The sequence below is a fragment of the Streptomyces sp. bgisy100 genome (assembly GCF_057709105.1).
Genome location: NZ_JBYITE010000057.1, coordinates 1 through 43832, shown reverse-complemented (window position 1 = coordinate 43832; position 43832 = coordinate 1). Strand labels below are relative to the sequence as shown.

Below are 43832 nucleotides of genomic sequence, written 5' to 3'. Positions count from 1 at the left end.
TCCGGTTCGGTGGGACGGACTGTGATGTGTCCGGTTCGGTGGGACGGACTGTGATGTGTCCGGTCCGGTGGGACGGACTGTGATGTGTCCGGTCCGGTGAGACAGACCCCGATCCGTCCGGCCCTGAGCGCACCGGCCCGATCCTCAGTGGCCACGCCCCGACTGCCCGGAAGCGGCCGGCGGGAGGGCACCGGGCTGTAGGCCGTTCGAGTGGTGGGCCCCCGGAGGCGGGCTTAGGGTCGTAGAAGTTCCCGATCACGGGTCGCGGAAGGCCTGGTCAGGGGGTGAGGCCCGAGCAGGGGCCGCGGACGTGCCTGATCACCGTCGGGAACGCAGCCGATCGTCGCCGTCGTGAGCGCGGGAAGACCATGACGAGCTCCCACTCCACATCCGCCGGTCCTGCCGAAGCCCCGGAACGGGGCGGCGGCAGCGTCATTGCGCTCCTCGTCATCGCGTCCTGTCAGCTGATGGTGGTCCTCGACATCACCATCGTGAACATCGCGCTCCCGCACATCCAGAGCTCCCTCGGCTTCTCGACCGAGAGCCTGTCGTGGGTCATCAACGCCTACACCCTGACCTTCGGCGGTCTGCTGCTCCTCGGCGGACGGCTCGGTGACATCCTCGGCCGGAGACGGGTGTTCATCTTCGGTGTGCTGCTGTTCGTGCTCGCCTCGCTGCTCGGCGGTCTCGCGCAGAACGCTCCCCAGCTGCTGGCCGCCCGGTCCCTGCAGGGCGTGGGCGGGGCGATCGCGTCCCCCACCGCGCTGGCCCTGATCACCACGACCTTCCGGGAGGGCCCGGAGCGCAACCGGGCGTTCGGCGTCTTCGCGGCCGTCTCCGCGGGCGGCGGCGCGATCGGCCTGCTCATGGGCGGCATCCTCGTCGAATGGCTCGACTGGCGCTGGGTGTTCTTCGTCAATGTGCCGATCGGGCTGCTCATCGCCTTCGCCACGCCCCGCCACATCAGGGAGTCCGAGCGGCACGCCGGTCACTTCGACTTCGCGGGTGCGCTGACCTCCACGGCCGGTATGGCCTCACTGGTCTACGGCTTCATCCGGGCGTCGGAGGACGGCTGGCGCGATCCGCTGACCCTCGTGGCGTTCGGCGCGGCCATTGTCCTGCTCACGACCTTCCTCACCATCGAGCGGCGCTCCAGACAGCCGATCACCCCGCTGAAGATGTTCCGCGACCGCAACCGCGCGGGTTCGTACGGCATGATGCTCAGCCTCGCCGCGGCGATCTTCGGAATGTTCTTCTTCCTCACGCTGTTCGTGCAGAACGTGCTCAACTTCAGCCCGCTCCAGGCCGGGCTGGCGTTCCTGCCGGTGAGCGCGGTGATCGCGGTGGGCGCGGGGACGACGTCCCAACTGCTGCCGAAGTTCGGGCCCAAGCCGTTCATGGTGGTCGGCGCGATCCTCGCCGCGGGGGGCCTGTCCTGGCTGACGCAGACCGATGTGGACAGTACGTACGCGGGCAGTGTCCTCGGCCCGATGCTGATCTTCGGGCTGGGCATGGGCATGCAGTTCGTGTCGCTGACCCTGATGGCGGTCTCCGGGGTCGCCCCGCAGGAGTCGGGCGCGGCGTCCGGCATGCTCAACGCGACCCAGCAGGTGGGCGGCTCGCTCGGGTTGTCCATCCTGGTCACGGTCTTCGGTACGGCGAGCCGGAACGAGGCGACCGAGCAGGTCCCGGCGTTCCTCGCCCAGGCGACCCCCTTGGAACGCGCACAGTTCCAGCGCACCGGCGAGCTGCCGGCGCCCTGGGGCGACCAGGTGCTCGCCACGGGCGTCTCCACGGCGTTCATCGCCTCGGCGGCGTTCACGATCGTCGCGGCGCTGATCGCCCTGTTCGTCATCCAGGTCCGCGCCTCCGACCTCGAACGCCTCCAGGGCGGCGCCGCTGCCGGAACCCCCTCGGCCGCGTCAGGGGAACCGGCGGCCACGGATACGACGGCGTCGGACACGACGGCGGGTACGGCAGCCGCGGACACGGCGGCGGCCGACGACGCGGCCTCGGGCGACGAGGGCGGGCACCGGTCGTCGGAGTGAGACGGGCACCGGTCGTCGGAGTGAGACGGACACCGGTCGTCGGAGTGGTGGAGGGCGGTCGGAGTGAGGCCGGCCGTCGCACTCCGGCCGGGCCCTGCCGGAGTTCCGTGAGCTCGGTGTCATGCCACCGGCTTCGGCTGCGGCTCCGGCGTCACGCCGGCGTGATGTTGTGGTTGAGCCGGAAGACGTTGTCCGGGTCGTAGGTCGCCTTCACCGCCGCGAGCCGGCGGTAGTTCTCGGGCCCGAAGCCGGAGATCAGCCGTTCCTCGCCCTCGTTCCCGATGAAGTTGAGGTACACGGCTCCGCTGGACCACGGCTGGAGGTCGGCACGGATGTCGTGCGCCCACCGCCGGCCCCGCTCGTCGTCGGCCGGGTCCTCCCACAGTCCGAACGGGTGGGCCACCCAGGACGCGTTCCGCCAGGGGACGGGGTAGTCCGGGTTGCCCCGCGCGGTCGCGCCGCCCTGCGGGAAGAGCACGTGCTGGGAGGGGGACGGCACGATCATGTCGGCCGCGCGGGCGCAGAACAGGTCCACCGCCTCGTCCGGGAAGCTGTCCAGGTGCTCCGCGGACCAGTAGTTGCGGCAGCCGGGCGGGTCGTCGAGCATGCACTGCAGCTCGGCGTAGGGCAGTTCGGTGATCATCTCGGCCGCGTGCCCGAGCTCCAGGACCGGGGCCGCGACCGCACGGGCCGCCGCCTCCCCGCCCGCGTAGGTGACCAGGACCGCGCAGACCAGCCGCCCCACCAGCTCCTCGGGCACGAACTCCTCGGGCGGCCCGGTGAAGTAGATGAGTCCGCCGCCGACCTCGTCCGGTGCGGACTCCATGAAGTCGCGGTAGGCGCGCGCCACTTCGGGTCCGGCGTCGGCGGGCCACATCAGGATCATCGCGGTCAAGGCCGGGAGCGGATGCATGCGGAAGGTGAACGAGGTCGCCACGCCGAAGTTCCCGCCGCCCCCGTGGAGGGCCCAGAACAGTTCCGGGTTCTCGTTCTCGTCGGCCCGCACGGTGCTGCCGTCGGCGGTCACGAGGCTGACGGAGAGCAGGTTGTCGCAGGCGAGCCCGAACTTGCGGTCCAGCCAGCCCGATCCGCCGCCGAGAGTGAAGCCGCCCACCCCGGTGGTGGACACCCGGCCGCCCGTGGTCGCCAGGCCATGCGGTTCGGCGGCCCGGTCGAGATGGCTCATGGTGGCGCCGCCGGACACCCGGGCGGTGCGGGCCTCGGGGTCCACGGCCACCGCGTTCATCCGCCGCAGGTCGACGACGAGGCCGCCCTCGGTGAGGGCCATGCCCGCGACGCTGTGTCCCCCGCCGCGCACCGCGATCTCCAGGCCAAGCTCCTGCCCGAAGCGGAGGGCTTTCGCGATGTCCTCCGGGGTCGCGCACTGGGCGATGACCGCGGGCCGCCGGTCGATCATCGCGTTGAAGACCGTCCGGGCCTCGTCGTACGCGGCGTCGTCGGGTGTGATCACCTCCCCCGTGAAGCCGGTGCGCAGGTCCGTCAGGGCGGTTGTGCTGCCGAGGGTCTCCGAAGCCATGGCACGTGCCTCTTCCGCGGGAGGTCGGATCTCCTCTTCGACCGTAACTCCGGCCGATGGAACCCGGCATATCGGACCTCTGGGGTCGAGGGCAGCACTGTCCCCCGTCCCTGAGCTGCGTCCCTGTGACGTCTTCGCTGTGACGTATTCGTCCACCGCCCGGTGGAACGCGACGCGCGGCACGGCCGTCTCCTCCGGTGGCGTGCCCGGAGGGCCACGCCCGGTGGTGCGTCGCGTCAGGTGCGCACCGGGGTGCGCGGCCGGCTGGAACGGCCCGGTCCGCTGCCCGACTGCTCGGGGAGGCCGGGCGAGGGGAGACGCCCGCCCGGCCGGGCCGGGCGGAACGCCAGGACATCCGCGACCGGCACCGTCCGAGGGGCCGGGGAACCTCCGCGCGGCACGCACCGAGCGTTCGAACGGCACCTGAGAGGCAGGGGCGGGGCGTGGGGCGGCGCGCCGCCCCGTGAAACGAGGGGAGAAGCACGGATGCTCGGGGGGCAGTGTTCCGCCGGACCGCCCGGCGACGGCGGCCACGGGCCGATTCCGCCGGTCTTCGCCGGGATGAGCGTCACGGTACGGACGGCGGCCGGACTGCTCGGCCTGGGCGTCCACCGCGTCGCCGCGCTGATCGACGCGGGCGAGCTCGAATGCGAGAGCGGCGGGGTGGACCGCCGCTATCTCACCCTGCCGAGCGTCCTGGCCTACCGCCGTACCCTGCGCTGACCGGCGGCTGCCCGGGTCGGTGGCCGCTTTCGGAGCCCGGAAAGGGTGGAGGTGCGGGGCAGGGGCCGGTCGCCTACGGCGCGGGGCACGAGGAAGTTGCCAGGTGGCCGGAAGGGGCTGCCGGCCGGCCGGGCCGGTCCGGGGGGCAACCGCGCGGCCAACCCCGCCCGGCCGCGGGATGAACCCGTGACGTCCCTTGATCACCCGTCGCGACCGGCACACAAAACACACATGCGCGATGGTTCGGCGATGCTTTTCGGCCTTTACGGTGGCGGCGGATTTCCGCCCGTTCCCTGCCCCTGCGAGGACGACACATGACGGCGAGCCTCACCCCCGCGACAACGCAGCGCCCCGGTCGGCTGAATGACGTCAAGGGCTGGTTTCCCAGCCTCGACCAGGTGCTTTTCCATTATTTTCTGTCCCGCCAGGAACGCCTCGACGCGCGTGGGGACCTCATGGAACTGGGCGCCTTCATGGGCAAGAGCGCGATCTTCACCGCCGGTTTCCTGCGGGAGGGCGAGCGCTTCACGGTCTGCGACCTGTTCGACGCTCCCGCCCCGGACGAGCGGAACGCGGCCGAGGCCCGGAAGTCCTACCCGACCCTCACCCGGCTCGCCTTCGAGCAGAACTACCTGGCCTTTCACGACACGCTGCCCGACGTCATACAGGGCCCCACCTCGGTGGTCCCGGCCCATGTCGAGCCGGATTCATGCCGGTTCGTCCATGTCGACGCCTCGCATCTGTACGAGCACGTGGCGGGCGACATCGATACGGCCCGAATGGCTCTGGTGCCCGACGGCCTCGTCGTGCTCGACGACTACCGCTCCGAGCACACGCCGGGAGTGGCGGCGGCCGTCTGGGAGGCGGTCTTCAACCGGGGGCTGCGGCCGGTCTGCCTGAGCACCCAGAAACTCTACGGCACCTGGGGTGACCCGGAACCGCTCCAGGAGGCGCTGCTGGCCGACGAGGAGTGGCGCCGCGGAACGCATCTGAGCAGGCAGGAGATCGCGGGCCGGCGCGTCCTGCGCTTCTCGGGACGTCCCGAGGCGCCGGCGGCTCCGGTGTCCCGGTTCGCCGGCGAGGTCCCCTCCGGACGCGGCGGCCCGGCCCACGCCACATCGAACGGCACTCCCCGTCGGCCCTCACGCGCCCACCGGCTGGCTGCCGACCTCCTGCCCCCGGCCCTGACCCGCGCGATCCGCCGTCACCGGCGATAGGCACGGGCGCGTTCCCCACCGGCGGTCGCATGGCGGCGGCATGCGGCAGCGGCGTGCCCGGTGGGGCGACGAGCCCGGGTGGACTTCGGCGGACGGATGCGGCGGGTGGACCGAGGGGGCGAATATCCCGAGGTCAGTGGGGCATCCAGTCGTCCGAGGTCAGTGGGGCATCCAGTCGTACGGGCCGCCGTTCACCCAGCGCACGACCATCGGGTCCTCCACGTCGAAGTCCTTCAGTCCGGCCCGCAGGATGAAGGTGACCACGTCCGCGATGCCGTGCGCCTTGCCCACCAGCGCGCCGTTGACCTCGACCAGACGGAACGGCGGGTCGTCGGGCTCCGGGCCCCAGACGACGACCGGCGGAGGTGCCACCACGGAACCGCTGTCGCTCATGTCTTCAGCGTGGAGCCGGAGCGGTCCCGTCGCATCCCGCCCTGTCCAGTTCATCCGGATGGGCGGCTTCGGTGCGGGTTAGCCTGAGGAGAGGAGCCGACGTCGAGGAGGCCGTCATGACCAGGAAAGTCGCCGACTGCCGGAAGCTCCCCAGCGAGTCGAACTGCACCCTCACCATCTCCGGTGACACCGCGGAAGAGGTGCTCCGCGCGGCGGTCGAGCACGCGGTGTCCGTGCACCGGCACACCGACACCCCGGAGCTGCGCCGCGAGATCGAGGCGATGATCGAGGACGAGCGGGTGCCCGCGTTCCCCCTGTCGGGGCCGCCGCCTCCGCACGGCGAGATCTTCGACCTGTAGCCGACTCGGAACCATGGGATCCGGATCCCGGCCCGGACGGGGCGGGCGGGTGCGACGAAACCCTCGCGGGAACCTCCGGACCCGGGACCGGGGCCCCGGCGGCGTACGGCCGCGGGGTCAGCGTTCCTGGAGGACGGACAGCACGTTCCCGGCGGGGTCCTTGAACCATGCGATGTAGGGGCCGCCGCCTCGGAAGATGCCCCGCTCGTCGGTCTCGAAGGCGCCGTAGCGCTCCATGGTCACCCCCTTCGCGGTCAGCGCGTCCACAGCCCGCTCGATGTTGTCCACCGGGAAGTTGAGAACGGTGAACGACGCGGGGGTGTGGTCCTCCTTGGGGTAGATCAGGATCTCGGTGCCGCCCTCGATGTGCAGCATCAGCAGGCCGTCCAGTTCCGACACCCGCAGGCCGAGAGTCCCACCGTAGAAGTCCTTGGCGCGCTGTACATCGTTCACCGCGAACCCGCTGAACGCCTTGGTGCTGCCGAACATGGCCGACCTCTCCCATCTGCCGCAGGCCTGTCCCCGCACGTTCCGGCCGGGCGCGGGGGCACCCACCGGACCGGCTCCATCCTCGCCCGCCGGCCGCACCCCCGCACGGCGAGGAACCCGGCAGCAAGCCGACGACCCCGGGACACTCCCGCACGGCGGGTCCCCCTCGCCGCCCCCGCCGCTCTCACCAGCGCACGGCGGAGAAGTCGACGGGCCGGGGCCGGAGCCGGCGTACCCGGGCCGTCAGCCGGCTCAGCCGCTGTGCCATCTCCCCCGCCGGGAGCCGCTTGCGGTCGCCGTGGCCCGGCAGCAGCCACTCGAAACGCAGCCGGTGGGCCGTCCGGGCCAACGAGACACCCAGCTCCTCGATCGAGTAGAAGGTGACGCTCTCCGTCACCGCCAGATCGGCCGCGCCGCGCGACCAGTACAGGCTGTCCCCGCTGAAGCAGTGGAGCCCGTCGGCGAGATACAGCACGCTGCCGCGGGTGTGCCCGGGCAATGGATACGCCGTCACCCCCTCGCCGATCTCCACGGGGTCCGTGCCGCGCAGGACACGGTCGGCGTCCGGTGCGGCGTCGAGGTCCCCTTCGTGGATCCACAGCCGGGCGCCGAGGTGATCGGCCCAGCGCCGGCCGTGCTCAGCGTGGTCCCGATGGGTGAGCAGAACATCGGTGACGGGGCCCAGCGCCGCGTACCGGGCGCCCAGTGCGCTGCTCCAGCGCGGGGTGTCGATCATCATCGCGCCGCCCGACGGTCGGCGGAGCAGGTAGGAGTTGGCGCCGGCCGTCTGCGGGGAGTTGTGCCCGCACAGGAGGACGGAGTCGTTCAGGGCCAGCGGGAAGGGGTCCGGGACGGCCGCGAGCCGCCCGCCGGCCGGGCGGATCGAGCGAGTGGGGCAGGCGAGCGCGGCGGCGTGCAGCTGCCGTGCCTCGCTGTGGTCCCGCGGCTGCCGGACGAGCTCGGAGCGGCCGTCGGCCTCGCGGATCAGGTCCGGGGCGAGCTGGCGTGCGACATCGCAGTTGACGCAGCGGGAGTCGATGAACCAGCCGCCGTGCGGCGTCCCGTTTTCCCTGCCTCCTTCCGCGGTCGGGACGTCGGCACGGCCCGGGGCGGTGGTACGGCCTCCGTCCGGGACCGGGGCAGGTGCCTCGTCCGCCTCAGCGGCCGGATGCGGACCGTCATGCATGGTGGCTCCTTACGGGCATACGGGATCTGTCGGGCGTAGGGGCTGTGGGGCGCATCGGCCTGCGGGGCGCAGGGATCTGCTGGACGCGCAGGTGGCCGGGGCGGCCCGGTGGCACGCCCACCCCCTTCCTCAGGGTTGCCCGCGGCACCGCAAAAGAGGAAGGGGAGCCGGATCTGTTGCTTTCCGCGGCTTTCCGCTCTCACCGGCGGCCCCTCTCCCCGGCTCGGGCGGCCGCCGGCTCCCCTCACCGGGGCCGGCCCCCGACGGCGGGGAGGAACGGGAGGAGCGGGGAGCAGCAGGAACGACCCGACTCCGAAATTCGAACTAGAATCGAACGGTGCAGGATGACAGCTACGCGTCGGCGGGCCCCTGGGCCAGGGCCACCCTCCCCGACGGCCAGCAGCTCGACGTCATCGTCACCGGGCGGACCCGCACGCCCGACGGGCAGTGGTGGTACGAGCTGGAGGCCGTCCTCACGGCCCGCGGCACCCTCGGTGACGGGCGCACCGTCGCCGAGCCCACACCTGTCGCGTTCAGTGCGCCGGCGACCGGCGTCACCCCGATCCCCGGCGAGGACTACACCGCGGTGCCCACGCACGGGGCGGTTTCCGGGCGGCAGTGGCAGGTCGAGAATCTGTGGCGGACGGCCGCGGGCCCCACCCGCCGACTGCACCGGCGGGACTGCTGGCACGCCCGGGCCGCGCACCAGCGGGTGCCCACCGCGGAGGCGTACACCCTGCTGGCCGACCCGGACGTCGAGCCGTGCGACATCTGCCACCCCGAGCGGGCGCTCCGGCACGCCTGAACGGCTGAGCCGTCGGCTGCACCCTTCGAACGACCCGCATAGCATGACAAAACCGAAGAAAGGGAACGTCATGCCGCGGCCCATCTGGCGAGGTGCGATCAGCTTCGGCCTGGTCACGATCCCCGTCCAGGTCGTGAGCGCCACCGAGTCCCACGACATCGCCCTCCACCGCGTCCACGCCAAGGACAACGGCCGGATCCGCAACCGCAAGGTGTGCGAACTCGACGGGAACGTGGTGCCCAACGAGGAGATCGCCAGCGCCTATCCGGTCTCCCGGGACGAGGTCGTGCCGCTGACCGACGAGGACTTCGACCACCTGCCCATCCCCACCGCCAAGACCTTCGAGCTGCTCGCCTTCCTGCCCAGCCAGGAGATCGACCCCCTCCAGCTCGACCGCGCCTACTACCTGAGGGCGGACGGCCAGGCCGCGGCCAAGCCCTACGTACTGCTGCGGGACGCGCTGGAACGTTCCGGCAAGGTGGCCATCGGCAAGGTCGCCCTCCGGGGCAAGGAGGTGCTCGCCCTGATCCGCATCCACGAGGGCGCGCTGACCATGCACACGATGCTCTGGCCGGACGAGATCCGCCCGCACACCGGACTCGCTCCCGACCAGGACATCCGGCTCACCGACGAGGAGCTGCAACGGGCCGAGGACCTCATGGCGAGCATGAGCGAGGTGCCGGAGGAGGAACTGCACGACGACTACACCGACGCGCTGGTCCGCGTGGTGTCGGCGAAGCTGGAGGGCCGTGAGGTGGAGCCCCCACCGGCGACGGAGGCTCCGTCGGCGCAGGTCGTCGACCTCATGGCGGCACTGGAGGAGAGCGTGCGGAAGAGCCGCCGCAGCCGTGGCGAAGAGCCGTCGGAGCCGGGCGCCCGGAAGCAGTCCGGCACTACGGCGAAGCCGTCCGCGCGGAAGGCCGCGAAGGCGCCGACGAAGACAGCCACGAAGACAGCCACGAAGACAGGCACGAAGGCAGCTACAGAAGCCACCACCGGCACGTCCTCGAAGCCGGCGTCGGCATCCGCCTCGACGTCGGGCAGCCAGAGGGCCGGGAAGCAGGCCGCGAAGAAGACGGCGAGCAAGACGGCGAGCAAGACGGCGAGCAAGGCCGCGGCCTCGAAGCCCGCCAAGAAGACGGCATCACGAACCCGCAAGGGCGCCTGACCCGTCCGGTGCACTCCGCCCGTCAGGCCTCGGCCGGCCGCCTGGGCCCCTGCCGCATCCCGGGGCTTCGGCCCGTCCTCGGCCCTCCTGGGCCCTGGCCGCACCTCAGGCCTTCGGCCCGTCCTCGGCCCCGGCCGCACCCCAGGCCTTCGGCCCGCCCCGACCAGTCGTGGCCTCGACGACCGGGCCGGGCTCAGTCCGCCGCCCAGCTCCGCAGCAGCGCCCCCGCCCGGCGTGGCACGACCGTCAGCGGCTCGGGGGCCAGTACGGCCAGGCAGGCCTCGTGCTCCGGACCCACGTTCAGCTCGTAGAGCCGGGTGGTGCCGACGGCCTCCGGGTGTTCGGACCAGGCGACGACGGCTGCCTGCTCCCGCGGGGCGGTCACCTCCAGTCGGCGGAACGGGGTGCGCATGCCCACGCCCAGGGCCTTCACCACGGCCTCCTTGCGGCACCAGAAACGCAGGAAGTCCCGGCGCCGGTCCGCCACGGTGCCGCCCTCGGCCAGGGCGGCGAGTTCGCGGCCGGTCAGCACGTCGGGGGCCAACTCGTCGACGTCCACCGCCTGATCGGTGGGCTCGACATCGAGTCCGACCTCGGCCGCCCGGCAGAATGCCACCCCGACGAGCCGGCCGCCGTGCGTCACGGAGAACCGGATGCTCCCCGCCCCCTCCGCGTCCCGGAGGCGCACCTTGCCGTGCGGTCCGCCGCACTGCGGGCACTGCCGTACGAGACCGACGTCCGCGGGGTCCGCCCCCAGATACGCGCCCAGCGCGATCCGGCTGACGGCGCAGCCCAGCAGGAACCGGTGCCGGTCGTCCGGGCGGGCGTACGCGTCGAGCCGGGCCCGTTCGACCGGGTCGAGGAGCCGTGCCAGCCCGTCGTGCGCGTCGTCCAGCCCGGCCCACCACACGTGCACCGCACGGTCCGGGAGCGAACTGTCCGTCAATGCCCCGCTCCCTTCCCGTGATCCGACGTCCCGCTGTCCGACGTCCCGTGATCCGGCATGCTGCGATCCGACGTTCCAGGTCCGTGGCGTTCCAGGTCCGGCGTTCCGTGGCCGGCGCCCGGCCGCGGGGGCGAACCGTCGCCGTGGGCCGTCCGCTCCCGCTCTGTGCACTGCCGCTGATCCGTCCGGGGCCCCGTTTCCGCTCGTCGGCGCCGGTCCGCTGTGCCGGACCTGGACACCGGACCGGTGGAATTCCCACCCAAACGGAATCAGGTGCTCCGCCGGTCGCTTCCGTTCGGAACATCCCGCGGAAGGTGTCATGACCGAACGGAAGCCGCGAGGGAAAACTGCGGACCGAAAAAGAATTTCCTCTCATGGAATATGGCACACCATGAGAGGAAATCGAAGGAAGGCTGAGCTTTCGAGGATCCGCTCAGTCGTCGTCACTCGTGGGGCGGAGATTCCGGGATTCCGCGATGCCGCGGTCCTGGTCGCGCTCTTCCTTGTCGTCCGAGGTCGTCGGCGTGCTGCCGAGTTCCCGCTGGAGAGCGTCGAAATCCGCTGAGGGAGACGAGTACTTGAGCTCTCGGGCCACCTTTGCCTGCTTGGCTCGCGCGCGGCCACTTCCCATAGCTGCATCTCCCCGGAACAGGAGCGGTGCGGCCGGCTCATCGACGGAACCGCTCGTCTTTTACGTCACGCAGCGTAGGTTACCATGTGCACTACACCCACGCCATGTCAGAGGGGCCCCGGACGGCTGTCCGGCCTGCGGCCCCTCCCCCCGTCGACCGTCCCGCTCCCCGGGCGGGACGGATGGGTCGTTTCGCGTCGTCAGCCACGAGACATATGGCCTCAGTTGAGTCGTTGGCCCTGCTCGGCGTCGCGGTGCACCGGGCCTGTCCCGGCAGCTCCCCATCGTTCCCGTGGCGACGTGCTCCGCAGGGGCTTCCGGCAGATCCCCCCGCTCCCGCACCCCGGCCGGCAGTCTCGCCGTCCCCCGGGGGTGACGCTCAGTGAACGGCGCGCAGCAGGCGGGAGACGTTGATGCGGGTGGGTGACAGGTCCACCTCGATGCTCTCCATCATCCGCTCGCCATTGAGGCGGCCGTAGGCGAGCAAGTCCACATTCGCCAGGTTGAATTCCGGCCAGGTGTGAATGCTGAGGTGCGAGGCCGACAGCAGGAGAATTGCCGTCACGGCGCCGTTCGGGAATACGTGCGAGGCCTCCCCGAGGACCTTCGCATTTCCCTTCTGGGCCGCACTGCGGAGCACATCCAGAAGGCGGCGCTCATCCGTCAGAATGGTCGGGTCACCGACCCACACATCAACCGCGTAGGAGCACAGGTCGTCGACATTTATGTCTTCGGGGCCGGTGGCGAGGTCGTTCGTCATGGGCGATGGGGGACACGCGCCACGCGTCGACCCCCGTCTCCTTTCGCTGTGGTCTGAATTCCGATACGCGATGTTGCGGTGTTCCACACAGGCGGCACCCCGACGCTCGGATGACGTCATTTTAGCATCCATGCCCCAAGTCGCCCTTCGTGAAGATCGTCCCACCTGGACCGTCGGCGGGCCGAACTCGACTGCTGCATAAGCGATCTGAATCCCCGTCACCTCCCCCGGTACGGCTCGGAAGGCAGGGCTGTTCGGGTGGTGCGGCCGTGGCGCGGGTGGTGAGGCCGGGTGCGGTGCCGGCCGGTCCGGTGCGGCCGACGGGTGTCGACGGCTCTTTCCGTCGATGGCTGGGGTTGTGCCGGGGGAGGGCGGTGGTGTGGCCTCGGGCGGCTTATCGTCAATGCCTTGCATAAACCGCGCTTTGCGGTGATGCGGGTGGCTGACGAATACTTTTGATGTTGCGTCAGGAATAGGCGGTGTTCCTGCCGGGCCAGGGGCCCGGTATGAGGCCGGCCGAGTGGCGCGGTCCTGCCGCCGGGCTGTCACGTTGCTGCGCTGTGCCGCGCTGTCGCGTTGCTGTGCTGTGCCGCGATGCCCCGGGGCCGGTGTGGTGGAGATCGCCTCGGCGGCGTGCCGGCGCCGCTACGATCGGACGCAGTGGCCGTGCCGGTGTCGCCGGACGGTCCGACGGGGCCCTCGCGACGGGGTGAGCGGTGCCCGGCCCGGCGCCTGCTCCGGGGCGTCCGACGGGGCGTCAGGCTGCGCCTGTATCACAGACGTTCATCTATACTGCGAGATCATGCGTACATTTGGAACCCTATTGTGACGGGCCCGCGTTCGGGCGAACGAAGCCTCGGGGCTGAGGGAGTTCTGCACGAGGTGGCCGGCGCGGTCAGGCTGCAGGAGGGCGCACCGGGTGTGCGTTCGGTCCTGCGGGCGATTCGCCGACTGGCGCCCGCCTCGACCAAGGACATCAGCCGCGCGACCAGCATTCCGGTACCCATCGTCGCCGCCGTCGGCAACGAACTGCGCCGCCGGGGCATGCTGACCGAGAAGCGGCCCTCTCGCCTCACACCCTCCGGTCTCTCCCTCGTCGCCGAGCTCGGTATGGATCTGGTGCTCGATCCGACCTGCGGCACCTGCGACGGCCGGGAACTGGTCATCCCCGACGTGCTGGACGAGGCCGTGGAGCGGCTGACCGCCATCATGGCGGCGGGGCCGCAGGCCGACATGAGTCTGGACCAGTCGCTGTGCACCCCGGAGACCAAGGTGCGCAGGGTGCTGGCACTGCTCCGGGCAGGCGTGCTGCCGGGCGGTTCCCTGCTGCTGGTCGGCGACGACGACACGATTTCGCTCGCCGTCGCGGTCGTCGGGGAGGTCCTCGGTTCACCGTTGGTGGAGCGGGTCACCGTCGTCGACATCTCCCCGGAGATCCTCGGCCACATCGCGGAGGTATCCGCCGGGTTCAAGACCAGGGTCGACACGGTCGAGCACGATCTGCGGCAGCCGCTGCCGGAGGTGCTGCACGGCCGGTTCGACGCGGCGATGACCGACCCGCCCTACACCCCGGAAGGCGCGCAGCTGTTCCTCTCCCGGGCCGTGGAGGGACTGCGCCCCGGTGCCGCGAACAGCATCTTCTTCTCCTTCGGCGCCAAGAGCCCGAACGAGATGCTGGAGGTCCAGCAGGAGATCATGGATCTCGGGCTCGTCGTCAACGGGTTCATCCGCAACTTCAACGAGTACGAGGGCAGCGGGATCCTCGGCGGCACCGGATTCATCCAGCACCTGCTCACCACCAGCGCCACCCAGGCGTCGGTGGGCGGCAGCTACGGCGGACCGCTCTACACCCGGGACAAGCGGTCCCGGCAGCGGGAGTACGAGTGCGTGTCCTGCGGGGCCCGTACGCCGGTCGGTCCCGGTGCCCGGTGGAGCTCGGTCGGTGCGCTGCGCGCCGACGGCTGCCCGCAGTGCGGCGGCGGTCCCTTCAAGCCGCGTCAGCTGGTCAGCATGGCGGCGACCGGGGACAGCTCCGGGGCCGGTGACGGCAACGGGCCCGGTGACCGCAACGGGGCCCGCGACAGCAGCCGGGCCGGTGACAGCAACGGGTCCGGTGACGGTCCGGCGGCCGGGGACATTCCGCATGTCCGCCCGCCCGCGGAGCCGGCGTCCGGCCCGGGAGCCGATCCGGTGGCCGGTCCGGGAGCCGATCCGGTCTCCGGTGCGGCGTCCGTCGGTGGATCCGAGCCGGTGGCGCCTGCCTCGGCCCCCGTATCGGCTGCTGCCGTCGAGCAGGCGCCGCTGACCGTCTCCGCGACCGCGGCTCCGGAGTCCGCGCTTTCGGGGCCCCCGCTTTCGGGGTCCGCGGCCGGGCAGCGCACCGTCGTGTGGCAGCCGCCCGTGGCGCGCGAGGTGCTGGCGAGCGTCGGGGAGCGGGCCGCGCCGTTCGTGACCCGCCCCGCCGACGAGCGCGACCTGGACGCCATCGCCGCCTTCGAGGCGGAGATCGCCCGGATCTCCTTCGGCGACGCCGCGGTCGACAACCCCGAGCGGCACCGGTCGCGGCTGTCCCGGGCGATGCAGAAGTCCCGTGCGGGCATGTACGTGGCCTGCGGTCCGGACGACGACACGGCCGTCGGCTGGCTGTGGATGAGCATCAACCAGAACACGATGACCGGCGACCGGTACGCCAACTTCCGTTCCCTCGCCGTGGCGCCGGTCGAGCAGCGGGCCGAGATCGGCGAACTGCTGATCGCGGAAGGGCTCGCGTTCGCCGTCGAGCACGAACTGGCCGAGGTGGTCGGGAAGGTGTACGTGGGCAATGTGCCGATGCGCACGCTCTACCGGAAGTACGGCTTCGAGTCGACCCACATGGCCATGAGGCTGCAGCTGGCCGAGGTGAGGCGGGCGGGACGATGAGTCACCCGGTGAATCCGGCGGATCCTGCCAATCGGGCGGATCCTGCTGATCCGTCGGATCCTGCTATTCCGTCGGATGATGGGCAGTCCCGTCCGGCGGGCGGTGACGGCGGGACCGGCGCCGTCGCGTTCGACCGGGTGAAGTGCGTCGTCTGGGACCTCGACGGCACCCTCTGGGACGGCGTGGCGGTCGAGTCCGAGACCGACGTGCTGCCCGCCTTCCGGCCCTGGGCCCTGCGCACCATCGACCGGCTGGCCGAGCGCGGCGTGCTGAGCAGCATCGCCAGCCGCACCGCGCCGTCGGTCCTCGAAGCGCTGCGTGCGGACGCGGAGGTGGCCGAGCGGTTCGTCGCGCCCCAGGTCGGCTGGCAGGACAAGAGCGAGTCGCTGCGCCTGATCGCCGAGGAGCTGGGCATCGGGGCGGACGCGCTGCTGCTGGTCGACGACAGTCCCTACGAGCGGGCCGAGGTCGGCACCATGCTGCCCGGGGTGGCGGCCATCGCACCGGAACAGGTGCCGGACCTGCTCGACGGCCTCGGTTCCGGTCCGCTCACGGCGGACGCCCGGGAACGCGTCCGGCGGTACCGGACGGAAGCCGTCCGGAAGGACGCGGGGCGGCAGTTCGCCGGAACCCGGGAGGAGTTCCTTCGGTCCTGCGCGATGCGGCTCTCCGTCGGCACCGCGAGCGACGACGACCTGCCGCGGGCCGTGGAACTGGCCACCCGCACGCACCGGTTGAACTCGTCCGGCCTGCCCCTGGACGCCGACCGCGTCCGGAAGCTGACGGCGGACGGCGGGTACACCCTGCTGGTCGCCCGGCTGGAGGACCGTTTCGGGGAGTACGGGCTGATCGGCGCCGCACTCGTCGAGCACACCGCCGACGCCTGGTGGGTCCGGCTGCTGGCCCTGTCCTGCCGGGTCGCCGGCCGCGGGGTGTCGCTGGGCTTCCTGCGCTGGCTGATGGACCGGGCCGCGGAGTCCGGCGCCGCCGAGTTCCGGGTGGACTCGCGTCCGACCTCGGCCAATGTCGAACTGCGGCTGCTCTTCCGGCAGGCGGGCCTGCGGGTGACCGACGACGCGAGGGCGGAGGGCGGCCCGGTCACGCTCGGCCGTTCGCTGGAGGAGCCGTTGCCGGAGCACCCGTCGTGGCTGGACATCACCGGCCGTTGACGTGCTCCCTGGCCTGAAGTCCAGGGATTCCGGCCTGGGCCGGTTGACCCTTCCGGGGGCTTCCTGCTTCACGGCGCTGTGCGGGCAGGTGTGTCCGTCCGGTACGCAGTGTCGAGGTCCCGCAGGGAGTGCTGCAGGACGACCGCCGACACCTCGGCAGGCCAGGCACCCTCCTCGGTGTGTTTGGCCTGGGTGATGCGACGCCGGGACAGTTCGCCCGACGTCACATATGGCAGCCCCGCCGCATGCGCTGCTTTCCGGTCGCGCAGGCAGTCGTTCCACACCACACGCGCGCACCCGAACGCCTTCGCCAGCGCACGGCGCTGGGAGGCGTCCGGGTAGGCCCGGTAGTTGTAGCGGAGCTGCATGACCGCGACGCCACTACGATTGGCCTCATGGATCAGGAGAATGACTACAGGCGTGGCAGGCATGTGGTTTCGGCGATGCACGTTCACTTGGTCTTTGTGACCAAGTCCCGGCGTGGAGTGTTCGACGATGAGATGCTGACGCGTTGCGAAGAGGTCATGCGGAAGGTGTGCGAGGACTTCGAGGCGGAGCTGACGGAGTTCAACGGCGAACGCGATCACGTCCACCTCCTGATCAACTACCCGCCCAAGGTCGCCGTCTCCAAACTGGTCAACAGCCTCAAAGGCGTCTCCGCCCGACGGATCCGCCAGGAGTTCACCGACCGGATCCACCCCGCCGTCACGCACGGGCACCTGTGGTCGCCCTCGTACTTCGCCGCATCCTGCGGCGGAGCACCGCTGGCGATCATCCGCCAGTACATCGAACAGCAACAACGCCCCCTCTGACGTGAACGTCTGAGCAGCCTTGAGACGCATCCATCCCCGGCGTCAACGCCGGGGCCTTCTGCAAGAGTCCCGGTAAGGAGACGCCGACGATGGCGCAGTACATGACGACGACCGAGGTGGAGCGGACCATCCGCGCTCTGCTCGCCGAGGCCCTGCGGACCGACCGGGAGGCGATCGACCGGCTGCCCGCCGACACCGAACTCTTCGGGCCGGAGATCGCCCTGTCCTCGCTGGCCGGCGCCGCCCTGCTCCGCGGCATCAAGGCCCGCTACGGGGTGGACGTGGCCGACGAGGACCTGAACCTGGACTCCCTCCAGTCCATCGCCACCCTCCGGGACTTCGTGGCCGCGTATCGGTGAGCGGGGCCGGCCCGGGGGTGGTGAGCGGGTCGGTCCGGGTACCGGTGGGAGCGGTGGCCCGGGGCGGTGAGCGGAGCGGTGCGGGGCCGGCCCGGGGCAGGTGAACGGGCCCGGCCCGGCGCGGGGTTTCAGGCCTGGGGTCCGCGCTTGCGTTCCATCATGTGACGGCCCAGGGCGCGCTTCTGCTTCCACTCCCGGAGGATGTCGGCGCGCAGCCGGGCATCGCTCTGGGAGGCGATGCGCTCGTTCTCCCGGACCAGCTTGCGGTAGCTCTCCAGCCGCCGCTCCGGCAGTGTGCCGTCCTCGATCGCTTCGAGCACCGCGCAGCCGGGCTCGACCGTGTGCGAGCAGTCGTGGAAGCGGCAGTCGCGGGCGAGCTCCTCGATCTCGGCGAAGGCCTGGGCGACGCCGTCCTCCGCGTCCCACAGCCCCACACCGCGCAGCCCCGGGGTGTCGATGAGGACCCCGCCGGCGGGCAGCGGCAGCAGATCGCGGGTGCTCGTCGTGTGCCGCCCCTTGCCGTCGCTGTCGCGGGTGGCGCGGACGTCCTGCACCTCGTCCCCCAGCAGCGCGTTGGTGAGGGTGGACTTCCCGGCTCCGGACTGGCCGAGGAGGGCGGCCGTCCGGCCCTGTTCGCCGCCGAGGAGCTCGGTGAGCACGTCGAGGCCCAGCCCGCTCTCCGCGCTGACCGGCAGCACCCGCACGCCCGGAGCGGCCGCCTCCGTATCGGTGGTCAGATACGACAGGCCGATGGCGTCGGGCACCACGTCCGCCTTGGTGAGCAGCACCACGGGCTCCGCGCCGCTCTCCCAGGCCAGCGCGACGAAACGTTCGACCCGGCCGAGGTCCAGCTCGGCGGCTAGGGAGACGGCGATGAGGGCGATGTCGACGTTGGCGGCCAGGACCTGGCCCTCGGACCGCTGCGAGGACGTGGAGCGGATGAACGCGGTGCGGCGCGGGAGCAGCGCCCGTACGGTCCGCCGCTCGGCGTCGATGGCCGCCCAGTCGCCGGTGCACGGGTTCCGCACCGGGTCCGGGGAGGTCACCGGGCCGGTGTCGGCGTGCAGGGTCAGCAGGCCCTCGCCCGCGTCGGCGACGGCCTCGCACCGGCCGCGGTCGACCCGCACGATGCGGCCGGGGACGAGCCCGTCGGCTGCGTGGGGGGCGAACTCCGCTGCGAGCGCGTCGGTCCAGCCGTAGCGGGTCAGCGGGGTCGGGACGGCGGCACGGTTCACACGGGACCCTTCGACGGGCGGCTCCGGCGGGCGGACGTTCCCGCCGGTGACCACGGGGTGGGGCAGTCGGTCTTTCCGGATGCGGCGGCGCCCGCCGTGACGACGGCCGCGGTGGCCCCTGCCGTCTTCCACGCGCTCCGCGGCACCGCCGGGTGCGGCGGCACCTCGGCCCGGTGGGAACGGTGACCGCTCGGCTCCGGTGCCCGGACGCACCTCGGTTTCGCTCGGGGACGGCACGGCAGCCCGCGGGCGACCGCATGCGGAGCAGTGTAGTGCCGGGCCCCGACACCTCCGCGAGGCCATTTCGCGGCGGACGGGCCGCTGGTGACGCTCCGTAGGGCATGCGCCGGGACGGTGGGTGACGTGCGGCCGGGCTGTGCGGCGCGGTGGCCGGGCCGTGTGGCGCGGTGTCCGGTGGTGATGTTCGGAAGGCCGGGCGGAGTGGCTGACGGGCGACTGTCAGTGGCGGGTGTCACGCTGAGTACCGAGCTGACCACCAGCTCTCCTCCTCATGGATGCGCGTATGGGACGTGCGAAGGGAATGGCCGTGATCACCACTGACTTTGTGCCCGGTTCCCCCTGCTGGATCGATCTGGGCGCCCCCGATGTCGCCGCCGCGACCGACTTCTACACCTCGGTCTTCGGCTGGGAATTCCAGTCCTACGACCCGGAGGGCGGCCAGTACGGCCTCTTCCGGCTGAACGGCAAGGCCGTCGGCGCGATCGGCCCGCTCACCGAGGAGGGCGCCCGGTCCGCGTGGATGATCTACCTCCACACCGGGGACGCGGACGCCACGGCCCAGTCCGTGGAGCGGCTGGGCGGCACGGTGCGGGTGGCCCCGCTCGACGCCGACGGCATGGGCCGGCTGGCCCAGTTCACCGACCCGCAGGGCGGCCAGTTCGCGGTGTGGCAGCCGCAGAGCAACAGGGGCCTGGAGGCGGTGGACGAAGCGGGCTCCCTCTGCTGGACCGAGCTGTACACCACGGACTCCGCCGCGGCGAAGGAGTTCTACGGCAGCCTCTTCGGCTGGCAGTTCCAGGACATGGAGCTGCCGGGCGGCGGGGGCGCCTACGGGCTGATCACGCCCGCCGGGCTGAACCCGGACCGGATGCACGGCGGACTGATGCAGCTCCCGGCCGAGCACCTGACGGCGACCGGGGGACGTCCCTACTGGCACCCGGTGTTCGCCTCCGCCGACTGCGACGCCACGGTCGCCCGGGTCAGACAGAAGGGCGGCACGGTGCAGATGGGACCGGAGGACGCGGAGGGCGTCGGCCGGCTGGCGGTCTGCCTGGACCCGGCCGGAGCGGACTTCGTGGTGCTGACCCCGAGCGAGGTGGCGGCTTGAGCGCGGGTGGCGGTGCTTGAGCGACGTCCAGGCCCGAGCGACGTGCCGGCTGGGGTGTGGTGCCGGCTCGAGTGTGGTGACGGTTCGAGCGAGGGGCGGCTCGGGGGAGGGGGCTTGAGAGGGACGGTGGCTTGGGCGCGGTGGCGGCTCGGGCGAGGCAGCGGCCTGCGGGGGAGCCGGGGCCTGGCCGGGGGGCGGACCGCCGGGCGCGGGGCCGGGGCGTCGGGCCGACGCCGGGTGCCCGGGTCCGGGCGGGGTTCGGTCCGCCCGGCCCCGGCCTCAGCTCTGCCGCGCCGCCATGCGCTCGACCTCGTCCTTGGCGCTCTTCAGGTCGGCGCCGGTGATCTCCCGGTAGGCCTTGATCGCGGAGATCGTCTGGCCCTCCCGCAGCAGCGCCTCGACCCGGTGGAGATCCGGGCCCGCGGCCTGGAGACCGAGGTGGTCGAGGATCACGTCGAGCTTCTGGTCCATTCGGGTGACCTTGCGGTCGATCCGCTGAATCCTGCGCTCCGTTCCTGCGCTCAGCAGGATCACCACGGCGATGAGCACGTACACGGCGTATATCTCCATGATCGGTCATCGTAGCCCGTGGCCGAGAAGTGACCCCGGAGCAATGGCCGGGATCGGCAGGGGGGTTGGGGTTCGGGCGCCGGGGCCGCCGAGTGGGGCGGGGCCGCTGCCCGCCCGGGCCGTACCCCGGACCCGGGGGGTGCGGTGCGGGGCGGGTGCCGGGGGCCGGCGCGGGGTGCCGCGCGGTCCGGACCGCAACCGCGGCGGTGCCGGTGCGGGCGGCCGGACGTCACCCGAATGGCTCGCTCACCGGCCCGGAACGACTGCTCGCGCGCAGGGTGGTGCCATGTGGTCCCGACGACTCGCCCTGGGCGCCGTGGTGCTGCCGCTGGCTCTGCTGGTGATGCGCGATGCCCCCGTGCGGCTGCTGCCGCCGGAACCCGTCGCCGTCGGCCCGGCCGCGCCGCGCACGGCCCCGCAGCCCGCCATCGTCAAACGGTCGGTGTGGCGGGCGGACGAGCGCATGGTCCGGCACCGGGCGACGTACACGGGCCCGGTGAACGCCGTCTTCATCCATCACACCGGACATCCCAACGGCTATGACTGCGCCGACGTCCCGGCCATGCTCCGGGCGTTGCAGATGGACCACATCAGGGTCGAGGGCTGGGACGACATCGGCTACAACTTCGTCGTCGACCGCTGCGGCAACATCTACGAGGGCCGGGCGGGCGGGGTCGGACGCCCGGTGCACGGTGCCCACACCCAGGGGTTCAACGACGACAGCGTCGGGATCGCAGCCCTGGGCAATTTCGGGGCCGGGGTGACCGTGCCGAAGCCGCTCCTGGAGGGCATAGCGAAGCTCGCCGCGTGGAAGCTGCGGCCCGGGGCCGATCCACGGGGCACGGTGCGGCTGGTCTCGACGAACGGTGAGAGCCGGTACCGGAAGGGCGCCACCGCCGAATTCCATGTGATCTCCGGGCACCGGGACAGCCACCAGACCCGCTGTCCGGGCGACGCGCTGTACGACCGGCTGCCCGCGATCAGGGACACCGTGGCCCGCATGCGGAAGAACTGAGGCGCGGAAGGACTGAGGCACGCGGGCAATGGCTCGACACCTCATTACCAGCGCCCTTTCCGTACATCAACGGGATCAAGCACCTGGGCAACATGGTGGGGTCCATGCTCCCGGCCGATGTCTAAGCCCGCTGGGCCGGGCGGGGGTGTGGCGCACACGTATCCCCGAGGGGTGGTTGTTCTCCCTCTGCTTCCGCCTGCTGCCGTCATTACGCGGCAGGTACCCGTCCCGGAAGCATGGCGGTGGGTGATCGACCACCCATCGACTCACGAACGGGGCGTGCTTTCCATGCGTATCACCAGCCGGTTCACCACGTCCGGGAGAGCCACGACGTCCGGCGGAACCACCGTGTCCGCGAGGACTGCGACGTCCGGGGGAACCACCGCGTCCGCGAGGACCACGAGGTCCGGGGGAACCACGACGTCCGGGCGGGCCCGGGTCGAGAAGACCGAGAGGCGCCGAGCCGGGAAGGCCGAGGAGAACAGGAGGAGTACGGCGGGCACGGGGCTGGCCGCGGTGCTGCTGCTGGCCGCCGCCGGGTCGCTGCTGCCCGCCGGCCCCACCGCGGCGGACACCGGGCGGACGGCGACGACCGGGGGGACGGCGACGACCGGGGGGACGGCAACGACCGGGCGGACGGCATCGATCGGAGGGACGGCATCGATCGGAGGGACGGCGACGACCGGAGGGGCAGCTACCACCGGCCGAGCGGCGGCGGACCGGCCGGCGGACGGTGTCTGGCGCATGGACGGCTACGGCACCGTTCTGGCCGTGCACCACGGTCGGCTTCGGGAGTACCAGACCACGGCGGTCAGCTGTCTGCGCGGGATGAGCGGGCGGAGTACGGACGAGGGCGGGGGCGGCTCCCGCGCCGTCCGCTTCGCGCTGTCCGACGACGAGGCCGGCACGCTGACCGTCGGCCCCGGACCCCGGCCCGCCCGGGCGTCGTTCCAGGTGCACGGCTCCGCGGGCGACCGTGGCCTGCGGCGTATCGGGGCGTTGCCCGCCGCCTGCACCAGGCCCGCTTCCGACGATCCGCGTGCCGTCTTCGACGTCTTCTGGCGGAGCCTCGACGAGAACTATCCGTTCTTCGCGGCCAAGGGCATCGACTGGTCGGCGGTACGGGACCGCTACCGGCCCGAGGTGCACGCCGGAACCACCGACGACGAACTCTTCGCCGTCTTCCGCAAGATGATCGAGCCGCTCCACGACGCCCACGTCAGCATCGACGGCGGCCCCGGCCGCCGCTTCGGGACGAGCCGCCCCGGCACCACCCTGCCCGGCCCGGACCTGGACCGCGACGTCACGGCGTACATCCAGGAACGGGACCTCGGCGGGCGGCCGTTGCGGACGTTCGCCCGGGGGCGCATCGGATTCGCCGACCTGCCCGGGGACCTCGGCTATCTGCGCCTGTCCGGCTTCTCCGGCTGGACCGACGAGCGGCACCCCGGCTACGCCGCGCACCGGGCGGAGCTCGACCGGGCCCTGGACGCCGTCCTCACGCCGGAGCGCACCCGCGGCATGCGCGGACTGATCATCGACCTGCGGATCAACGGCGGCGGCTACGACGCGCTGGGGCTCCGGCTCGCCTCCCGCCTCACCGGCCGCACCCACTTCGCGTACACCAAGCGCGCCCGCAACGACCCGGCGGATCCGTCCCGGCACACCGAGCCGCGGCCGGTGTACGTCCGGCCCGCCGCCGCGCCGCGCTTCACGGGCCCCGTCGCCGTGCTGACCGGTGGCAGCACCATCAGCGCGGGGGAGACCTTCACCCAGGCCCTGATGGACCGGCCGGGGCGGACGGTCCGCATCGGGGAGCCCACCCAGGGCGTGTTCTCCGACGTCATGGGACGCACCCTGCCGAACGGCTGGACCGTCGGCGTGCCCAACGAGGAGTTCCTCACCTCCTCCGGCCGCACCTTCGACGGTGCGGGGGTTCCCCCGCACCTTTCCGAACCCGTCTTCACCGAGGCGGAGTTCGCGCACCGCCGGGACTCCGCGTTCGACCGTGCACTGACGGTCCTGCGGCGGCGGCCGGACAGCAGGCCCTAGAACTCCCCGACCGCTTACGGGCCGGTGCGGAAGGAAGCGGCCCGTCCGGGAGTCGGTCCGGGAGGGGAGAGCCGGCGGCGTGCTCGGCGCACGGGGATCGAGCACGCCACCGCGCCGCGGCGGGTGCCGTGTGTGCCGGCCGGAGGGGGAGGGAGCCGTGGGGAACGGGTGGCGCGGAGGGGCGGTCGGAAGGGGACGTCCACGGAAGAGATTTCCGCGTACACGGGTATGACGTGGACATGGCGCGCATATGATCTGGAGCCCCCCACGGAAAGGCAGTCCCATGAAGAAGACCTCCGCTCGGAGGATCACCGGCCGGATGCTGCTCGCTCTCGGCTGTGTGGCGGTGATGACCCTGTCGGCCACCGCCGCGGGCGCCGCCGAGCGCTTACCCCGCACCGCCACCGACGAGCACTCCGACACCCACACCGGTACCCACACCGGTACCCACACCGGCACCGACTCCGGCACCGACTCCGGCCGGGGCCGCCGGTGCGTGGTCGTGTACTTCGACCTCGGCGAGACGCTGGTGCACACGGCCGAGGACAAGAGCATCAGCTACATGCCGGGAGCCGCCGCACATCTGCGCGCACTGCGCGCCCGCAACATTCCCGTCGGCCTGATCACCAACGTGCCGTCCTCCTGGGGCGCGACCGACGCCGAACGGGCGGCGGAGCTGAAGAGAGTGATCGACAAGGACTGGAAGGGATCGCGCCCCTTCGACTGGGCGGACTTCGGCGACCGTATCTTCACCCCGCGCACCGAGGAGGAGCGGAAGCCCGCGCCCGCGCTGTGGCAGCGGGCCAGGGACGCCGCCGGAGGCTGCCGGATGGTGTACCAGGCGGAGACCGACGACGAGATACAGGCGAGCCGGGACCTCGGGTATGTGCCCTACCTGGTGGGGCGGCGTCACTGGCCCGCCTACATGCCGGCTCGGCTGATCACCGCGCTCGCTCATCTGCCGCAGCTGCCCTACCTGCCGTCTCTGCCGACTCTGCAGAAGGGGAACGCGGCTGCTGCCCAGGCTGGTTGAGCCCCCGCCCGCACGGGCCGCGCCGCTGAACCCGCGGAGGTGCCGAACCGGTCGGCAGAGCGGGAGAGCGACAGAGCGGCGGAGCGGCAGCTCGGCCGGGTGCGGTGCGTGGCGCGGTGGGTGACACGACGGGTGACACGACGGGGCCCCGGGCCGATGGCCCGGGGCTCCGGTTCCGATACCGGCCGTCCGCCGGGGGCGGTGCCGGTCGCGTTACTCCGCGCCGGGGCGGGCTACTCCCCGCCGGGAACGGCCATCTCGCCCAGCAGCGACCAGTCGTCCTGCGGGATGTCCGCGTTCACGATCCGCGGGGTCTCGGCCAGGTGCGGCGGCAGGGTCCGCTGGGCGGTCCGGAAGTGCTCGGACTGCACGTGGGCCGCGCCCGCGTCGCCGTCCCGGAACGCCTCGACCAGCACGTACTCCGTCGGGTCCTCGATGCTGCGGGACCAGTCGAACCACAGGCAGCCCGGCTCACGGCGGGTGGCCGCGGTGAAGTCCGCGGCGATCTCCGGCCAGCGGTCGGCGTCCTCGGGACGGATCCTGAACTTGGCGGTGATGAAGATCATCGGCTTCCTCTCGTCTGGACCGCGCACCCGGTCCGCGCGCCGCCTCCTCGTCTCGTGCACGCACGCTACCAAGGTCCACGGGGCCCGGCGCGCAGCACCGTGCCCCGCCCGCGCAGGGCGCTGACCGGCGGAGATGCGGTTCGGCGCTGCGGTTCGCCCCGGAGATTCGCCCCCTGCGGATCCGGCGCGGACGTCCGGGCCGGACCCCGCGTTCCGTCCGGGCCGGACCCTTGTTTCCGTCCGCGCCGGATCCCGCGTTCCGTCGGCCGGCTAGCGGGCCACGAACTGGGTGAGGATGGCCTGCACCTCGTAGATGTCGACGCCCTTGGTGAACGTCTTCTGGATCGGCGTGGCGCTGCCGGAGATCCAGATCTTGAGCTCCGCGTCCAGGTCGAAGGTGCCGGCGGTTTCCACCGCGAAGTGGGTGATGCTCCGGTACGGAACCGAGTGGTACTCCACCTTCTTGCCGGTGATCCCCTGCTTGTCGACGAGGATGAGGCGGCGGTCCGTGAAAAGGATGGTGTCCCGGATCAGCAGGAAGGCGGCGTGCACCTGCTCGCCCTGCCCCAGCAGCCGCGCGTACTCCTGCTGCGCCGTCACCGGATCGATGGTGTGCGCGTTGCCGAACAGTGCCATGACGGCCCCCCGTGTGGTCAAAGTTGCACGATCTTCGCACTGTATACCGGACCGGTGCGGCGCGAAGGCCGTCCTTGCCGGTCCGCTGCCGGTCCGGTCCCCGTCGGATCCATGCCGGTCCCCGGTGGGGTCCATGCTCGTCCCCGTGGGGTTCATGCCGGTCCCCGCAGGTTCCGTTACGGTCCGGGCCCGTTGGGTCCCCTGCCCTGTCCCGCGCGCGACCGGCTCCGGGCCGCGCCGGGCCGGCCCGCTGCCTCAACGTCCCTGCACAGCAGTGCTGTTCGCCGGGGTGCTGCTCGCGTACGCGGCCGGCTCAGTCGGCCGGGTGGGCGAGTCCGGTCCAACGGGCGGTCTCGACGCGGGTGCGCTCGTAAGCCGCCCGGTCCAAGATCGGCCAGGCCGCGCCCCCGATGGCGAGGACACCGCGGGCCGGCAGCGGCACCTCGCCGATCCGTGGGTTCCGCCGCAGCCGGACGGGCCTGCCGAGGTCGTCGCCGTCGAGCACGGCCCGGGAGTCCTCGACGAAGTACATCCGTCGCGGCATGAGGATTCCCCGGTGACCGCTGGGCATCACCCCGGTCAGCCGCAGATCGCCCATGCCCAGGGCGCGGGCGGTCAGTTCACGGGCCCGGACCAGGGCGCGTGTCCGCCAGGTGGCGGGCGGCAGTGCGGCGCCCACCGCGTTGAGCACATCGAGCAGCCGGGTGGACGAGGCGGTGAGAGTCCAGTCCAGGCGGAGCGCGTCCACGGTCACCCGCAGGGACGCCGGACCCGTCCAGATGAGACCGATGCGGGCGAATCCGGTCCGGTCGCAGGCGGCGCCGTAGTACCGGGGGCAGGCCGTGTCCAGCCGCGGGCCGTCGACGTGGATCGACCAGCTGCCGGCCGGGTCGCGGTGCCACAGCGTGCGGTAGGGCGCGAAGGAGTTCTCGGGGAAGACGCGCAGCGCCAGGACGTGCCCGGAGTCGAAGGGCAGCCCGAACACACCCCAGCCCCGCACGTATTCGTGGTGCGGCCACGGCGCGCGGTCCCGTGCCGTCGGGAGGTCCGACAGAGCGGAGGACAGGTCGAGCATCGGCATCACCCCGCGCGGTCGGCTGGTGGGTTCGCCCCGCTCCGCGTTCCGAACCCTGTTCCGGCTCCGGGTTCCAGCGTAGAGCGGGTGTGGCCGGACGGCAGTTCCCCGGGGCGGACGGGGCTGATGCCGGGGCCGAGGAGGGGGCGGACCCCGGCGCGTCGCGAAGCGGTCCTCCCACGGGGTGCCGTCCCGTGCGTGGCCGGCGGGGCGGCTGGGCTGCACCTGGGCCACCGGGCCGCACCCGGGCCACCGGGTGAAGCCCCGAGCGGGCGGGGCAGGGACGGGGCCCCGCCGTCCCCCGGGCCGGGGTGGGGGCCGCACCAGCCCGCGGTGTCCCGGCTGCTCCATGGTCACCGGACACCCCGGGGAACAACGCTTGCGACATGACACCACGCATGCGAACTCCCCTGCTGCTCGCTCTCGCCGCGGTCGTCGGCACGCTGGGTTCGGCCGCCCCGGCCACCGGCGCCGGCCCCGCGGCCCCGACGTCCGGAAGCTCGTCTGCCGGAGCCCTGACTGCCGGAGCCCTGACAGCGGGATCCCTGACAGCGGGATCCGTGACTGCCGGAACCTCGACCTCCGGAACCTCGACCTCCGAAACCCCGACGGCAGCCCGCGCCGACGCCCGGACCGCGTTACCCGCTCTCGCCTGGAAGCCCTGCGCGACGCCCGACGGCCCCGCCGGGCAGGAGTGCGCCACGCTGCCCGTACCGGTCGACTACCGCGACCCGGACGGTCCGCGGCTCACCCTCGCCGTGACCCGGCTGCGCAGCGAGGAGCCCGCCGCGCGACGGGGCACGTTGCTGATGATTCCCGGCGGGCCGGGCGGATCCGGGGTGCAGCACCTGCGGCGCAAGGGCGAGGCACTGCGGAAGGCGACGGCCGGGGCCTACGACCTCGTCAGCCTCGACCCACGTGGCGCGGGCGGCAGTACGACGGCGAGCTGCGAACTCGACCCCGGCGACCGGCATCTGGTGCACCTGCTCGCCTGGCCGGATCCGGACGGCGGCATCACGGGGAACGTCGCCCGCGCCCGGCGCGTCGCCGAGGCGTGCCAACGGCACGGCGGCCCCGTGCTGCACAGCATGACCACCGCCAACGAGGTGCGCGACATCGACCGGTTCCGCCGGGCGCTGGGCGAGCGGACGCTGTCGGCCTGGGGTGTCTCGTACGGCAGCTATGTGGGGGCGGTCTACGCCCAGAAGTACCCGCAGCACACCGACCGCTGGGTCCTGGACAGCGCCGGGGACCCCGATCCGGCCCGGGTCGCGTACGGCTGGCGGCGGAACACCGCGGCGGGCGCGGACGACCGCTTCCCCGACTTCGCGGCCTGGGCGGCGGACCCCGCCCGGGAGGACGAGGGGCTCCGGCTCGCCCGGCGGAGCGAGGACGTACGGCCGCAGTTCCTGGCCCTGGCCGCGCGGCTGGACCATGATCCGAAGCGGTCGGACGTGCCGGATGTCCCGCTCACCGGCAACCGGCTGCGGCAGGCGATGCAGGTGGCCCTGGAGAGCGACACCGCGTTCCCTGCCCTGGCCCGGCTGATCAGGGACGCCCGGGACCCGGAGGCCACGCCCGTTCTGCCGCCCGCCGTCGCCGGGCCCCTGCGGGATACGGAGGCCTCGGCGACGATGGCGGCGGTCTGCAACGACGTGCGCTGGCCGACGTCGGTCCCCGCGTACCGGCGTGCGGTGGCCGCGGACCGCGTCCGGCACCCGCTCACGGCGGGAAGCCCGGCGAGCGTCCCGGCGTGCGCCTTCTGGAAGGGCGCGCCGGTGGAGAAGCCCACCCGGATCACCGACGACGGCCCGTCCAACATCCTGATCGTCCAGAACCTCCGGGACCCCGCCACTCCGTACGCCGGGGCCCGGAAGATGCGCGAGGCCCTCGGTGGACGGGCCCGCACGGTCACCGTCGACCGGGGCGGGCACGGCAGCTACCTGGACAACGGCAACGCGTGCGGCGACCGTACGGTCACCGCGTTCCTCACGACCGGTGAGCGCCCGGCCCGCGACACGGTCTGCGGCGCGGAGCGGGCGCGGGGCCGGTGAGGCCGCCCGGGTCAACGAGCCGGACGACGGAGCCGGCTCAGGAACCTTCCAGCAGATCGGGCCGGACCAGGAGCCCCGGCAGCCCACATCCATGCAGAGCTGCGGACCCGGCTTGAACCGGGTCCGCGGAAAGTACGACGTCCCCGCCGTGCCGTTGGAACAGCCGAGCTTCACATGGATGGGACGATCCGAGCTTTCCGCGTCCGCCACATCCGGGGGAAGAGATTCCTGACAGGCCTTGACCAGGCATTCATAAGGGTCCGTCCATGGGCGACCTCGTGGCGACCTCGTGAGCACGAGGAGCGGGAGGAGCGGGAGAGGAAGGGGTGGCGTCCACCGCCCGGCACACCCACTGCCCGGTCCCGCTCGCTCCTGACGAATGATCACTCCTCTGCACCCCTTCCCCCTCCCCGATCACGTAACGACTCCTAAACTCACCGTTACTGGGGGTGCTGGCGGAGGGGGAGCCGGATGACGGTGATGGGAACGCTCGGGCCGGACGACGACGCCGCGTCCGAACCGACGCTGGAGAGCCTGCTGTCGGTGATGGGCACCGGCGCGCTGGAGCTGTGCGTGGCTCCGCGCGGCCTTCAGGTGCCGGTCGCGGGCGTCACGCTGTTCGACCCGCTGGAGCCCGGGATGCCGCCGGGGCAGGTGCTGCTGGCGGTGGGGATCGATCCGCAGTCCGCCCTCGCGGTCGACTGCGTGCGGGACGCGGGCCGGGCGGGGACGGTCGCGGTGGTCTTCGGGCGGGGCGGTTCGGGGCCGGCGCCCGCGGCGCTGCGGACGGCCGCGGAGGACGCGGGGACGGCCGTACTGTTCCGCACGGCGTGGTTCAGCTGGACGAAGCTGATGGCCGAGCTGCGCGCGGGCCTGTTCTCGGTGGGGCTCCCCGCAGATCCGGCCCTGGCCGGGGTGGCGCTGGGCGACCTGAACGCCCTCGCCGACGCGACGGCCGCCCTGGTCGGCGGGTCCGTGACCGTCGAGGACATGGAGTCCCGGGTCCTGGCCTACTCCTCGACCGAGGAGGACGTCGACGAACTGCGCCGGCGGACCATCCTCGGCCGCCGGGTGCCCCAGTGGCGCGTCGCCGCGATGCAGGAGGCGGGTTTCTTCCGGGCCCTGTGGGGCTCGGGGGACGTCATCCACCGCCCCGAGCACGGGGAGAACCCGGAGCGGCTGGTGGTCGCGGTGCGGGCCGGCGGCGAGGTGCTGGGGTCGATCTGGGTGGCCGCCGCCGGCCGCTCGCTGGCACCCGACGCCGCCGACACCCTCCGGTCCGCGGCCCGGATGGCCGCCGTGCACCTGGTCCATCACCGCTGCCACCGCGGGCAGGCCCGGCTCGTCGAGGAGGCGGCCCGCGCCCTGCTGGACGGGAGGGGGCCCGCCGGGGTGCTGGCCGAGCGCGCCGCCTTCCCGCCGCACGGACACTGCGCGGTCCTGGCCGTACGGACCGGGAACGCTCCGGGCGGCGTCGACCACGGGAAGCTGACGAGCCTGCTGGGGCTCCAGTGCACGGCGTACGGCCACCAGACCGTGGTGGTGACGCTCGACGGGGGCGCCCTGGTGCTGCTGAGCACCCTGGATCCGGCCCGGCAGCGGGCCGAGGACCAAGTGGCACGGCTGGGCACGGCACTGGTGCGGCAGCTGTCGGAGGTGTTCGGTACGGCCGTGCGGATCGGCCTCGGCACGGTCGTCGGAGCCCTGGCGGAGCTGCCCGAGTCCCGGCGGTCGGCCGAACTGGCCGTACGGGCCCTGGTGTCGGCCGGCGGGAACCGTGCCGTGGCCTTCACGAGCGAGGTGGCCGAGGCGGTCGCCCTGAACCAGGTCATGGACGCGCTGGAGGGGCTGGCCCCGGCCCCGGAGACCCCGGTGGCCCGGCTGATGGCGCTCGACGCCAAGCAGGGCGGCGGCACCCTGCTGGAGACCCTGCGGGTGCACCTCGACCACTTCGGTGATGTGCCCGCCGCCGCCCGGGTGCTGGGCGTGCACGCCAACAGCCTGCGCTACCGCATCCGTCGGCTGACCGAGCTGTCGGGCATCGACCTGCGCGACCCCGACGCCCGTCTGCTGGCCCACCTGCAACTGCGCCTGCTCGCCCGCGACGGCGGGGGCGACGGGGAACGTCCCGGGTGACGGGCCGACTCCTTCGCCCTTGGTGCCGGCGCACGAAGCCGACCCGCCGCCGTAGTCGTCCCGCACCACAACCGCGTTCCACCGTCCCGCCGTTGCCCTGCGCCGACAACGCGGCCGGAAAAGTCCGGGGAACGCCACGAAGACCCGGCCACCGGACCGGGGCGAACCTGATGGCACGCCCGGCGACGAGCGACGAGCGACGAGCGACCGGCGACGGTCGAAGGTCGAAGGTCGAAGGTCGACGGGCGGTCCAGGACATCGACCTCGGAGGAGTGCAAATGAGCAGGACGGCGGAACGGCGCGAACGGATCCTGCGGGCAGCCGTCGAACAGGGACTGCTCGACCCCGACGCGGCCGTGCTGGCCGGCTTCGTCGATCTCGACGGCATCGCCGAGAGCGTCGCGGCCCTGCACGGCGCGTTCCCCGACGGGCTCCCGGTCCGGCACGCCTTCGCGGCCAAGGCGAACTGCCTCATTCCCGTGCTGGAGGAACTGCGCCTGAACGGCATGGGGTGCGAGGTCGCCAGCGCCGGGGAGCTGGCCCAGGCGCTGGCGGCCGGCTTCGACCCCGCGGACATCGTGTACGACGCCCCGGCCAAGACCCGGGCCGAACTGGAGCAGGCGCTGCGCCTGGGCGTCGCGGTGAACGCCGACAGCTTCCAGGAACTGGCCCGCATCGACCGGCTCCTGGCCGCCCGGCCGTCCGCCTCCCGGCTCGGCATCCGCGTCAATCCGCAGGTCGGCGGCGGTGCGATCGCGGCGATGAGCACGGCCACCAGCACCTCGAAGTTCGGCATCCCGCTGGAGGACCCCGGCAACCGGCAACGGCTGCTCGACGCCTACCGGGACCGACCCTGGCTCACCTGGGTGCACACCCACGTCGGTTCGCAGGGCTGCCCCCTGGACCTGATCGCCCAGGGCATCGCCCGCGCCGTGGAGTTCGCCGAGGAGATCAACGAGACTCTGGGCCACCGCCAGGTCGTCGGCATCGACATCGGCGGCGGGCTCCCGGTCAACTTCCGGAGCGACGAGGTCACTCCGGGCTTCGACGCCTACGCGGACCGGCTCCGTGCGCACGCGCCCGCGCTGTTCACCGGCGCGTACGAGATCGTGACCGAGTTCGGGCGCTCGCTCCTCGCCGAAAACGGCTTCACCGCCGCCTATGTCGAGTACACCAAGACCGTCGGCGGGCGGCCGGTCGCGATCACGCATGCCGGCGCCCAGGTCGCCACCCGGACCGTGTTCGCTCCCGACGCCTGGCCGCTGCGGGTCGACGCCCACGACGCCCGCGGCGCCGCCAAGCACGGGCGGACGACGCGGCAGGACGTCGCCGGGCCGTGCTGCTTCGCCGGGGACCTGCTGGCCCGGAACCGGCCGCTGCCGCTCCTCGACGTGGGCGACATCGTCGTCCTCCCGGACACCGGCGCCTACTACTTCTCCACGCCGTTCCTGTACAACTCGCTCCCCGAGCCGGCCGTTCACGGAGTACGCGTGGGCGCCGACGGGCGGGTCACCTTCCGGCTCATCCGCCCGGCGCAGACGGTGGAGCAGCTGCTCGCCGCGGCCGGTACGCGCCCCCTGGCCGCCGCGGCACCGGCGCTTCCCGTCCCCTGACGCGACGCCGGCCGCCTTCCTGGCACGACCACCGGACCGGGACGCCCGGCACGACCACCGGGCCGGGACGCCGTACCCGGCCGACCATCAGCCGGCGAGGCCGTCCCGGCCGCGCCGGCACGGGACGTCCCCGGCCCGCCCCGACGCACCGACCCACCCTCCAGGGCTCCCCGGTCCGCCCGCCCGCCCCGCGGCTGCCCGACCCACCCCCTTCGGTTCCACGACACAAGGAAGCAGGTGCAGAGACCGTGCATGACGAGCACACCCCACGGGGGTGTCCGAGCACCCCGCAAGGGGGTCCGACGGAACAGCCGCCGATCCCGCTCCGGACGGCCGCGGCCCGGCGGCTGGCGGCAGCCGTGGCGCGCTGCCGGCGCTCGGGGCGGGGGCTGGCCGGCTGGCTCGTCCGGCGCCGGAGGGTCGCGGCCGACCAGTTCCTGCGCGGTGCCTGCTACGGAGCGGGCACGGCGGTGGTGGGCCTGCTGGCGGTGTGGGCGCAGACCCGCTAGGAGTCCGACGACAGGGCCCGGAGGTCCCGACCGGCAGCGGTCACCCCGAGAAGTCGAACGCGCTGGTCATCGGCGGCCCGAGCAGTGCCGATGGCGCCCGGCGGCACCACGGTGACCGGACCGGGTCGCCGCGCATGTCTCCGGCGGTCCGGGGCGGAGGGCCGCCCAGCGGGCCGGCTGCCCCGTCACGGCCGCCGGCCCCAGGCGGAGATCATTCCGGGGGAGAGTCCGGTGCAGGAGCCCGAGGCCAGCGACTCCACGGCGGCGTCGAGCGTCCGGGCGTCCACCAGGCCGGTTCCGAGCATCGGGCCGCGCAGCCGGGCCCAGGTCTCCAGCCAGAACGCGGTGATCGGCCGCCCGGGGCCGAGCGGCGGTACGTACACCTCGGCGCCGACGTCGGTCAGCCCGGCCGCACGCAGCCGTTGCGGATACCCGGGCACCCAGCCGATGTCCGTGCCGATGGTCTCCCGCAGCGCCTGCCACATGGCCCGCATGGCCGCCCGGTACGGCGAGTCCGGTGATTCCGGCGAGTCCGGCGAGGCGTCCGCGGTCGGCTCGACGGCGTCGCCGGCCATCAGCCATCCACCGGGGGCCACCAGTCCCGCGAGCCGGGACAGCACCTGCTCGTGGCCCGGCAGGTGCATCAGCAGAAAACGCGTGTGCACCAGGTCGAAGCGGCCGCCCGGATCGAAGGACGGGTCCGTGACGTCGGCCCCCAACGGCCGGAGGGTGGCGTCGGCGGCATCGCTCAGGAACCGGATGTCCCGGTCGACCGCGACCACTTCGGCCACTCCGACGTCATGGGCGAGCCAGCCGGACACGGTCCCGGTTCCGGCGCCGGCATCGAGGCAGCGCCACCCGGGCCCCACTCCGAGAGCGAGCAGGCGCGCCCGGGTGAGCGGGTCGTAGGTGAGCGCGCCGTAGTCGATGCGCTCGGACTCGCCGGGGACGTCCGGCTCGAACGCGTCCTCCCCGTACCGCCCGGGAGAGCCGTTCCGCTCCGGAGAACCGTTCCGCCCCGGGGAACGATCGCCCGCAGCGTGGCCGCCCCGGCCGCCCCGCCCGGGCCCCGGCGTCGCTGGTGGTGCAGGCATGCCGCCCCCTTCGCTGCCGCCGGTCGGTGCCTCCGCACTCCATGTCCCGATCGGTCGATATCGGCATCAAAAGGATAGATACCGGAGCGAGTGCTCCGCGCGCCGGAGGTGGCGGCGGTTCGTCCGCCCGGAGGTGACCGCCGGGAGCCGGACGTGGATTCACCGCGGCCCTTCGTGCTTGCCGAGGGGCGCCGGGGGCGGGGCGGGGGCGGTGGACGGCCCGTCGCCGACGCCGCCCGGCCTCTCCGCGAGGGACTCAAACGCGCCAATTAGCGCATTAGCGTGGGAGGGGTGTGGACAGGGGGCATGGCATGTCCGGGCTTTGAGCCGTGGCTCCAGGCCATCGCACCCGCCGGCCGAACTCCCGGGGAGGCCTGTCCTGATCGTGCCCCTCGGGCCCTCGGCGCTCCCGACGGGCGGGTAGCTTGACGCGGGCAGGAGATCACCGCGTTCGGATGATCACGTTCTTTCGGTTCCACACGCTTTCTACGGGGGATTTCACATGGAGCTGCGGAAACGCGCCGCAACGGCGCTGGCGGCCGGCGCACTTCTCGGAGGGTCCTTCGTGGGACTCGGCACCTCCGAGGCCGTCGCCGGCGGCCACTGCGACGCCGCATACGTGGTGAAGAACAACTCGAGTGGCTCCGGACGTCTGAAGGGGAGGACCCCGGTCTTCGAGCAGCCCTACTCGGACTGCGCTTCGAAGTCGTACCGCTCGGGCACCCGGTTCTCCTTCTGGTGCTCCTACAAGAACACCCGCGGCAGTGAGTGGATCTTCGGTGGCGTCGGCGGCACGGACCGCACCGGCTGGGTGTCCGCGGGGAACATCACGGGCCGGACGGGCTCGCTCCACCGCTGCTGACGCGGCAGGAGTGAAGCCGGCGTCGTGACGGGCCACTTCCCCGTGCAGCACCGTGCGGGGGGAGTGGCGGCTCGTGCGGATCCGCTCAGCGGCGCAGGGCGTCCGGGAACACCCTGTGCCCCACGTCCGGTTCGGTGACGGCGAGCCGGTCGTGCCGTCATCCGGGTGTCAGGCCCGGTTTCGGCACCCGCATCAGCGGCCGCAGTTCACTGGCCTTGCTGACCGGCGCGTTCCCCCGCCTACTGCGGGGGCACCGTGGCCTCCGGGTGGTCCGTCGTCGGGCAGGTCCGGTACCGGACCAGGGCGGCTCCCGCCGCGACGGTCCCGAGTATCCCGGCCAGGGCCACCGGAAAGCCGAGGACGGCGAAGTACCCGAACACGGCCGGTGCCAGCAGGCCGATCCCCCCGCCCACCAGCGCGGCTGCCACGATGATCGGTGCGACGGCCCTGGTCAGGGCGTGCAGCGTCGCTTCCCGCCGGGCGGCGAGGTGGCGCTGGAGCGTCACCCGTACGGTGCGCCGGATCAGGAAGAACGCGACGACGGCGCACAGGACCCAACCGACCCACATCCAGGGAGCGTCGAGCGTGCCGCGGCAGGCGCTCGCCTCGCCGCCGAGGCCCATGTCCGAGCAGGGGTCGAGCAGATGGCTCCACGATACGTAGCAGAATCCCAGCGCGAGGACGGCCGGCGCGACGGCTCCCTTGCCCGCGGCGACCGCTGTCTCCTTCAGACGCAGGTGCAGGGGCAGAAGCCCGCGTTCGACCGCCCAGGACGTGGCAAGCGCGTCCACATCACCCCCGAGGTAGTCGGCGGGGTCCCGGCCGTCGAAGGCCGCGGCGGTCAGGTCGGCGGCCAGTTCCTCGGCCATTTCGGCGGTTGCTTCCTCGCCGACTCCGAGTCGGCGCCATGTCTCCATGGCCTGGGAGATCGCGGTTTCGACAGTCATGGTCATGGTTCTTTCTCCGCGGTGTGGGTGACGATGGAGCCGATGCTCGTGGCGAACGCGTGCCAGTCGCGGCTCCATGCTCGGAGCATCTGCAGACCGGCCTCGCTGGGCCGGTGGTAGGTACGGGCGGGGCCCCCCTCTCCGGTACGGCGTTCCGCCTCGACCAGTTGGCGCTTGCGCAGGCGTGCAAACGCCGGGTAGATCGACCCGTCGGCGACGTCCAGCCCTGCCTCGCCGAGCCGGACGGTCATCTCGTATCCGTAGATCGGGGCTTCCGCCATCAGTGCCAGCAGGCACATGTCCAGCACGCCTCGTAGCCACTGGGCGCGTGGAGCGGATGTCTCCTCCATGTCCAGTACCTTACACAGCAAGAATCTTGCGCTGCAAGATAGTGAGCCGCGGGGGACGCCGGCGCGAGATCGCGTTCCCCGCCCCGCCCGTCCGCCGGTCGCCCCTCGGCCGCGCCACCGGAACCCGGGGCCGAGAATGAGCATGCCGGCGGGCTCGGACGAGTCACGGGTGGCAGCGCGCCGTCCCGGCCGCTGCCACCCCGCCGGTCACCGATCACGCCGTGCGTGACGAACCCGTCGGGCCCTTGCCGCCCCCACCGTTCAAGGAGACCGCATGAGCATGTGGACCACCCGGCTGGATGCCGCGGGCATTCACGACCCGCAGCTGCGCGACGACTTCACCCGGCAGCGTTCCTCGGTGGCGCGGTACAAGCGCGCTGCCTACACCGCGGCCCTTCTGCTGCTGCCGCGTCCCCTGGCCCCCCACCTGATCGCCGTTGTCGCCTTCATGCACCACACCGACAACCTCCTCGACCACGGCCCGCTCCCCCAGCGCGCCGCCGCCTACGCGGCATGGGAGCAGGAGGTGGGCCGGGCCCTGGCCGCCGGCAGCAGCGACCACCCCGTGCTCCGCCCGATCCTGCACACCGGCGCCCGCCACCCCCAACTCCTCGACCGGGTCGCGGACTTTCTCCGTACCGCGGTCACCGACCTCGAATTCAAGGGTTTCGCCACGGAGTCGGAGTACCAGCGCTACGTGGACCAGTACTCGCTGCCCGCCTTCATGCTGGTTGCCTGCCTGCTCGTCCCCGGCGACGAACCTGTCGGCTACCGCGCTGCCTGCCGCACCTACATCGACGGGAGCCAGCGGCTCGACTTCGTCAACGATCTCGCCGAGGACCTGGCCGACGGCAGGCTGACCATCCCCGAGGACGCCTTGTCGCACCACGGCGTGACCCGCACCGACCTCGAACGCGCCCAGGACACCCCCGGAGTCCGCGCCGTGCTGGGGCGCCTCATCCAGCAGGCCCGCACCGACCTGGTCGCGAGCCGCGCGGTGACCGGCTTCCTGCCGCCGGCCAACCGCCCCTTCGTCCGGGCCCTGATCGCCCTGGAGGAGGCCACCGCCCACGCTGCCGAGCGCAGGGGCCCGGGTCTCCTGGCCGCTCCCGCCCGGCCCGCCGTTCCCACGATGCTGAAGATCCTCATCGGCGCATACCGTCACACGCGCGGACTGCGCCGCACCGGGGCCGATCGCTCCGAGTGAACCCGGCCGGAGCGGGCCGCATCCGGGTGGCGGGCCCGCTGCCCCTCCCACACGTCAGCGATGTTCCTGTCCCGGGGATCGGCATGGCCGTCAGGGACGGCCGCCCGGGGTGACTTCCGGCCTCAGCTTGTCCTCCCCCGGCCTCAGCTTGTCGTCCCCCGGCCTCGGCCTGTCGTCGTGCCGGCGTCCGTGACCGGTGCGGGGGGACCTTCCGGGGAACGTGCGGCGGTGCGGGCGAGGCTGTCCTCGATGCGGCGCAGGGCGTTCAGCGCTTCGGCCTGCCGGTCCGGAGTCAGGTCGGCGGTCGAGGCGTCCTCGAGTTCGGCCCAGACGCTCTCGACTTCGCGGCGCAGCGCCTGGCTGGCCGCCGTCGGTTCGATGATGACGGCGCGCTTGTCGTCGGGGCAGGGACGGCGGCGGACGAAGCCCGCGTTCTCCAGGCGCTTGATGCTCCGGGTCATGGTGGCCGCGTCGGAGTCGAGCAGGCGCACGAGGTCGGTCTGCCGCTGGGGGCCGATCTCCCACAGGTGCATCATGACCAGTTCCTGGCCGAGGTGGAGGCCGAGGGGCCGCAGGAGCTGCCCGGCGATCATGCGGTGCAGACGGGCCACGCGGAAGATCGCGTGGCTGACCGGCCCCGCCTGGGCTGCGGTGGGCACCGGCACCGACGGGGCGGCCGGGGCCGTGGTCGACGGCCGGCTGGGCGCGTCCGGGTCGGTTGTCCCGCTCCGGTTGGTTGTCCGGCTCATCAATGGCGTCCTTTCCCGGCTTGTCTTTGCCGGACAGTAATCCGGCTCACGTTGCGCCGGATGCAGCCAGGATAACGACCCTCCGCGCTCCGGGGCTTCCCCGTGTTCCTCTGCGGTCCCCTTGTATTCAGTGGCCGGTCACCGCCGGTCGACCGGAGGTTTCCCGGCGCCGGGGGAGGGCGGGTGACGCAGTTCACGCAGCGAGGCGGGAAGGCTCTGACGCGATTTGCTTGTTCGGACAGGTAATGGTGCGCTGGGCACGGCACGCCGACGGAGAGCCGCCAGTCCGGGCGTCTCCCGCCCCTGTACGAAGGAGTGATCATGACGACCGCGTTCGACCCGATCGAGCTGGGTGGCAAGCGTCTCGCCAACCGCGTGGCGATGGCGCCGATGACCCGCAGCCGCGCCTACGGGCCGGGTGCCACCGCGACGGAGCTGATGGCGACCTACTACGCCCAGCGGGCAGGCGCCGGGCTGATCATCACCGAGGGCGTCCAGCCGTCGGTGGTCGGCCAGGGGTACCCCGACACCCCGGGCCTGCACTCCGCCGAGCAGGTCGCCGCCTGGCGGCAGGTGACCGACGCGGTCCACCGCGAGGGTGGGGTGATCTTCGCGCAGCTGATGCACACCGGCCGCATCGGCCACCCCGGCCTGCTGCCCGAAGGTCTGATCCCGGTGGGCCCGTCCGCCGTCGCCGCGAAGGGGCAGGTGTACACCCACCAGGGCCCGCAGGACTTCGTCACGCCGAAGGAGCTGGAGCACGACGAGATCGTGCGGACGATCGCCGACTTCGCCGACGCCGCACGCAACGCGATCGCCGCCGGGTTCGACGGGGTGGAGCTCCACGGGGCGAACGGCTACCTGATCCACCAGTTCCTCGCCCCCAACGCCAACCGGCGCACCGACAGCTGGGGAGGCGACGCCGCGGGCCGGGTGCGCTTCGCCGTCGAGGCCGCCGCGGCCGTCGCGGAGGCCATCGGCGCCGACCGGACCGGTATCCGTATCTCGCCCGGCACCCCCTTCAACGACATCTCGGAGACGGATCCGGCGGACCTGGAGGAGACCTACACGGCCCTGGTGGCCGGTCTCGCCCCGCTGAACCTGGCCTATCTGCACGTGCTCGAAGGCCCCGACCGGAGCCTGACCGAGCGCCTGCGCAAGGAGTGGCCCGGCACGTTCGTCCTCAACCCGTTCACCCACCCCGAGCCCACCGGCCACCAGTCCCTCGGCCTGGTCGAGGACGGCACCGCGGACATGATCGCCTTCGGCGCGCTGTTCCTGGCCAACCCCGACCTGCCGCGCCGCCTGGCATCCGGCGGTCCGTACAACGAGCCCGACCGGACCACCTTCTACGGCGGCGACGAGCGCGGCTACACCGACTACCCGGTCCTGTCCGCCTGACCGGGGTCACCACAACCGGCCCGGGGCACGGCGAACAGGCCCGATCGCACGAGGCCGCGGGCGCGGCGAACCGGCCCGTCCGCACGAGGCCGGGGGCGCGGCGAACCGGCCCGTCCGCACGAGGCCGGGGGCGCGGCGAACCGGCCCGTCCGCACGCGCTCGCGCCGCGCCCCGGCCCCCGGATGCCCCGCCCACTCCCTGAGGAAAGGAACGCCCATGAGTACCCCCTACGCGCCCGACGCACGGAACGACGCACCGCTCGACGGCCGGGTCGTGGTCGTCCCCGGCGGCACGGGCAACGTCGGAGAAGGCATCGTCCGCGCCTTCCTCCGCACCGGTGCCACCGTGGTCGTTCCCGGCCGGAGCCGGGAACGTCTCGACGCGCTGGCCGAGTTGATCGGCCCTCGCCCCGGCGGGCGCCTGGTCCCGCTCCACGCCGGATACGGAACCTTCGACGAGGCGACGGGAATCGCGGAACGGATCGTCGCCGACCACGGGCGCGTCGACCACGTCGTCCCGTCCATCGGCGGGTGGTGGATGGGCAGGACGCTGTGGCAGACCGACGAGAACGACTGGCAGAAGCACTTCGTGGAGACCACCACGTCGCACCTGGCCGTGGCCCGGGCCTTCGTGCCCCGGCTCGACGCGGCCGGAAGCTACACGCTCATCGCCGGATTCGCCGCACGCGAGCCCTACCCGCGGGCCGGCGTCATCAGCATGCACGGGGCGGCGGTCCTGATGATGCGCGAGGCCTTGAGCGCGGACCTGCGCGGACAACGCCGCGTCAACAACCTCCTGCTCGGCCCGATCGTCAACCGCAGCCGCCCGACCGGCGACCCGTCCTGGCTCACCGCCGACCAGGTGGGAGAGGCGGCGGTGGCCGTGACGCTCGCCCCCTCCGTTCGGGACGAGAGCATCAGGCTCGGCACCGTGGGGGAACTGGACAGGGAACTGGCCCGCATGCGCGCCTGAATCGGGGCCCAGGGCCGTACCGTTCCGGCTTCTGCGGCGCGGGGCGCCTGTGGCCTCGACTTGTCGGATGCCCTGGTTCGGGCAAGCAGCGTCGTGCTTCCCGACAGCGCCGTGTTTCCCGACAGCGCCGCGTTTCCCAACCAGGCGGCCAGGCTTGGTTCTTCGGGTTCTCCGGGCTTCTTTTCGCAGCTCACACCGGGTTAGCGAGATGTTAGGGGAGCGGCAGCTTCGCGACAGTGGCCCCGAGCAGAGTGGGTGGCGTACCGAGGAAGCAACGACACCGACTGCCCGGGGGGACCCGACATGAGCTCCAACACCACTGTCCGCACCGCTCGTCGCCGCACCCTGCGCGTCGCCGCCGCGGCCCTGACCGCGGTCGCCGGCCTCACCCTGACGGCCTGCTCCGGCTCGGACTCCGGCGGCGCGGACTCCGGCGGCGCGAAGTCCGCGGGCCGCACGGACACGGACACGGCCGCCAAGTCCGTGCGGCCCGTGGGCTCCTCCGACGGAGCGCAGGGCTCCGATGCCCGGGCGGGCGCCGGTGCCGAGGCGGGCGCCGGTGCCGAGGTCGACACCAGGGCGGGCGCCGCGGGCAAGCGGCCGGGCAGCGCGCAGGCCGCCGAAAGCGGCCGGAAGGGCTCGGGCGTCCAGCGCTGCCACACCTCGGGCCTGAAGGCGTCGTTCGCCATGGGCGAGGACGCGGCCCCGGACCCGAACGCGGGCGGCGCGACGACCACCAGCGTCGTGCTGACCAACAAGGGCAGCCGCACCTGCGTGATCGGCGGCTTCCCGGGCGTGGACCTCAAGCCCGACAACGGCGGTCAGAGCTGGTCGCTGGCCCGCTCGTCGGCCAAGCACGGCTCGATCACTCTGGCGCCCGGGGACAGCACCGACTTCACGATCAGCCTCGGCATGGCCGAGGAGAACGAGGAGGGCTCCTGGAAGCCCGCCTTCGCGGTCGTCACCCCGCCGAACGAGACCACCGCGCTCACCCTGAAGTGGCCCTGGGGCCCGCTCGTCGACCAGCAGGGCGCCACCCACCCGGCGACCTTCGTCAACCCCATCGGCTGACCACCGGCGCGGCGGACTCGATCGGAGGATGCGGGCCGCACGGACGAAGGGCGCTGAACAGCCCGGCGAGGCGGCAGGTGGTGCGTGGCGCCTGAATCCGCCCGGACACGAAAGAGGCCCAACTCGGGGGCGTATCCCTGAGCTGGGCCTTCGTCTGTGGAGCGGGTGACGACCATGTCCGGAGACGGATCGCCGTACTTCCTTTCGGGAAGGCCGCCCGCACCACTCGCACGGTCTCCACCGGGAACACCCCCGGCTTCTTCGTCCGCATCGACATCGACACCCTCCCCGAACGACAACGTCGGTCTTCAAGACCACAACCGGGTCTTGAAGACCGACGTCACTCCGGGCCCCGCATTCGTGCAACGGCATCACAGCCGTGCCGACGCCCATGACAACCCTGGAATTCCCAAGGGCTGGTGGGTGCGTAATGCAGACCAAGTGGAACTTGGTGCATCCGTCTCAGATGCCGGCGCCGCCGGAGAAACCCGCCTGTCCGGAGACAGGGCCTGCCTGGCCGCTCAGGCCACCCGAAATCGAGCCGCCCAGAGGGGGCAGGCCGGGCAGTGCGGAGTCTGCGCCACCCGTCACGATTTCGGTCCCGAGAATGCCGCCGGAGACATTGTCCAGCTCGCTGTCAGCGATCTCGCGAGTCTCGATCCGGGGCATGGCGTCCTTACGCATGGCAGGCCCTCCCTTTCGCTTTCGTTGTGATCACGGGCCCTATGGAGCGGCCCGGCGTCAAGCAGGTCCAGCCGGCTTGACGATCGTCCGACACCCGGAAGTGGACGTGCAACTTCCGGTTGGCCTGGATCAAACCATGTCCACGGGGGCTCAGCCACCCCTGACTCGTCCGAAATTTCCGTAGACGATTCGCTATCGCGCCATGTCGCCGAGCCGGATTTTCGACCCGGCGGTGACAACTTCCTCACCTAATTTTTCAGCAGCCGAGTCTTGCGGATGGGACCGGCATGGGCATTCGGAGGACATATCGCCCCTTGAAGATGGCGTTCCCCCGGCAAGGCGCGACCCGGCGGCAAGGCTGTGACCTTTCTGTGTGGATGACGCGCAGGTTCACCGAGCCGGAGCGCTATGGCATTGTGTCGCCGGATTCCCGCTTCACCTGACATGCCGGATTCACAAGAGCCGGGTTGCGCTGTTCGCGGGGATTTTCGCCACCCATAGTCATTTCGACGACCACCTCGCCGAAGACCTCGTTCACGCGCGGCTGCACCCTTGCGAGCCCGCTCGGTCGGCGTCCCGCTCGTGCAACTCGCCGGCGGCGCGCGGCCGCGGACGAGGGCTGGGGAGCCTCACCGCCGGGGACTCGGTCCCCGGGCCGCTGCCGCCACGGAGCCATGTATACCGCCCGCATGACGAACCGTCCGGTACTACGGGGAGTGGAAGAAAAGGCGCGGAGTTCCTCATACACGCCGATGACTGAGGGGGCCACGGGACCGGACACTGATGGGGCCGGGTGGTGACCGCCGCCCGGGTGAGAACGGCAGCCGAGGACACCTCATGCTCACCGGACGATCCCCGACGGCCAACGGTCCGCCTCCATCGTCCAGGCGATGAGCCGGCGCAGGCCGGTCGGTCCGGTCTCTCCACGACATCGAGCCCGTCCGACGTCCGACGGTCCGGGGGCACGGACCACCCCCGATCCGTCGCTTCGATACGGCGCGGGTGAACCCGCAACGGAGTCCCTGCGCCGGCGGAACTCTCATCGGTACGACCGCGGAAGTGACCATCGTGCCTGGAGTCGAGACCGAGGCGCGGGTCAGGTGTGTTGTGCGCCGCGTGCGAGGAGCATGAG

At 72.4% G+C, this 43832-nt stretch carries 42 protein-coding genes and 2 pseudogenes; 24 read left to right on the top strand and 20 right to left on the bottom strand.

Translation table 11 applies throughout. The features are described from left to right. Positions 1-368 precede the first annotated feature (368 nt). Positions 369-2048, top strand: coding sequence for an MFS transporter (locus AC3EQ1_RS27655; RefSeq protein WP_432097060.1), 1680 nt, complete (start codon positions 369-371; stop codon positions 2046-2048). A 151-nt stretch (positions 2049-2199) separates the two neighbouring features. Here the strand turns inward: AC3EQ1_RS27655 and AC3EQ1_RS27650 are convergent, their stop codons facing one another. Next, entirely contained in the window at positions 2200-3585 is a 1386-nt protein-coding gene (locus AC3EQ1_RS27650) for an FAD-binding oxidoreductase (RefSeq protein WP_432097059.1), read from the bottom strand. Positions 3586-4071: 486 nt separating this feature from the next. Here AC3EQ1_RS27650 and AC3EQ1_RS27645 point away from each other — a divergent pair, with 486 nt between their 5' ends. Together AC3EQ1_RS27645 and AC3EQ1_RS27640 are read left to right on the top strand one after the other, a co-directional pair. Beyond that, a complete protein-coding gene (locus tag AC3EQ1_RS27645; RefSeq protein ID WP_351506680.1) occupies positions 4072-4308 on the top strand; it encodes a type 2 periplasmic-binding domain-containing protein in 237 nt (78 codons plus the stop codon). A 314-nt stretch (positions 4309-4622) separates the two neighbouring features. After that, positions 4623-5525: a class I SAM-dependent methyltransferase gene (locus AC3EQ1_RS27640; RefSeq protein ID WP_432097058.1), complete on the top strand. Its 903-nt coding sequence runs from the start codon at positions 4623-4625 to the stop codon at positions 5523-5525. 159 nt (positions 5526-5684) lie between these two features. Here the strand turns inward: AC3EQ1_RS27640 and AC3EQ1_RS27635 are convergent, their stop codons facing one another. Then, positions 5685-5918 (bottom strand): hypothetical protein, encoded by a 234-nt coding sequence (locus AC3EQ1_RS27635; protein ID WP_432097057.1) that lies wholly within the window; start codon positions 5916-5918, stop codon positions 5685-5687. 116 nt (positions 5919-6034) lie between these two features. Here AC3EQ1_RS27635 and AC3EQ1_RS27630 point away from each other — a divergent pair, with 116 nt between their 5' ends. Next, positions 6035-6277, top strand: a complete 243-nt coding sequence (locus AC3EQ1_RS27630; protein WP_432097056.1) for a DUF1059 domain-containing protein — start codon at positions 6035-6037, stop codon at positions 6275-6277. A 117-nt stretch (positions 6278-6394) separates the two neighbouring features. Here AC3EQ1_RS27630 and AC3EQ1_RS27625 read toward each other — a convergent pair whose 3' ends face one another. Together AC3EQ1_RS27625 and AC3EQ1_RS27620 are read right to left on the bottom strand one after the other, a co-directional pair. Then, the gene (locus tag AC3EQ1_RS27625) at positions 6395-6766 is read right to left on the bottom strand and encodes a VOC family protein (RefSeq protein ID WP_432097055.1); all 372 of its coding nucleotides are present in this window, start codon (positions 6764-6766) and stop codon (positions 6395-6397) included. A 184-nt stretch (positions 6767-6950) separates the two neighbouring features. Further along, on the bottom strand, positions 6951-7952 hold the full coding sequence (locus AC3EQ1_RS27620) for a 4Fe-4S domain-containing protein (protein WP_432097054.1): 1002 nt from the start codon (positions 7950-7952) through the stop codon (positions 6951-6953). 337 nt (positions 7953-8289) lie between these two features. On the opposite strand from AC3EQ1_RS27620, the gene AC3EQ1_RS27615 reads away from it, so the two are divergent. Beyond that, a complete protein-coding gene (locus AC3EQ1_RS27615; protein ID WP_432097053.1) occupies positions 8290-8757 on the top strand; it encodes a DUF6233 domain-containing protein in 468 nt (155 codons plus the stop codon). 70 nt (positions 8758-8827) lie between these two features. Then, the gene (ku, locus tag AC3EQ1_RS27610) at positions 8828-9925 is read left to right on the top strand and encodes a non-homologous end joining protein Ku (RefSeq protein ID WP_432097052.1); all 1098 of its coding nucleotides are present in this window, start codon (positions 8828-8830) and stop codon (positions 9923-9925) included. Between the two features lie 193 nt (positions 9926-10118). Here the strand turns inward: ku and AC3EQ1_RS27605 are convergent, their stop codons facing one another. The 3 genes from AC3EQ1_RS27605 to speD form a co-directional block, all read right to left on the bottom strand. Further along, positions 10119-10871, bottom strand: coding sequence for a 4'-phosphopantetheinyl transferase family protein (locus AC3EQ1_RS27605; RefSeq protein ID WP_432097051.1), 753 nt, complete (start codon positions 10869-10871; stop codon positions 10119-10121). A gap of 433 nt (positions 10872-11304) precedes the next feature. Further along, positions 11305-11466, bottom strand: coding sequence for a DUF3073 family protein (locus AC3EQ1_RS27600; protein WP_432097050.1), 162 nt, complete (start codon positions 11464-11466; stop codon positions 11305-11307). A 415-nt stretch (positions 11467-11881) separates the two neighbouring features. Next, positions 11882-12262, bottom strand: a complete 381-nt coding sequence (gene speD / locus AC3EQ1_RS27595) for an S-adenosylmethionine decarboxylase (protein ID WP_432097049.1) — start codon at positions 12260-12262, stop codon at positions 11882-11884. A 921-nt stretch (positions 12263-13183) separates the two neighbouring features. Between speD and AC3EQ1_RS27590 the strand changes: the two genes are divergently transcribed. Continuing rightward, positions 13184-15181, top strand: a complete 1998-nt coding sequence (locus tag AC3EQ1_RS27590) for a GNAT family N-acetyltransferase (protein ID WP_432097048.1) — start codon at positions 13184-13186, stop codon at positions 15179-15181. Positions 15182-15318: 137 nt separating this feature from the next. Further along, the gene (locus AC3EQ1_RS27585; RefSeq protein WP_432097047.1) at positions 15319-16350 is read left to right on the top strand and encodes an HAD-IIIC family phosphatase; all 1032 of its coding nucleotides are present in this window, start codon (positions 15319-15321) and stop codon (positions 16348-16350) included. A gap of 98 nt (positions 16351-16448) precedes the next feature. Here the strand turns inward: AC3EQ1_RS27585 and AC3EQ1_RS27580 are convergent. Then, positions 16449-16718: pseudogene (locus AC3EQ1_RS27580) on the bottom strand (helix-turn-helix domain-containing protein); the annotation flags it as partial. A 27-nt stretch (positions 16719-16745) separates the two neighbouring features. Here AC3EQ1_RS27580 and tnpA point away from each other — a divergent pair. Together tnpA and AC3EQ1_RS27570 are read left to right on the top strand one after the other, a co-directional pair. Further along, positions 16746-17162, top strand: a complete 417-nt coding sequence (gene tnpA, locus AC3EQ1_RS27575; RefSeq protein ID WP_432097046.1) for an IS200/IS605 family transposase — start codon at positions 16746-16748, stop codon at positions 17160-17162. Between the two features lie 89 nt (positions 17163-17251). Beyond that, a complete protein-coding gene (locus AC3EQ1_RS27570; protein WP_432097045.1) occupies positions 17252-17521 on the top strand; it encodes an acyl carrier protein in 270 nt (89 codons plus the stop codon). Positions 17522-17649: 128 nt separating this feature from the next. Here AC3EQ1_RS27570 and rsgA read toward each other — a convergent pair whose 3' ends face one another. Continuing rightward, the gene (rsgA, locus tag AC3EQ1_RS27565) at positions 17650-18756 is read right to left on the bottom strand and encodes a ribosome small subunit-dependent GTPase A (protein ID WP_432097044.1); all 1107 of its coding nucleotides are present in this window, start codon (positions 18754-18756) and stop codon (positions 17650-17652) included. Positions 18757-19303: 547 nt separating this feature from the next. Between rsgA and AC3EQ1_RS27560 the strand changes: the two genes are divergently transcribed. Next, a complete protein-coding gene (locus AC3EQ1_RS27560) occupies positions 19304-20104 on the top strand; it encodes a VOC family protein (RefSeq protein ID WP_432097043.1) in 801 nt (266 codons plus the stop codon). Between the two features lie 279 nt (positions 20105-20383). Here the strand turns inward: AC3EQ1_RS27560 and AC3EQ1_RS27555 are convergent, their stop codons facing one another. After that, a complete protein-coding gene (locus tag AC3EQ1_RS27555; protein WP_432097042.1) occupies positions 20384-20674 on the bottom strand; it encodes a hypothetical protein in 291 nt (96 codons plus the stop codon). 286 nt (positions 20675-20960) lie between these two features. Between AC3EQ1_RS27555 and AC3EQ1_RS27550 the strand changes: the two genes are divergently transcribed. Next, on the top strand, positions 20961-21689 hold the full coding sequence (locus AC3EQ1_RS27550) for a peptidoglycan recognition protein family protein (RefSeq protein ID WP_432097041.1): 729 nt from the start codon (positions 20961-20963) through the stop codon (positions 21687-21689). A 28-nt stretch (positions 21690-21717) separates the two neighbouring features. After that, positions 21718-21811, top strand: a pseudogene (locus tag AC3EQ1_RS27545) (class I tRNA ligase family protein); the annotation flags it as partial. Positions 21812-21955: 144 nt separating this feature from the next. On the opposite strand, the gene AC3EQ1_RS27540 reads toward AC3EQ1_RS27545, so the two are convergent. Then, positions 21956-22390, bottom strand: a complete 435-nt coding sequence (locus AC3EQ1_RS27540; protein ID WP_432097040.1) for a hypothetical protein — start codon at positions 22388-22390, stop codon at positions 21956-21958. Positions 22391-22433: 43 nt separating this feature from the next. Between AC3EQ1_RS27540 and AC3EQ1_RS27535 the strand changes: the two genes are divergently transcribed. Both AC3EQ1_RS27535 and AC3EQ1_RS27530 read left to right on the top strand, forming a co-directional pair. Next, positions 22434-23741 carry a S41 family peptidase gene (locus tag AC3EQ1_RS27535; RefSeq protein ID WP_432097039.1) on the top strand — a complete coding sequence of 436 codons (1308 nt, stop codon included), beginning with the start codon at positions 22434-22436 and terminating at the stop codon, positions 23739-23741. Between the two features lie 283 nt (positions 23742-24024). Then, a complete protein-coding gene (locus AC3EQ1_RS27530) occupies positions 24025-24774 on the top strand; it encodes an HAD family hydrolase (RefSeq protein ID WP_432097038.1) in 750 nt (249 codons plus the stop codon). Positions 24775-25007: 233 nt separating this feature from the next. On the opposite strand, the gene AC3EQ1_RS27525 is transcribed toward AC3EQ1_RS27530, so the two are convergent. The 3 genes from AC3EQ1_RS27525 to AC3EQ1_RS27515 all read right to left on the bottom strand — a co-directional run bounded on the left by AC3EQ1_RS27525 (position 25008) and on the right by AC3EQ1_RS27515 (position 27051). After that, positions 25008-25340: a putative quinol monooxygenase gene (locus AC3EQ1_RS27525; RefSeq protein ID WP_351506719.1), complete on the bottom strand. Its 333-nt coding sequence runs from the start codon at positions 25338-25340 to the stop codon at positions 25008-25010. A 270-nt stretch (positions 25341-25610) separates the two neighbouring features. Next, a complete protein-coding gene (locus AC3EQ1_RS27520) occupies positions 25611-25976 on the bottom strand; it encodes a PH domain-containing protein (RefSeq protein ID WP_432097037.1) in 366 nt (121 codons plus the stop codon). Positions 25977-26289: 313 nt separating this feature from the next. Beyond that, positions 26290-27051 (bottom strand): hypothetical protein, encoded by a 762-nt coding sequence (locus tag AC3EQ1_RS27515; RefSeq protein WP_432097036.1) that lies wholly within the window; start codon positions 27049-27051, stop codon positions 26290-26292. A 560-nt stretch (positions 27052-27611) separates the two neighbouring features. Here AC3EQ1_RS27515 and AC3EQ1_RS27510 point away from each other — a divergent pair. The 4 genes from AC3EQ1_RS27510 (at position 27612) to AC3EQ1_RS27495 (ending at position 33363) form a co-directional block, all read left to right on the top strand. Continuing rightward, a complete protein-coding gene (locus AC3EQ1_RS27510) occupies positions 27612-29105 on the top strand; it encodes an alpha/beta hydrolase (RefSeq protein WP_432097035.1) in 1494 nt (497 codons plus the stop codon). A gap of 471 nt (positions 29106-29576) precedes the next feature. Then, the gene (locus tag AC3EQ1_RS27505) at positions 29577-31241 is read left to right on the top strand and encodes a PucR family transcriptional regulator (RefSeq protein ID WP_432097034.1); all 1665 of its coding nucleotides are present in this window, start codon (positions 29577-29579) and stop codon (positions 31239-31241) included. A 278-nt stretch (positions 31242-31519) separates the two neighbouring features. Continuing rightward, entirely contained in the window at positions 31520-32854 is a 1335-nt protein-coding gene (locus AC3EQ1_RS27500) for a type III PLP-dependent enzyme domain-containing protein (protein ID WP_432097033.1), read from the top strand. Positions 32855-33102: 248 nt separating this feature from the next. After that, complete coding sequence (locus AC3EQ1_RS27495; protein WP_432097032.1) at positions 33103-33363, top strand: hypothetical protein; 261 nt, start codon at positions 33103-33105, stop codon at positions 33361-33363. 185 nt (positions 33364-33548) lie between these two features. Here AC3EQ1_RS27495 and AC3EQ1_RS27490 read toward each other — a convergent pair whose 3' ends face one another. Next, positions 33549-34457: a class I SAM-dependent methyltransferase gene (locus AC3EQ1_RS27490; RefSeq protein ID WP_432097031.1), complete on the bottom strand. Its 909-nt coding sequence runs from the start codon at positions 34455-34457 to the stop codon at positions 33549-33551. Between the two features lie 502 nt (positions 34458-34959). On the opposite strand from AC3EQ1_RS27490, the gene AC3EQ1_RS27485 reads away from it, so the two are divergent. Next, positions 34960-35319 (top strand): hypothetical protein, encoded by a 360-nt coding sequence (locus AC3EQ1_RS27485; RefSeq protein WP_432097030.1) that lies wholly within the window; start codon positions 34960-34962, stop codon positions 35317-35319. A gap of 239 nt (positions 35320-35558) precedes the next feature. Here the strand turns inward: AC3EQ1_RS27485 and AC3EQ1_RS27480 are convergent, their stop codons facing one another. Both AC3EQ1_RS27480 and AC3EQ1_RS27475 read right to left on the bottom strand, forming a co-directional pair. Continuing rightward, positions 35559-36272, bottom strand: coding sequence for a hypothetical protein (locus AC3EQ1_RS27480; RefSeq protein WP_432097029.1), 714 nt, complete (start codon positions 36270-36272; stop codon positions 35559-35561). Beyond that, a complete protein-coding gene (locus AC3EQ1_RS27475) occupies positions 36269-36616 on the bottom strand; it encodes a PadR family transcriptional regulator (protein WP_432097028.1) in 348 nt (115 codons plus the stop codon). Before AC3EQ1_RS27475 ends, AC3EQ1_RS27480 begins: the two co-directional genes overlap by 4 nt. Positions 36617-36890: 274 nt before the next feature. On the opposite strand from AC3EQ1_RS27475, the gene AC3EQ1_RS27470 reads away from it, so the two are divergent. After that, positions 36891-37823: a squalene/phytoene synthase family protein gene (locus tag AC3EQ1_RS27470; protein WP_432097027.1), complete on the top strand. Its 933-nt coding sequence runs from the start codon at positions 36891-36893 to the stop codon at positions 37821-37823. A 143-nt stretch (positions 37824-37966) separates the two neighbouring features. Here AC3EQ1_RS27470 and AC3EQ1_RS27465 read toward each other — a convergent pair whose 3' ends face one another. Then, positions 37967-38572: a MarR family winged helix-turn-helix transcriptional regulator gene (locus tag AC3EQ1_RS27465; protein ID WP_432097026.1), complete on the bottom strand. Its 606-nt coding sequence runs from the start codon at positions 38570-38572 to the stop codon at positions 37967-37969. Between the two features lie 321 nt (positions 38573-38893). Between AC3EQ1_RS27465 and AC3EQ1_RS27460 the strand changes: the two genes are divergently transcribed. The 3 genes from AC3EQ1_RS27460 (at position 38894) to AC3EQ1_RS27450 (ending at position 42016) form a co-directional block, all read left to right on the top strand. Then, positions 38894-39973 carry an alkene reductase gene (locus tag AC3EQ1_RS27460; RefSeq protein WP_432097025.1) on the top strand — a complete coding sequence of 360 codons (1080 nt, stop codon included), beginning with the start codon at positions 38894-38896 and terminating at the stop codon, positions 39971-39973. 216 nt (positions 39974-40189) lie between these two features. Continuing rightward, on the top strand, positions 40190-40945 hold the full coding sequence (locus AC3EQ1_RS27455) for an SDR family NAD(P)-dependent oxidoreductase (RefSeq protein WP_432097024.1): 756 nt from the start codon (positions 40190-40192) through the stop codon (positions 40943-40945). 303 nt (positions 40946-41248) lie between these two features. Beyond that, entirely contained in the window at positions 41249-42016 is a 768-nt protein-coding gene (locus AC3EQ1_RS27450; RefSeq protein ID WP_432097023.1) for a DUF4232 domain-containing protein, read from the top strand. Positions 42017-42478: 462 nt separating this feature from the next. Here AC3EQ1_RS27450 and AC3EQ1_RS27445 read toward each other — a convergent pair whose 3' ends face one another. Both AC3EQ1_RS27445 and AC3EQ1_RS27440 read right to left on the bottom strand, forming a co-directional pair. Continuing rightward, the gene (locus AC3EQ1_RS27445) at positions 42479-42700 is read right to left on the bottom strand and encodes a type A2 lantipeptide (protein WP_432097022.1); all 222 of its coding nucleotides are present in this window, start codon (positions 42698-42700) and stop codon (positions 42479-42481) included. A 406-nt stretch (positions 42701-43106) separates the two neighbouring features. Beyond that, on the bottom strand, positions 43107-43238 hold the full coding sequence (locus AC3EQ1_RS27440) for a hypothetical protein (RefSeq protein WP_432097021.1): 132 nt from the start codon (positions 43236-43238) through the stop codon (positions 43107-43109). Positions 43239-43832: the final 594 nt, after the last annotated feature.

Bases quoted from the DNA above. Each gene is read 5' to 3' on its own strand.
- AC3EQ1_RS27655 (WP_432097060.1), top strand. From the start codon at position 369: ATGACGAGCTCCCACTCCACATCCGCCGGTCCTGCCGAAGCCCCGGAA.
- AC3EQ1_RS27650 (WP_432097059.1), bottom strand. From the start codon at position 3,585: ATGGCTTCGGAGACCCTCGGCAGCACAACCGCCCTGACGGACCTGCGC.
- AC3EQ1_RS27645 (WP_351506680.1), top strand. From the start codon at position 4,072: ATGCTCGGGGGGCAGTGTTCCGCCGGACCGCCCGGCGACGGCGGCCAC.
- AC3EQ1_RS27640 (WP_432097058.1), top strand. From the start codon at position 4,623: ATGACGGCGAGCCTCACCCCCGCGACAACGCAGCGCCCCGGTCGGCTG.
- AC3EQ1_RS27635 (WP_432097057.1), bottom strand. From the start codon at position 5,918: ATGAGCGACAGCGGTTCCGTGGTGGCACCTCCGCCGGTCGTCGTCTGG.
- AC3EQ1_RS27630 (WP_432097056.1), top strand. From the start codon at position 6,035: ATGACCAGGAAAGTCGCCGACTGCCGGAAGCTCCCCAGCGAGTCGAAC.
- AC3EQ1_RS27625 (WP_432097055.1), bottom strand. From the start codon at position 6,766: ATGTTCGGCAGCACCAAGGCGTTCAGCGGGTTCGCGGTGAACGATGTA.
- AC3EQ1_RS27620 (WP_432097054.1), bottom strand. From the start codon at position 7,952: ATGCATGACGGTCCGCATCCGGCCGCTGAGGCGGACGAGGCACCTGCC.
- ku (WP_432097052.1), top strand. From the start codon at position 8,828: ATGCCGCGGCCCATCTGGCGAGGTGCGATCAGCTTCGGCCTGGTCACG.
- speD (WP_432097049.1), bottom strand. From the start codon at position 12,262: ATGACGAACGACCTCGCCACCGGCCCCGAAGACATAAATGTCGACGAC.
- tnpA (WP_432097046.1), top strand. From the start codon at position 16,746: ATGGATCAGGAGAATGACTACAGGCGTGGCAGGCATGTGGTTTCGGCG.
- AC3EQ1_RS27570 (WP_432097045.1), top strand. From the start codon at position 17,252: ATGGCGCAGTACATGACGACGACCGAGGTGGAGCGGACCATCCGCGCT.
- AC3EQ1_RS27555 (WP_432097042.1), bottom strand. From the start codon at position 20,674: ATGGAGATATACGCCGTGTACGTGCTCATCGCCGTGGTGATCCTGCTG.
- AC3EQ1_RS27550 (WP_432097041.1), top strand. From the start codon at position 20,961: ATGTGGTCCCGACGACTCGCCCTGGGCGCCGTGGTGCTGCCGCTGGCT.
- AC3EQ1_RS27535 (WP_432097039.1), top strand. From the start codon at position 22,434: ATGGACGGCTACGGCACCGTTCTGGCCGTGCACCACGGTCGGCTTCGG.
- AC3EQ1_RS27530 (WP_432097038.1), top strand. From the start codon at position 24,025: ATGAAGAAGACCTCCGCTCGGAGGATCACCGGCCGGATGCTGCTCGCT.
- AC3EQ1_RS27525 (WP_351506719.1), bottom strand. From the start codon at position 25,340: ATGATCTTCATCACCGCCAAGTTCAGGATCCGTCCCGAGGACGCCGAC.
- AC3EQ1_RS27520 (WP_432097037.1), bottom strand. From the start codon at position 25,976: ATGGCACTGTTCGGCAACGCGCACACCATCGATCCGGTGACGGCGCAG.
- AC3EQ1_RS27515 (WP_432097036.1), bottom strand. From the start codon at position 27,051: ATGCTCGACCTGTCCTCCGCTCTGTCGGACCTCCCGACGGCACGGGAC.
- AC3EQ1_RS27505 (WP_432097034.1), top strand. From the start codon at position 29,577: ATGACGGTGATGGGAACGCTCGGGCCGGACGACGACGCCGCGTCCGAA.
- AC3EQ1_RS27500 (WP_432097033.1), top strand. From the start codon at position 31,520: ATGAGCAGGACGGCGGAACGGCGCGAACGGATCCTGCGGGCAGCCGTC.
- AC3EQ1_RS27490 (WP_432097031.1), bottom strand. From the start codon at position 34,457: ATGCCTGCACCACCAGCGACGCCGGGGCCCGGGCGGGGCGGCCGGGGC.
- AC3EQ1_RS27485 (WP_432097030.1), top strand. From the start codon at position 34,960: ATGGAGCTGCGGAAACGCGCCGCAACGGCGCTGGCGGCCGGCGCACTT.
- AC3EQ1_RS27480 (WP_432097029.1), bottom strand. From the start codon at position 36,272: ATGACCATGACTGTCGAAACCGCGATCTCCCAGGCCATGGAGACATGG.
- AC3EQ1_RS27475 (WP_432097028.1), bottom strand. From the start codon at position 36,616: ATGGAGGAGACATCCGCTCCACGCGCCCAGTGGCTACGAGGCGTGCTG.
- AC3EQ1_RS27470 (WP_432097027.1), top strand. From the start codon at position 36,891: ATGAGCATGTGGACCACCCGGCTGGATGCCGCGGGCATTCACGACCCG.
- AC3EQ1_RS27465 (WP_432097026.1), bottom strand. From the start codon at position 38,572: ATGAGCCGGACAACCAACCGGAGCGGGACAACCGACCCGGACGCGCCC.
- AC3EQ1_RS27460 (WP_432097025.1), top strand. From the start codon at position 38,894: ATGACGACCGCGTTCGACCCGATCGAGCTGGGTGGCAAGCGTCTCGCC.
- AC3EQ1_RS27455 (WP_432097024.1), top strand. From the start codon at position 40,190: ATGAGTACCCCCTACGCGCCCGACGCACGGAACGACGCACCGCTCGAC.
- AC3EQ1_RS27450 (WP_432097023.1), top strand. From the start codon at position 41,249: ATGAGCTCCAACACCACTGTCCGCACCGCTCGTCGCCGCACCCTGCGC.
- AC3EQ1_RS27445 (WP_432097022.1), bottom strand. From the start codon at position 42,700: ATGCGTAAGGACGCCATGCCCCGGATCGAGACTCGCGAGATCGCTGAC.